This window comes from Bacteroides sp. AF29-11, from assembly GCF_003602895.1.
Lineage (GTDB): Bacteria > Bacteroidota > Bacteroidia > Bacteroidales > Bacteroidaceae > Bacteroides > Bacteroides uniformis.
In genome coordinates this window covers 57,672-115,342 of the sequence record NZ_QTLY01000008.1, presented here as the reverse complement: position 1 = coordinate 115,342, position 57,671 = coordinate 57,672, and the positions used below count along the sequence as shown (strand labels likewise).

54 protein-coding genes and 2 tRNA genes (2 of these 56 cut by a window edge) are annotated in these 57,671 nt (G+C 46.6%); 33 read left to right on the top strand and 23 right to left on the bottom strand.

What is annotated here, in order from left to right:
• The 3 genes from DWZ03_RS14535 to DWZ03_RS14525 form a co-directional block, all read left to right on the top strand.
• Positions 1 to 476, top strand: the 3' portion of a protein-coding gene (locus tag DWZ03_RS14535) for a Rossmann-like and DUF2520 domain-containing protein (protein ID WP_117749326.1). Its footprint begins 322 nt before the window's first position; only the last 476 of its 798 coding nucleotides appear in the window; the start codon falls outside the window, past its left edge; it ends in the stop codon at positions 474 to 476.
• Positions 477 to 555: 79 nt separating this feature from the next.
• Complete coding sequence (locus DWZ03_RS14530; RefSeq protein WP_005826358.1) at positions 556 to 1,086, top strand: KdsC family phosphatase; 531 nt, start codon at positions 556 to 558, stop codon at positions 1,084 to 1,086.
• Positions 1,087 to 1,159: 73 nt separating this feature from the next.
• Complete coding sequence (locus DWZ03_RS14525; protein WP_008663872.1) at positions 1,160 to 1,741, top strand: Maf-like protein; 582 nt, start codon at positions 1,160 to 1,162, stop codon at positions 1,739 to 1,741.
• On the opposite strand, the gene DWZ03_RS14520 is transcribed toward DWZ03_RS14525, so the two are convergent.
• From DWZ03_RS14520 to pheS, 6 genes are all read right to left on the bottom strand, one after another.
• Positions 1,738 to 3,930, bottom strand: a complete 2,193-nt coding sequence (locus DWZ03_RS14520) for a tetratricopeptide repeat protein (RefSeq protein ID WP_117749325.1) — start codon at positions 3,928 to 3,930, stop codon at positions 1,738 to 1,740. The genes DWZ03_RS14525 and DWZ03_RS14520 overlap by 4 nt on opposite strands.
• An 81-nt stretch (positions 3,931 to 4,011) precedes the next feature.
• Positions 4,012 to 5,037, bottom strand: coding sequence for a porin (locus DWZ03_RS14515; RefSeq protein ID WP_005826362.1), 1,026 nt, complete (start codon positions 5,035 to 5,037; stop codon positions 4,012 to 4,014).
• A gap of 76 nt (positions 5,038 to 5,113) precedes the next feature.
• On the bottom strand, positions 5,114 to 6,373 hold the full coding sequence (locus DWZ03_RS14510) for a phosphoglycerate kinase (RefSeq protein WP_085929901.1): 1,260 nt from the start codon (positions 6,371 to 6,373) through the stop codon (positions 5,114 to 5,116).
• Between the two features lie 88 nt (positions 6,374 to 6,461).
• Complete coding sequence (nth, locus tag DWZ03_RS14505; RefSeq protein WP_005826369.1) at positions 6,462 to 7,136, bottom strand: endonuclease III; 675 nt, start codon at positions 7,134 to 7,136, stop codon at positions 6,462 to 6,464.
• Entirely contained in the window at positions 7,133 to 8,329 is a 1,197-nt protein-coding gene (locus DWZ03_RS14500; RefSeq protein ID WP_005826370.1) for an MFS transporter, read from the bottom strand. Before DWZ03_RS14500 ends, nth begins: the two co-directional genes overlap by 4 nt.
• Before the next feature lie 106 nt (positions 8,330 to 8,435).
• A complete protein-coding gene (pheS, locus tag DWZ03_RS14495) occupies positions 8,436 to 9,470 on the bottom strand; it encodes a phenylalanine--tRNA ligase subunit alpha (RefSeq protein WP_016273196.1) in 1,035 nt (344 codons plus the stop codon).
• A 356-nt stretch (positions 9,471 to 9,826) separates the two neighbouring features.
• Between pheS and DWZ03_RS14490 the strand changes: the two genes are divergently transcribed.
• The 4 genes from DWZ03_RS14490 to DWZ03_RS14475 all read left to right on the top strand — a co-directional run bounded on the left by DWZ03_RS14490 (position 9,827) and on the right by DWZ03_RS14475 (position 18,477).
• Positions 9,827 to 12,469: a zinc-dependent metalloprotease gene (locus DWZ03_RS14490; protein ID WP_087332731.1), complete on the top strand. Its 2,643-nt coding sequence runs from the start codon at positions 9,827 to 9,829 to the stop codon at positions 12,467 to 12,469.
• 43 nt (positions 12,470 to 12,512) lie between these two features.
• Entirely contained in the window at positions 12,513 to 15,806 is a 3,294-nt protein-coding gene (locus DWZ03_RS14485) for a SusC/RagA family TonB-linked outer membrane protein (RefSeq protein WP_005826375.1), read from the top strand.
• Between the two features lie 19 nt (positions 15,807 to 15,825).
• Positions 15,826 to 17,163: a RagB/SusD family nutrient uptake outer membrane protein gene (locus tag DWZ03_RS14480; RefSeq protein ID WP_005826376.1), complete on the top strand. Its 1,338-nt coding sequence runs from the start codon at positions 15,826 to 15,828 to the stop codon at positions 17,161 to 17,163.
• A gap of 117 nt (positions 17,164 to 17,280) precedes the next feature.
• Positions 17,281 to 18,477 carry an MFS transporter gene (locus tag DWZ03_RS14475; RefSeq protein WP_120130310.1) on the top strand — a complete coding sequence of 399 codons (1,197 nt, stop codon included), beginning with the start codon at positions 17,281 to 17,283 and terminating at the stop codon, positions 18,475 to 18,477.
• On the opposite strand, the gene DWZ03_RS14470 is transcribed toward DWZ03_RS14475, so the two are convergent.
• The gene (locus DWZ03_RS14470; protein ID WP_117749322.1) at positions 18,405 to 19,328 is read right to left on the bottom strand and encodes an urea transporter; all 924 of its coding nucleotides are present in this window, start codon (positions 19,326 to 19,328) and stop codon (positions 18,405 to 18,407) included. The two genes, DWZ03_RS14475 and DWZ03_RS14470, sit on opposite strands and share 73 nt — an antisense overlap.
• A 94-nt stretch (positions 19,329 to 19,422) precedes the next feature.
• Positions 19,423 to 19,496: transfer RNA gene (locus tag DWZ03_RS14465), tRNA-Ala, on the bottom strand.
• Between the two features lie 103 nt (positions 19,497 to 19,599).
• On the opposite strand from DWZ03_RS14465, the gene DWZ03_RS14460 reads away from it, so the two are divergent.
• The 7 genes from DWZ03_RS14460 (at position 19,600) to DWZ03_RS14430 (ending at position 27,479) form a co-directional block, all read left to right on the top strand.
• Entirely contained in the window at positions 19,600 to 19,905 is a 306-nt protein-coding gene (locus tag DWZ03_RS14460) for a DUF4286 family protein (protein ID WP_005826379.1), read from the top strand.
• Complete coding sequence (gene ruvC / locus DWZ03_RS14455; RefSeq protein ID WP_005826381.1) at positions 19,902 to 20,471, top strand: crossover junction endodeoxyribonuclease RuvC; 570 nt, start codon at positions 19,902 to 19,904, stop codon at positions 20,469 to 20,471. Before DWZ03_RS14460 ends, ruvC begins: the two co-directional genes overlap by 4 nt.
• Before the next feature lie 35 nt (positions 20,472 to 20,506).
• The gene (gene pulA / locus DWZ03_RS14450) at positions 20,507 to 22,504 is read left to right on the top strand and encodes a type I pullulanase (protein WP_005835788.1); all 1,998 of its coding nucleotides are present in this window, start codon (positions 20,507 to 20,509) and stop codon (positions 22,502 to 22,504) included.
• Between the two features lie 10 nt (positions 22,505 to 22,514).
• On the top strand, positions 22,515 to 23,987 hold the full coding sequence (locus DWZ03_RS14445; protein WP_120130375.1) for an ATP-binding cassette domain-containing protein: 1,473 nt from the start codon (positions 22,515 to 22,517) through the stop codon (positions 23,985 to 23,987).
• Positions 23,988 to 24,089: 102 nt separating this feature from the next.
• Entirely contained in the window at positions 24,090 to 24,746 is a 657-nt protein-coding gene (fsa, locus tag DWZ03_RS14440) for a fructose-6-phosphate aldolase (RefSeq protein ID WP_005835793.1), read from the top strand.
• A 115-nt stretch (positions 24,747 to 24,861) separates the two neighbouring features.
• Positions 24,862 to 26,760, top strand: coding sequence for an LTA synthase family protein (locus DWZ03_RS14435; RefSeq protein ID WP_120130309.1), 1,899 nt, complete (start codon positions 24,862 to 24,864; stop codon positions 26,758 to 26,760).
• A 32-nt stretch (positions 26,761 to 26,792) separates the two neighbouring features.
• A complete protein-coding gene (locus tag DWZ03_RS14430) occupies positions 26,793 to 27,479 on the top strand; it encodes a phosphatase PAP2 family protein (protein ID WP_117866962.1) in 687 nt (228 codons plus the stop codon).
• Here DWZ03_RS14430 and DWZ03_RS14425 read toward each other — a convergent pair.
• Positions 27,470 to 30,007 (bottom strand): carboxypeptidase-like regulatory domain-containing protein, encoded by a 2,538-nt coding sequence (locus DWZ03_RS14425; RefSeq protein WP_120130374.1) that lies wholly within the window; start codon positions 30,005 to 30,007, stop codon positions 27,470 to 27,472. The two genes, DWZ03_RS14430 and DWZ03_RS14425, sit on opposite strands and share 10 nt — an antisense overlap.
• Positions 30,008 to 30,224: 217 nt before the next feature.
• Positions 30,225 to 31,088: a GLPGLI family protein gene (locus tag DWZ03_RS14420; protein ID WP_057281764.1), complete on the bottom strand. Its 864-nt coding sequence runs from the start codon at positions 31,086 to 31,088 to the stop codon at positions 30,225 to 30,227.
• 215 nt (positions 31,089 to 31,303) lie between these two features.
• Here DWZ03_RS14420 and DWZ03_RS14415 point away from each other — a divergent pair, with 215 nt between their 5' ends.
• The 3 genes from DWZ03_RS14415 to DWZ03_RS14405 are packed head-to-tail and all read left to right on the top strand — an operon-like array spanning position 31,304 to position 34,796.
• Positions 31,304 to 32,839, top strand: coding sequence for a sensor histidine kinase (locus DWZ03_RS14415; RefSeq protein ID WP_120130308.1), 1,536 nt, complete (start codon positions 31,304 to 31,306; stop codon positions 32,837 to 32,839).
• Between the two features lie 45 nt (positions 32,840 to 32,884).
• A complete protein-coding gene (locus DWZ03_RS14410) occupies positions 32,885 to 33,568 on the top strand; it encodes a response regulator transcription factor (protein ID WP_005835806.1) in 684 nt (227 codons plus the stop codon).
• A gap of 58 nt (positions 33,569 to 33,626) precedes the next feature.
• The gene (locus tag DWZ03_RS14405) at positions 33,627 to 34,796 is read left to right on the top strand and encodes a mechanosensitive ion channel family protein (RefSeq protein ID WP_016273209.1); all 1,170 of its coding nucleotides are present in this window, start codon (positions 33,627 to 33,629) and stop codon (positions 34,794 to 34,796) included.
• On the opposite strand, the gene DWZ03_RS14400 is transcribed toward DWZ03_RS14405, so the two are convergent.
• Both DWZ03_RS14400 and DWZ03_RS14395 read right to left on the bottom strand, forming a co-directional pair.
• Positions 34,793 to 35,851: an endonuclease gene (locus DWZ03_RS14400; protein ID WP_120130307.1), complete on the bottom strand. Its 1,059-nt coding sequence runs from the start codon at positions 35,849 to 35,851 to the stop codon at positions 34,793 to 34,795. The two genes, DWZ03_RS14405 and DWZ03_RS14400, sit on opposite strands and share 4 nt — an antisense overlap.
• A gap of 39 nt (positions 35,852 to 35,890) precedes the next feature.
• The gene (locus DWZ03_RS14395; protein ID WP_016273211.1) at positions 35,891 to 37,348 is read right to left on the bottom strand and encodes an aminoacyl-histidine dipeptidase; all 1,458 of its coding nucleotides are present in this window, start codon (positions 37,346 to 37,348) and stop codon (positions 35,891 to 35,893) included.
• A 238-nt stretch (positions 37,349 to 37,586) separates the two neighbouring features.
• Between DWZ03_RS14395 and DWZ03_RS14390 the strand changes: the two genes are divergently transcribed.
• Both DWZ03_RS14390 and DWZ03_RS14385 read left to right on the top strand, forming a co-directional pair.
• The gene (locus DWZ03_RS14390; protein ID WP_005835814.1) at positions 37,587 to 37,820 is read left to right on the top strand and encodes a hypothetical protein; all 234 of its coding nucleotides are present in this window, start codon (positions 37,587 to 37,589) and stop codon (positions 37,818 to 37,820) included.
• 25 nt (positions 37,821 to 37,845) lie between these two features.
• Entirely contained in the window at positions 37,846 to 38,448 is a 603-nt protein-coding gene (locus DWZ03_RS14385) for an OmpH family outer membrane protein (protein ID WP_005835815.1), read from the top strand.
• 143 nt (positions 38,449 to 38,591) lie between these two features.
• Here DWZ03_RS14385 and DWZ03_RS14380 read toward each other — a convergent pair whose 3' ends face one another.
• The 4 genes from DWZ03_RS14380 to DWZ03_RS14365 form a co-directional block, all read right to left on the bottom strand.
• The gene (locus DWZ03_RS14380) at positions 38,592 to 39,362 is read right to left on the bottom strand and encodes a copper homeostasis protein CutC (RefSeq protein WP_120130306.1); all 771 of its coding nucleotides are present in this window, start codon (positions 39,360 to 39,362) and stop codon (positions 38,592 to 38,594) included.
• An 85-nt stretch (positions 39,363 to 39,447) separates the two neighbouring features.
• Positions 39,448 to 40,986 carry a ribonuclease Y gene (gene rny / locus DWZ03_RS14375; RefSeq protein ID WP_005835816.1) on the bottom strand — a complete coding sequence of 513 codons (1,539 nt, stop codon included), beginning with the start codon at positions 40,984 to 40,986 and terminating at the stop codon, positions 39,448 to 39,450.
• Positions 40,987 to 41,111: 125 nt separating this feature from the next.
• On the bottom strand, positions 41,112 to 41,402 hold the full coding sequence (locus DWZ03_RS14370; protein ID WP_005826408.1) for a cell division protein ZapA: 291 nt from the start codon (positions 41,400 to 41,402) through the stop codon (positions 41,112 to 41,114).
• A 14-nt stretch (positions 41,403 to 41,416) separates the two neighbouring features.
• A complete protein-coding gene (locus DWZ03_RS14365; protein WP_008663836.1) occupies positions 41,417 to 41,710 on the bottom strand; it encodes a hypothetical protein in 294 nt (97 codons plus the stop codon).
• 555 nt (positions 41,711 to 42,265) lie between these two features.
• Here DWZ03_RS14365 and DWZ03_RS14355 point away from each other — a divergent pair.
• The 7 genes from DWZ03_RS14355 (at position 42,266) to DWZ03_RS14325 (ending at position 46,202) form a co-directional block, all read left to right on the top strand.
• Positions 42,266 to 42,793 (top strand): hypothetical protein, encoded by a 528-nt coding sequence (locus tag DWZ03_RS14355; protein WP_034528592.1) that lies wholly within the window; start codon positions 42,266 to 42,268, stop codon positions 42,791 to 42,793.
• Between the two features lie 115 nt (positions 42,794 to 42,908).
• Complete coding sequence (locus tag DWZ03_RS14350; RefSeq protein WP_005835823.1) at positions 42,909 to 43,490, top strand: hypothetical protein; 582 nt, start codon at positions 42,909 to 42,911, stop codon at positions 43,488 to 43,490.
• Between the two features lie 13 nt (positions 43,491 to 43,503).
• Positions 43,504 to 44,115, top strand: coding sequence for a hypothetical protein (locus DWZ03_RS14345; protein WP_034528593.1), 612 nt, complete (start codon positions 43,504 to 43,506; stop codon positions 44,113 to 44,115).
• 8 nt (positions 44,116 to 44,123) lie between these two features.
• Complete coding sequence (locus tag DWZ03_RS14340) at positions 44,124 to 44,333, top strand: hypothetical protein (protein ID WP_034523121.1); 210 nt, start codon at positions 44,124 to 44,126, stop codon at positions 44,331 to 44,333.
• Between the two features lie 20 nt (positions 44,334 to 44,353).
• The gene (locus tag DWZ03_RS14335; RefSeq protein WP_005835827.1) at positions 44,354 to 44,644 is read left to right on the top strand and encodes a winged helix-turn-helix domain-containing protein; all 291 of its coding nucleotides are present in this window, start codon (positions 44,354 to 44,356) and stop codon (positions 44,642 to 44,644) included.
• A gap of 65 nt (positions 44,645 to 44,709) precedes the next feature.
• Positions 44,710 to 45,489 (top strand): hypothetical protein, encoded by a 780-nt coding sequence (locus DWZ03_RS14330; protein ID WP_044468342.1) that lies wholly within the window; start codon positions 44,710 to 44,712, stop codon positions 45,487 to 45,489.
• Positions 45,490 to 45,623: 134 nt separating this feature from the next.
• The gene (locus DWZ03_RS14325) at positions 45,624 to 46,202 is read left to right on the top strand and encodes an MTA/SAH nucleosidase (protein ID WP_009036613.1); all 579 of its coding nucleotides are present in this window, start codon (positions 45,624 to 45,626) and stop codon (positions 46,200 to 46,202) included.
• Positions 46,203 to 46,311: 109 nt separating this feature from the next.
• On the opposite strand, the gene DWZ03_RS14320 is transcribed toward DWZ03_RS14325, so the two are convergent.
• A complete protein-coding gene (locus tag DWZ03_RS14320; RefSeq protein WP_055288563.1) occupies positions 46,312 to 46,671 on the bottom strand; it encodes a YbaN family protein in 360 nt (119 codons plus the stop codon).
• A gap of 35 nt (positions 46,672 to 46,706) precedes the next feature.
• Between DWZ03_RS14320 and DWZ03_RS14315 the strand changes: the two genes are divergently transcribed.
• From DWZ03_RS14315 to DWZ03_RS14300, 4 genes are all read left to right on the top strand, one after another.
• On the top strand, positions 46,707 to 47,579 hold the full coding sequence (locus tag DWZ03_RS14315; protein ID WP_005826422.1) for a pyridoxamine kinase: 873 nt from the start codon (positions 46,707 to 46,709) through the stop codon (positions 47,577 to 47,579).
• A gap of 15 nt (positions 47,580 to 47,594) precedes the next feature.
• Entirely contained in the window at positions 47,595 to 48,428 is an 834-nt protein-coding gene (locus tag DWZ03_RS14310; protein ID WP_044468344.1) for a phosphodiester glycosidase family protein, read from the top strand.
• Between the two features lie 105 nt (positions 48,429 to 48,533).
• Positions 48,534 to 48,866 (top strand): 6-carboxytetrahydropterin synthase QueD, encoded by a 333-nt coding sequence (gene queD / locus DWZ03_RS14305; RefSeq protein ID WP_005826426.1) that lies wholly within the window; start codon positions 48,534 to 48,536, stop codon positions 48,864 to 48,866.
• Entirely contained in the window at positions 48,853 to 49,398 is a 546-nt protein-coding gene (locus DWZ03_RS14300) for a 7-carboxy-7-deazaguanine synthase QueE (RefSeq protein WP_057089189.1), read from the top strand. Before queD ends, DWZ03_RS14300 begins: the two co-directional genes overlap by 14 nt.
• A gap of 57 nt (positions 49,399 to 49,455) precedes the next feature.
• Here DWZ03_RS14300 and DWZ03_RS14295 read toward each other — a convergent pair.
• The 6 genes from DWZ03_RS14295 to DWZ03_RS14270 all read right to left on the bottom strand — a co-directional run bounded on the left by DWZ03_RS14295 (position 49,456) and on the right by DWZ03_RS14270 (position 55,480).
• Positions 49,456 to 49,528: transfer RNA gene (locus DWZ03_RS14295), tRNA-Trp, on the bottom strand.
• 75 nt (positions 49,529 to 49,603) lie between these two features.
• Complete coding sequence (locus tag DWZ03_RS14290; RefSeq protein WP_009036618.1) at positions 49,604 to 50,179, bottom strand: uracil-DNA glycosylase family protein; 576 nt, start codon at positions 50,177 to 50,179, stop codon at positions 49,604 to 49,606.
• Positions 50,180 to 50,233: 54 nt separating this feature from the next.
• A complete protein-coding gene (locus DWZ03_RS14285; RefSeq protein ID WP_120130305.1) occupies positions 50,234 to 52,330 on the bottom strand; it encodes a KamA family radical SAM protein in 2,097 nt (698 codons plus the stop codon).
• 163 nt (positions 52,331 to 52,493) lie between these two features.
• Positions 52,494 to 53,120 carry a hypothetical protein gene (locus DWZ03_RS14280; protein WP_005826441.1) on the bottom strand — a complete coding sequence of 209 codons (627 nt, stop codon included), beginning with the start codon at positions 53,118 to 53,120 and terminating at the stop codon, positions 52,494 to 52,496.
• Positions 53,121 to 53,206: 86 nt separating this feature from the next.
• The gene (locus DWZ03_RS14275) at positions 53,207 to 54,595 is read right to left on the bottom strand and encodes an alanine/glycine:cation symporter family protein (RefSeq protein ID WP_087332723.1); all 1,389 of its coding nucleotides are present in this window, start codon (positions 54,593 to 54,595) and stop codon (positions 53,207 to 53,209) included.
• Between the two features lie 243 nt (positions 54,596 to 54,838).
• On the bottom strand, positions 54,839 to 55,480 hold the full coding sequence (locus DWZ03_RS14270) for a helix-turn-helix domain-containing protein (protein ID WP_057256371.1): 642 nt from the start codon (positions 55,478 to 55,480) through the stop codon (positions 54,839 to 54,841).
• A 149-nt stretch (positions 55,481 to 55,629) separates the two neighbouring features.
• Here DWZ03_RS14270 and DWZ03_RS14265 point away from each other — a divergent pair, with 149 nt between their 5' ends.
• The 3 genes from DWZ03_RS14265 to DWZ03_RS14255 all read left to right on the top strand — a co-directional run.
• Positions 55,630 to 55,806, top strand: coding sequence for a histone H1 (locus tag DWZ03_RS14265; protein WP_005826447.1), 177 nt, complete (start codon positions 55,630 to 55,632; stop codon positions 55,804 to 55,806).
• A 94-nt stretch (positions 55,807 to 55,900) separates the two neighbouring features.
• Complete coding sequence (locus DWZ03_RS14260; protein ID WP_057252776.1) at positions 55,901 to 57,166, top strand: putative DNA modification/repair radical SAM protein; 1,266 nt, start codon at positions 55,901 to 55,903, stop codon at positions 57,164 to 57,166.
• Positions 57,163 to 57,671, top strand: partial view of a TIGR03915 family putative DNA repair protein gene (locus tag DWZ03_RS14255; RefSeq protein WP_120130304.1) — the 5' portion only. It continues 265 nt past the right edge of the window; 509 of the gene's 774 nt are visible here — the first part of the coding sequence; it begins with the start codon at positions 57,163 to 57,165; its stop codon lies beyond the right edge, outside the window. The genes DWZ03_RS14260 and DWZ03_RS14255 overlap by 4 nt, the downstream gene beginning before the upstream one ends.

Genomic DNA, 57,671 nt, shown 5'->3' with positions numbered 1-57,671 from the left:
AGGGGCATGTTGCGCGTTATGGAGTGCTTTATCCGATGCAGACTTTCAGTAAGCAGCGTGAAGTGGATTTTGGACAGATACCGTGTTTTGTGGAAAGCAACTCGGAAGAGGATGTGCAGCTTCTGAAGGACATTGCTTCTGCCCTATCGGAAAAAGTGTATGAAGCAAGTTCTGAGCAGCGCAAAAGTTTGCATCTGGCGGCTGTGTTTACGTGCAATTTTACCAATCACATGTATGTGTTGGCTGCTGAACTGCTGAAAAAGTACGGGTTGCCGTTCGAGGCAATGCTCCCCTTGATAGACGAGACGGCCCGCAAGGTGCATGAGCTGGAACCGCTTGCCGCACAGACAGGACCGGCTGTGCGCTATGATGAGAATGTCATTGACGAGCATCTGCGGATGCTTGCCGATGAGCCGCAAATGCTGGAACTGTATCGGGAGATTAGCGAGAATATACATCGGTTGGCAATAAGATAACCGGATGCCGATGCTTGCCTCTTTTGAACTAATGTTTTGCTGCATATAGGTATATTATAATGAACAAGAAAAAAGTGCAATGAGTACCATAAACTATGATTTGAAAAAGATAAAAGCCCTTGTTTTTGATGTGGACGGTGTGCTGAGTGCCAATGTTATCCCTATGAGTTCGGAGGGTGAACCTCTGCGTACGGTCAACATAAAGGATGGTTATTCCCTGCATCTGGCCGCTAAGCAAGGTGTGTTGCTGGGTATAATTACGGGTGGACGTACAGAAGCAGTCCGCAAGCGTTTTACTTCTTTAGGTTTTGAGGATGGAAATATCTATATGGGTTCTTCTGTTAAAATCCATGATTACCATGACTTCCGTGACCGTCATGGCTTGAAGGACGAGGAAATATTGTATGTAGGTGATGATATTCCCGACTTGGAGGTGATGCGTGAGTGTGGTTTGCCATGTTGTCCTAAGGATGCTGTGCCTGAGGTAAAGGCTGTGGCTCGCTATATTTCGTATGCAGAAGGCGGTTATGGCTGTGGTCGCGACATTGTGGAACAGGTATTGAAAGTGCAAGGGCTTTGGATGGCAGATGAAAAAGCTTTTGGTTGGTAGGATGGCAGGCAAATTAATAATTAAAAATTAATAATTAAAGTGAGGCGGCTCGCTTTTGTAATATAGTAGGCTGATGTTGGATAATCTGAAGAAATATAAGGTGATTCTTGCCTCTAACTCTCCGCGAAGGAAAGAATTGCTGGCTGGTTTGGGAGTGGAATATGAAGTAAGAACTTTGCCCGATGTGGACGAGTCTTATCCCGAAACGTTGCGGGGAGCGGATATTCCTCTCTACATATCCAGGGAAAAGGCAGATGCCTACCGTGATATGATGCATCCGGACGAATTGATGATTACAGCAGATACCATTGTCTGGCTGGATGGACAAGTTCTCGGAAAACCCAAGAATAGGGAAGAAGCTATGCAGATGTTGCGCGACATGTCCGGACGTACCCATGAAGTGTTTACCGGTGTATGCATCACTACCACTGAGTGGCAACGCAGTTTTGCGGCGGCAACAGAAGTGCGTTTTGCCAAACTGAACGAAGAGGAAATTGCCTATTATGTGGACAAATACCACCCCATGGATAAAGCCGGAGCTTATGGTGTACAAGAGTGGATTGGATTCATCGGGGTGGAAAACATATCCGGGAGTTACTATAATATAATGGGGCTCCCCGTACAGAGGCTGTACAGGGAGTTGTTGGAGGTCTAAACCAGATCCATCATTAGAGGGATATCTTTTTCACTGATTCCTTGTCTGACAAGTGTTTCTTTGTCTTTACCGAACATTTCTCTAAAAATCTCCTGCCCGCCATATTCCAAAGCTGCTTTACTGTAAAGTTCTGCAGCTTTTTCTATTTTGCCCGTTCTCCAAGCAACATGTCCGGCATTGAGATAGTCTGCTGCGAGTGGTTTGGAGGCGAGTATCTTTTCGTAATACTTCATTGCTTGCTCATACTTGCCGTTGACAAACGAACACCAGCCTATAGCACGCCATGCTTTGATACAATTGCTTTCGATGAAATCAAGCTTGAAGAAATATTGCAGAGCCTCTTCATATCTTTCCAGTTCGGCAAGGCAGCTTCCGGCGTAGAAAAGGATATTATGGTTTTCCGGCTGGATTGCCTCCACTTTCTTGTAGTATTCCAGTGCAGAGGCAAAGTCCCTTATCTGCCTGTAGCACGTAGCGAGATGGCGGATTGTCCAGACATGGTCGGGCTTTAGTACATCGGCTTTCAGGTAGGCGTCTATCGCTTCCTTATACCTCTTTCCCTTTTGCAGGCAATAGCCAGCCTTTTGGAAAATGTCTGCATTTGCATGGTTCAAGGCTATCAATTCCTTATAAAGCTCCAATGCTTCTGCCGGGTGTTCTTTGCGGAAGTGGAAATCGGCGATGGTAATCAGCAGCTCGGGTTTGCACAGAATATCTTTGAGTGCCGGGATACGGTGCAGGGCAATCTCTTCCTTGAAGATGTCACGGAACTCGTGTCTGCGCTGGCTTAACTTGAAGAAACGGTATAAGTCGTGGACATACTGGTTGCTGATGACATCCGGTCGTTCGGCATACTGCCGTAAAGCGGAAGATTTGCTTTCGTCCATGAGTGCATCCAAATCCTGGGAAGTCATCTGGCTGAGCATCATCGTACGCTGTGACTGTGGTATATGTGCCATTGTAAAGCAAAGGGAATACTTGTCACTATTGCAGAAGAAACCGGATTGGAGGATAAGGGAGAGGATGGCATTGTCTCCGGTAGGCTTGAATCCGAATTCCTTGATGATGCTGGAGTGATGCATGTCGAACGGATAGAACCAGTTGTACGGTTCCTTAAAGAACGGATAAGTCTTGAGTTGTGCAAACGTACTCATATAGACGTCAGCGCCTTCCAGCTGTAATTCGTTCATCTCCCGTATCTTGTCTCCCAGTCCGGAACTTTCAAAAGCTTTCTCCCAATCCGGATTAAGATCGTTTTCCTCAGGGTTCTCTTCAAAACCGAACTTCATGTTGCGCATGATGTTCACATTCCTCATCATCTCCGGAATGATTTCTTCACGCATCTTCTTGTCTATCTTTTCCGTTTCCTGGCTACGGAGCAGCTCGATGTAAATACGGTTCAGTTGCTTGCCGAAACTGCCGTCTTCGTTGAGCAGGGAAAGGCGGGCTGTCAATTCGGGATAAAGCGACAGACGGGTGGGATGAAAAAGAAGTGCGAAAGCGATACCTACCAAAGCCCGTTGGTTTACTTGCGTATTTGCATGCGTTACGGCGTCTAGCAACCATGAGAATTTGCGGGTATCGAAGCATTCCATCAGACTGAGCATGACGGCACTGGTGAACAGGCACAAATCATTGACGGGAAGCATTTCTGATTCCAGTAATCCTTTGGCTTGCTGTTCGTCTTCTGCAGACCAGTCACTGTTACTCCATGTGGAAAGGAAAAGAACCTGGGCGGTTTGTTCGTGCCGTTGCAGTACGGCGTCCATGCCTTGGTTATCCGGCATCAGCTGACAAACGGCCAGGTCATCAGGGAAAGATTCCAATACCTTCTGCAGTGCGGCAATATTGTATTCTTTGGGGAGGCGTTCCCGGTTATTGCGCAGGGAATGGTAATAGTGCGTGGAAACTCCGTCAAGGAGAGACAGACGTGCCTGGTCAGCGACTTCCCAAGTTTCGGTCAGAATCTGGCGATATAGTTTCTGTCGTTCAGGATCGTCGATTCCCTGGCGCATGTATTGCAGCATGTACTGATAGGATGTCTGAGCTTGTTCCAAGCGGTTGCGGAGTGTCCAGTCACCGCTGTTCCAAAGAAAGGCTTCCAGTTGGGATTGTGCTTCCTTCAGCCGTTGCTGCTTGAGTAGAGTAACGATATGCTGATATTGTTCTTGTATGGCTTGTTCGTTCATAAATCAGTCTCTTTTTGGGTATGTATCTTATAAAACTACAAAAAGGATGCCAAAAAGTTCATAAATTTCCATTTCCCCAGCTCAGAAACGAACTTGCAACTGTGCTTGAAGCAGGTTTGAGTTTTCTCCTTTATGGCGGTTACAGTATGTATACTGGGCTTGCAGACGGCATTTGGGATAGAACCAATACTGTACACCTGCTACATAATTGGTCTGTTTATCGGAAATAGTTTTATTTTTGTTGAAATAGTCATAAGAGGCTATTACGTCAAATTTGGGAAGCACATGGGCAGATACGGTTGCATAGTAACCGTCACTTTTAACGTGTCCGTCTTTTCCGGCCAAGTATTCTGTACGTACATCTACGGATTTTGTTTTGATGGTGGCACCTGCCGACCAGCGGTTTCGGGTGTAATTCTCTCCTATGGCTATGTCTGGATTAATGGAAGAAACGGCTACGGCGCATCCTTTCCCTTTAACAAAGGAACCGCCGACGGACAACCATTTCAATGGATGTACCATAAGGCTGCCTACAATATCTTTCTGATTGTTTTTATCTTTTAGGTTGATGCCTTGTCCGTTCATGATGGCAAGGTTATAAGTCATCAAAGAGTCGAACAAGTCTCCATAAATTAACAATCCCATATCACGACCGCTTGCAGAGCCATACAACGGATCACTGCCATTGATACCGGCCAGGTAATTGACGGCTTGAGAATAACAGTTTATTAATTCGACAAAGCAGGGAGACATCGGGTTCTCAATGGTATACATGGTTTTGAACTGTCCGATACGTGCTGTGAGTTGAGGGAGAAAGCGGTATTCCGTGTAGGCTTCCAGAATTTTTCCGGTATTGGCAAAGCTGTACATGAAGTAAGCCGACCATTTATCGGTGATTTTACCGCGCGCCATAAAGATAACTCTCTTTATATCGAAAGTATTGCTGGTACCTTCGCCCGCATCATCGTATGTATATCCCACTTGGGCATAGCCGGAGAGTGAAATGCGGTCTTTTAAAGTGTTGACTACATCATTCAGACAAGCATCTTGTGCTTTCAGGATGCATGTGGCTGATAAAAGGATGCAGGATAGTAGAATTCGTCTCATTATAGGGATAAGGATAGTAGTAAAAAAGGCAACCCTTTTTTCAAAGAGCTGCCTTTGGGTGTTATTTTGCTTGTTTTTATTCGTTGATAGCAGCGATACCCGGAAGGATTTTTCCTTCGATTGCTTCAAGCAATGCACCGCCACCGGTAGATACGTAAGACACGCCGCTTGCCAAGCCGAACTTGTTGACACAAGCTACAGAGTCACCGCCACCTACGAGTGAGAAAGCACCGTTCTTGGTAGCTTCTACGATAGCTTCGCCTACAGCGCGTGAACCGTGAGTGAAGTTCTCAAATTCGAATACACCCGTCGGACCGTTCCAAAGGATAGTCTTGGAGTTCTTGATGACATCTGCAAAGATCTTTTCAGTCTCAGGACCGATATCAAGACCTTCCCAGCCATCAGGAATTTCGTCAACCGGGCAGAACTTGGTGTTGGCATCGTTGGAGAAAGAATCGGCAATCTTGGCATCAACAGCCAAAACAAGGTTTACGCCTTTTTCTTTTGCTTTCTTCACCAGGTCAAGAGCCAAATCCAGTTTGTCATCTTCGCAGATAGAAATACCGATTTTGCCGCCCATGGCTTTGGTGAAAGTATAAGTCATACCGCCGGCAATAATCAGGTTGTCTACCTTGTTCAGCAGGTTTTCAATGATTTCAATCTTGGAAGAAACTTTGGAACCACCCATGATGGCAGTAAACGGACGTTGGATATCGTTCAAAACTTTATCAACAGCCTTTACTTCTTTTTCCATCAGGTAACCGAACATCTTGTTGTCCTTGTCGAAATATTTAGCGATCAATGCAGTAGAAGCGTGTGCACGGTGAGCGGTACCGAAAGCGTCGTTTACATAGCAATCTGCATAAGAAGCCAATTTCTTGGTGAATTCTTTCTGGCTTTCCTTAACAGCAGCTTTGGCAGCCTTCTTTTCTTCGTCTGTAGCATCTTCAGCCAAACCGCGGGGTTTGCCTTCCTCTTCAGCGTAGAAACGGAGGTTCTCGAGCAACAACACTTCACCCGGTTGCAGAGCAGCAGCCTTTACGGCAGCTTCTTCGCCCATACAGTCGTTAGCAAATTGCACCTCAACACCCAACAACTCTTCGAGATGCTTCAGAATGTGCTTCAAGGAGAACTTGTCAGCCGGGCCTTTCGGACGACCGAGGTGAGAACCGATAATTACACTACCGCCATCGGCCAAAATCTTCTTCAATGTAGGAAGAGCGGCACGCATACGGGTATCATCTGTAATGTTGAAGTTTTCGTCCAAGGGTACGTTGAAGTCCACACGAACGAATGCCTTTTTTCCGGCAAAGTTAAATTGATCAATTGTCATAATACTCTATTTTATTTAAAAGTGTTACTAATTTCTTTTTAGTGAGCGCAAAGTTAGCATTTATTTCTTTTTTTTGCTATGAAACCGTTGTTTATTCTTTGTCTTTGCCGCTCTCTTTGCTAACTTTATATTTCTGGCAGTAATATTTGCACATTAATTGCAAACCGCAGGTATCACATTGTGGAGTACGTGCCTGGCATACATAGCGACCGTGCAGGATAAGCCAGTGGTGAGCTATGGGGATGTCTGTTTCCGGTATATGTTTTACCAATTCTTTTTCGACACTGAACGGAGTTGTACATTTATCTGATACGAGACCCAGGCGATGGCTGACGCGGAACACGTGTGTGTCTACTGCCATAGCCGCTTTATTGAAAACAACGGATTGGATGACATTGGCTGTTTTGCGGCCTACGCCGGGCAGTTTTACCAGTTCTTCAAGGGTATCGGGTACCTCACTGTTGAATTCTTTCACCAACATCTGTGCCATGCCTACAAGATGTTTAGCTTTGTTGTTGGGATAGGAGACGCTGCGGATATACTCGTATACCACGTCGGGAGTAGTAGCGGCGAGTGCTTCGGGAGTAGGGAAGTCCCGGTAAAGGGCGGGGGTAATCATATTGACGCGTTTGTCCGTACATTGTGCAGAGAGAATAACTGCTATCAACAGCTCGAACGGATTGTCATAATGCAACTCTGTTTCGGCTACGGGAACGTTCTCCCTAAACCAAGCAAGGATTTTTTCATAACGCTCTTTCTTTCTCATCTTAATTTGTTTTTATGATAGTGAGGAGATACTTTCAGATTGAAATAGAAGATGGAGATAACCGTGAGGCAGGCTCCGAAAAAATATGCCATATCGAATGAGGTAATCTGTGCGATATAACCTCCTGCTGTCAGACCTATACCAATGCCTACATCCCATGAAGTCAGGTAGGTAGAGGTGGCTGTTCCGCGCTGGTTGTTGGGGGCCAGGTTTACGAACAGCGTATTGAAGGCGGGGAACATCGTCCCGAAGCCTACTCCCAATAGGAGGGCAACCATAAAAAACAATATGTTTGTCAGTTCCGGGACGGTCTTCATCAGTAGTCCGCAAGCGGACAATATGAAGAAACAGCTACATACCAGATATAGTCCTAAAGTTATGACTTGGGTGATACGTCCTTTATCCACTTGTTTGCCGGAGAACATACGGGACACTGCCATGCCGACGGCCATAAAAGTAAAAAACAATCCGGAATTCAAGGTAATTCCTATTTCTTTGGCATACATGGCTACATAAGTGCTTGTCATGCCATATGGTATGGAGAGCAATAGCAGTGCGATTCCTGCCGGGATACCTTTCAGCAGCACAAAGCGGTCCAATGAGATAGGTTCTCGTTTGACTGGTTGTTTGGGTGGGGTCTTGACGAGGCATGCGGCAACAAAACCGATAGTTCCTGATATGAGCGAGCAGGCAAAAATCGTTTCAAAGGAATATATGTCATGCATGAAAAGACCAATCATCGGGCCGAAGCTCATGGCTGTATTGTTCATCAGTCCATAATATCCTACGGCTTCACCGCGACGGGACGAAGGGGTAATGTCAATCACAATTGTATTTCCCGCTACGGTCACCATTCCAAATGCAAGGCCGTGGACAACCCGCAACATGATGAATAAAGATAGGACTCCCGCTAACATGTAACCTGCGAAAATGGTGATAAAGATGAAATATGCCACCAGATAAAGAGGCTTGCGGGCCAGTGTGTCGAGCAGGTATCCCGAAAATGGGCGTATGCAGAGCGAGGCAATGGTGTAGCATGACAAGATGACACCTACTGCTGCATTTCCGGTATGGAATACCTCAGTTAGGTAGAATGGAAGAACCGGTAGTATCAGATAAAAGGCAAAATACAAAAGGAAATTGGCAGCCAGGATAAGGCAATAGCCGGAGGTTACAAGTTTGTCTTTTGCCATAGCGAAAAATAGTGGTTAGCGATGAGTGGTTAGTGATGGGTGATTAATGATATGCTGAAAATGCGCAACTTATTAATCACTAATCACTAACCGTTATTCACTATATTTAGTAAGCGCTCTCGAATTCTTTCAAGAAGCGTGTGTCATTTTCAGAGAACATACGAAGGTCTTTCACTTGGTATTTTAAGTTGGTGATGCGTTCGATACCCATACCCAGGGCATATCCGCTATACACTTTGCTGTCTATTCCGTTCAGCTCCAATACATTCGGATCTACCATACCGCATCCCAAAATTTCTACCCAACCCGTGTGCTTGCAGAAGGGGCAGCCCTTGCCGCCGCAGATGTTGCAGCTGATGTCCATTTCGGCACTTGGCTCGGTGAAGGGGAAGTAGGAAGGACGCAGACGAATCTTGGTGTCACTGCCGAACATCTCTTGCGCAAAGAGCAATAAAGCCTGCTTCAGGTCGGTGAAAGATACATTGCGGTCTACGTACAAGGCTTCTACCTGATGGAAGAATGCGTGTGCGCGGTAGCTGATGGCCTCATTACGGTATACACGTCCCGGACAAAGTACGCGGATAGGAGGCTGCGTGGTCTCCATAACACGGCTTTGCACGCTGGATGTGTGTGTGCGAAGAATGATGCTGTGCGATACGTTTTCTGTATCATTTTCGATGAAGAATGTATCCTGCATGTCGCGTGCCGGATGGTCTTCGGCAAAATTCATGGAGGAGAATACGTGCCAGTCGTCTTCCATTTCCGGTCCGTCGGCGATGTTGAATCCCATACGGGCAAATATATCGATGATTTCGTTTCTCACGATGGAAAGCGGATGGCGGGTTCCTAATTCTACCGGGTAGGCTGAACGGGTCAAGTCAATATCGTCACAGCCGGTATCCTGGCTTTCGAATTGTTCCTTCAAGGCGGCAATCTTTTCTTGTGCTTTGTTTTTCAGTTCGTTCAAGCGCATTCCCACCTCTTTTTTCTGTTCGGCGGCTACATTGCGGAAATCTGCCATTAAGTCATTGATGGCTCCTTTTTTACTGAGGTATTTGATGCGGAGTGCCTCTAATTCCTCGGCGTTAGCGGCTTTCAGCGCCTCTACTTCCTGCAGAAGCTGATTGATTTTAGCTATCATATCGTTGTTATCTTATTTATTTTCTAAGTTAAAAACGGTGCAAAGATACAATATTATCATTGTTTTGCCGCCAATTGGGGAAGATTATTTGGTGTCAGTGGTACAAAATTTCATGTGAAGAAGAAATGATAGAGGATGGGAGAAAAAATGATATATATGTAAAAGTCTTCATATTGTTTATGGAAAAAACATAAATGAGCGTTGTTTAGTGACTTTTAAAATATACTTTTCGTATCTTTGCGCCCCGTTTACCGTTCTATGGAGGTAGAACAAACTGGCGGTTGGTATTTATTAACATACGTCAAAGAGAGAGAGTTAACGGAGTAATTGTTGCATTAAAGTTAGAGTTTGAATTGATGAAATTGAAGACAATCCTGCCAGTCGTGGCAGTTGCGGGAGTACTCATGTGTGAGCCTGCCGTATTGTTGCATGCCGGTACATCTGATTTTGCTTCTCCCGAAGCTATGGGATGGTTCCGTAAGAAAAAGAAGAGTGAAACCAAGGACAGCGTTCAATCCAAGAGCGACTACGAGAAATTGACAGGTTCCGGTGCTATTGCCCGCAAGGGAATGTTCAATGTTTACCAGAAGAAGAGCGATTATTACTTTGAAGTGCCGGCAAGGCTGCTGGGACGTGATATGCTGGTAGTAAATAAATTACAGCGTGTTCCTTCCGAACTGAATGAGGCAGGTGTGAACCGTGGTACGAATTACGAAAATCAGATGGTGCGTTTTGAATTGGACAAGGCTGCCAACAAGCTGTTGGTACGTCAGAGCCGTCCTCTTCCGTTGGCGCCGGATGAGGATGCCATACGGCAGTCCGTACTGGATAATTATATTTCTCCGCTGATAGCCGGTTTCAAGATTGAGGCATTCAATAATGACTCTACCATGATAGTGGTCAAGGTCAACGATATTTATGATGGTACAGAGACGAGTATCAATAATGTCTTTACGAATATCAACCTGGGAACTTCGGCCATCAAGAATCTCTCCCGCATTTTATCTATCAAAGCTTTTGAGAACAATGTGGTAGCCACTTCCGAGTTGACAACTAAGGTGACCGAGGGAACAACGACTGTGTTTGTTACGGTCGAAGTCAGTTCCTCTCTGTTGCTGTTGCCGGAGAAACCTATGATGGGACGTCTGGATAGTCCGCGCGTAGGTTACTTTACCAATCCGTTGTTGAATTACAGTGACGGTCAGCAGCGTGTAGACAAGAAACCCTTCATCACCCGCTGGCGTCTGGAACCGAAACCGGAAGACCGGGAGCGTTACCTTCGCGGTGAATTGGTGGAACCGGCCAAGCCGATTGTGTTCTACATCGAGAACTCCACTCCCCGTCGTTGGCGGAAATATATCAAGCAGGGAATCGAGGATTGGCAGGCTGCTTTTGAACGTGCCGGATTCAAGAATGCTATCATAGCCAAGGAACTGACGGACAGCATGAATGTGGATAAGGATGACGTGAACTACTCCGTGCTGACCTACGCCGCCTCCACCAAAGCCAATGCCATGGGCCCCTCTATCCTCGACCCCCGTTCGGGCGAGATATTGGAAGCGGACATCATGTGGTGGCATAATGTGCTGGGCATGCTCCAGGAATGGATTACAGTGCAAACCGGTGTCGTACGTCCCGAAGCAAGAGGAGTAAGGCTGCCGGATGAGCTGATGGGCGATGCCATGCGCTTTGTGGCATGCCACGAGGTGGGGCACTCGTTGGGCTTGCGCCACAATATGATTGCTTCCTGGACTTTTCCGACAGATTCCCTGCGTTCCAAAACATTTACGGATCGTATGAATACCACTTCCTCCTCTATCATGGACTATGCACGTTTCAACTATGTGGCACAGCCGGGTGACGGTGTTACGGCGCTTTCTCCCCATATCGGTCCGTATGATATGTTTGCCATAGAATACGGCTATCGTTGGTATGGTAAAGAAACCCCAGAGGCAGAGAAGGACTTGCTTGCCGACTTCCTGAGCCGTCATACAGACCGTTTATATAAATATAGTGAGGCGCAGGATGTACGTGATGCCGTAGACCCGCGTGCGCAGAATGAAGATTTGGGCGATGATGCTGTCCGCTCATCTCTGCTGGGTATTGAGAACTTGAAGCGTATTGTTCCTCAAATCATCCAATGGACTACTACTGGCGAGAAAGGACAGACTTATGAAGAAGCTTCCCGCCTATACTATGCGGTTATCAACCAATGGAACAATTACCTCTATCATGTATTGGCAAACATCGGTGGTATCTATATAGAAAACACCGTTGTGGGCGACGGACAGAAAACCTATACTTTCGTAGAAAAAGAAAAGCAGCAAGCCGCCCTGAAGTTTCTGCTGGACGAAGTGCTGACCTATCCCAAATGGCTGTTCGACACGGAAGTTGGAGAGTACACTTACTTGCTGCGCAACACTCCACTGGGCGTAGTGGAGAATGCACCGACACAAGTGTTGAAGAATGCCCAATCCTATATCCTTTGGGATTTGCTGGGCAACAACCGCCTGATGCGTATGTTGGAGAACGAATCGGTGAACGGCAAAAAGGCTTTCACGGTGGTAGAGCTGATGGATGGCCTGCATCGCAACATCTTTGCCACTACGGAACGCGGTGCCTTGCCGGACGTCATGACACGTGCCTTGCAGAAGAACTTCGTAGATGCACTGATTACAGCAGCTGCCGAAAGCGAAGGAGTGAAAATAAACAAAAAACTGATGGACAACCACTTCTTGCTGGACCATCAGACTGCCCTTTGCAGCTGTGACGAGCATGCCGGTAAGACTTTGGATGCCGACCGTATGGGTGCACACCGCGAACTGAACTTCTACGGTTCGCAGATAAACCGCGTATCTGATGTCATCTCCGTGAAGCGTGGTGAGTTGCTTCGCATCAAAGAATTGCTCCAAAATCGTCTGGGTGCATCGGATATAGCCACTAAATATCATTATAAGGATTTGATTTTGCGTATCAATACTGCATTAGGAGTAAAGTGATTTTTCTTTTCAATAGAGTATTAATTAATTTTATATGTAACGCATGAAAAAACGTGTATTAATCGTTTTGCTATGCTTTGTAGGAGCTTTGTCATCTGCTTTTGCTGCAGAGAAAAAAGTCCAGGGCGTAGTAATATCTTCAGAGGATAACCTACCGCTTATCGGTGCTTCCGTTTATGTGACTGCGGAAGACTTGAAAAAGGCGGGGAGTGCTCAGACTACAATGGGGGTCATCACTGATGTGGATGGTCAGTTCTCTATCGCTATACCTGCGGGGATAACCCGTTTCTTTTGTAGCTACGTGGGATATGACGTATTGGAAGTGAAGCTTGTTCCGGGAAAGGAACATTATGAAATAACACTTCATGCATCTTCCCAAATGCTCGATGCCGTTGTTGTGACGGGTTACCAGACAGTGGAGCGCCGCAAGCTGACGGCAGCGGTATCCAAACTGGATATATCGGACGAGACCATCGGTGCAGTAAAAAGTATCGACCAGGCACTTGCCGGACAAATTGCCGGACTTTCTGTCAGCCCGACTTCCGGTGCTCCGGGTGCTCCGGCAAAGATACGCATTCGCGGTACTGCTTCATTGAATGGTACACAAGACCCTTTGTGGGTGCTGGACGGCATTCCTTTGGAGGGAACGGATGTTCCCGAACCGGATGAGCTGAATGACATCACCAACATGAAGCAATCTTCCATTGCAGGCCTGAATCCGGCAGATATTGAGAATATCACCATCCTGAAGGATGCGGCAGCCACTGCCATCTATGGTGCGAGGGCAGCCAATGGCGTCATTGTGATTACAACAAAGAAGGGTAAGGTCGGTAAACCGGTTATCAATTTCTCGTCCCGGTTTACCTATACTCCTACATTGAGCCTTGACCGGTTGAACTTGCTGAACTCAGCGGAGAAAGTAGGATTGGAAATGGATATGATCCGTAATAACTATTCTCCGGACAATCATAAAGGAGGCGTATATAATATTCTTTCCAATTACAATGAGTTGTCTGCTTTTCAGAATGGAGGATGGGATGCCTTGAGCAGTGATACACAAGCTGCCATCAACCGTTTGAAGAGTGTTAATACAAACTGGGGAGATATCCTTTTCCGCGATGCTTTCAGCCAGGAATATAACTTGAGCCTTTCCGGCGGTACGGAAAGGGTTACGTATTATACCTCTTTCGGCTATTATAAAGAGGATGGAAATGTGGACGGTGTGGGTATGGACCGTTTCAACTTGGTAGGAAAGACTTCCTATAAGGTGAACAGTATACTGAAAGTGGGTGCCTCCATGTTTGCCAACCGTCGCAAAAATACCAATTATCTGACAGATGCATACGGTATGTCGAATCCCGTGTTCTATTCACGCAAGGCTAATCCGTATTTTGAACTTTATGACAAGAATGGCAACTATAATTACGACTACGATATTCAGAACAACACTGATAAGGATTTAGGATTCAACATCTTTGAAGAACGGCAGAACACGTCTAATGAAAGCGTGGTGAATTCTTTTTCATCTATATTTGATGCGGAGTTACGGTTCAATGACAAGTGGAAGCTGACTTCCCAGTTTGGCTATCAGTTGGAAAAAACTTCCAGAGAAGAAATAGCGGACTGGGAAAGCTATGCCATGCGCTATTACTATAAGTTGAGCGAATACTCCCAAGGTGGAGAAACCAAACACTTTCTGCCCGAAGGAGGTATGCAGAAGTCTTATGAAAACTCCAATTCACAGATTACTTGGAAGGCGATGGGAGAATATCGCGACAGCTTCAATGATATTCATGAACTGGAAGTGATGGCAGGTACCGAACTGCGCAAGACTTGGTACGAAACCTTGTTCTCGGCAGGGTATGGCTTCGACCGCAAGACGTTGACCACCAAGCCGGTGATTTTCCCCAACGAAAGTTACGCCACGTCTTTCCCGCTCCATCAGACGACGTATAAGGAGAATGCTTATGTGTCTTTCTACTCTACGGCCTCCTACTCTTTATTGAATCGCTACACGGTGGGAGGAAGTATCCGTTTTGACGGTTCCGATCTTTTCGGTGTGGATAAGAAGTACCGCTATCTTCCTCTTTATTCTGTCAGTGCCTTGTGGCGTCTGTCACAAGAACCGTTTATGCAGCAGGCCAAGTGGGTAGATAACCTGGTGTTCCGTGCATCTTACGGTCTGCAGGGAAATATTGACAAGAATACTTCTCCGTTCCTGTTGGGTACATATCGGTCGGAGAGTATTTTGCCCGGAGTATCGGAAGATGTAATTATCATTAATTCCGCTCCCAACAAGAAGTTGCGTTGGGAAAAGACGCAGTCTGTCAATGCCGGCTTTGATTTTTCTGTATTGAACCAGGCTATCAATCTGAGCGTGGACTATTATTACCGTAAGGGTACCGATTTGATAGCTTTGCGCATGCTTCCTCTGGAGACGGGCTTTACTTCAATGAACGTCAACTGGGCAAGTATGGAGAACAAAGGTGTGGAAATCAGCTTGTCTACCCGTAACATAACGACAAAAAACTTCTCCTGGTACACAAATTTCAATTTTGCCTATAACGGTAATAAGGTATTGCAGGAAAACATACCGGAGCAGCAGACCACTCCGGGACGTGAAGGCTATCCTGTAGGGGCAATTTTCGCACTGAAGACTGCGGGAGTGAATAAGGAAACCGGTAATATGATGTTCTATAATCCGGAGGGAGAGAAAGTGACCTTGAAGGAGCTTTACCGCCTGAAGGACGAGTGGGGGATAGGTATTGCCTCTTCCGATGTAACTGCAGCCGAAGAGAGAACCTTTTATTCGTATATCGGGAGTAGCGATGCTCCTTATACGGGAGGTTTGATTAATACCTTCAGCTATAAAAACTGGGAGCTGAATGTCAATTTCTCTTTGACGTTTGGCGGGTACGTACGTACGCAACCCTCTTATGACATCATCAATCCGGATTATGGCAAGAACTATAATGCGGATGTGCTGAACCGCTGGACTCCGGAAAACCCGAATGCGGAGCTTCCGGCATTTATGCTGAGTGCTTCCAACCCGGAAGAGTACTCCTGGTATGATTCTAAAACCATCTGGAGAGATTTGGATATCTGGGTGAAGAAGCTGAACTACGTACGTTTGCAGAATCTGCGTCTGGGTTACCGTATCCCTGAGCTCCTGACAAAGCGTTTGGGAATGAACTCGGCAACGGTATCTATTGAAGGACGTAATCTCTTCGTGTTTGGTTCGGGATATAATAACTACATGGATCCGGAGTCGATGTACAATCCTTATGCAACTCCCGTACCCAAGTCGGTTACATTCAGTTTGAACTTGAATTTCTAACTTCAAAAGCAGAAAGAAAATGAAGAAAACAATAAGTCTGATGATAATGGCCTGCATGCTTCTGCTTGCGGCATGCGACAACTATCTGGATATACAGCCTACCGGTAGTGTCATTCCCAATTCTTTGGCTGAGTATAGAGCGTTGCTTGCCCGTTCTTATAAGGACGTGAGTAAATTCAGTGACCGGGGAATGGCTTGTTTCCGTTCCGACGAGATGCAGGTTCGGGATAATGAATATGACCAAAATTATTATATGGATATAGAGCGCTGGAACGACCTTGCTCCCAATGCCTATACCTCATCGTTTGAATGGGCCAAGTATTACAATGTGCTTTTTATTGCCAATCACGTTATTGAGAGCAGAAGTGATATTAAGGAAGGCACTGAGGAAGAGATAAATCAGCTTGTAGGAGAAGCGTATATGCTCCGTGCTTATGTACATTTCTTATTGGTAAATCTTTATGGACAGCCCTATACTAAGGAGGGAGCTTTGGATACCAAATCGGTACCGCTGAAATTGGATACGGATTTAGAGAAAGTCCTGAAACGCAATACGGTGGAAGAAGTTTATACTTCCATCCAAGCAGATATTGACGAGGCACGCAAACTGGTCATGAAGGCAGAATGGGAACAGAGATATTCATATCGTTTCAATGCGGCTTCGGTAGAGGCGTTTCAATCACGCGTATCCCTTTATAAGGGCGAGTGGCAGGCGGCTTGGGATGCTGCTGAGGCAGTGCTTGCCGTGAAGTCTGTATTGGTAGATTTGAATGATGCCGCTGCAACTCTTCCTAACAGTTATAATTCCGTGGAAAATATTACTCCACTGGAGACACCTCTGAGCAGTACAATCAATGGGGCTGCTCTGGCTACTCCGGTTTTTCTCTCCCTTTATGCTGAGAACGACCTTCGGCTGGACAAATATTTTGCTGAAACGGATGAAAAAGGTTTCCGGAAGAATAAGAAGGCGGGAAGCAATAACTACTTGTGTACTTTCCGTGTGGGTGAAATATATCTGACGGCTGCTGAGGCTGCTGCCCGACTTGGAGAACTGTCTCAAGCACGTACTCGCCTGCTGGAACTGATGCGGAAACGTTATGCACCGGAGGCCTACGAAGCGAAATCCGTTGTTGTCAATGCCATGGATAAGGAAGCGTTGGTACAGGAAATATTAGATGAACGTGCCCGTGAACTTGCTTTTGAAGGACATCGCTGGTTTGACCTTCGTCGTTCCACCCGTCCGCGTTTGGAGAAAGTGCTTGATGGTACGCGTTATGTACTCGAAGAGAATGATGCCCGCTATACATTGGCCATTCCGAAAGAAGCCATAGAAGCCAATCCGGGATTGCTGAACTGATAAAGATAAAACTCCCCGATTCTGTATTGACGAGAATCGGGGAGTTTTGTCTTTATGTGGATTGGATATGTATTTTTTACGTACCTTTGCACCGTTTTTTGTAATAGACAGTATAAGATGATACAGAATCAGAGACCTCCTATCCGTAGAATTGCTTTTCCTATTCTTATAGCATTGAGTATTTCGCATTGTTTGAACGATATGCTGCAATCGGTTATTTCGGCAGTATACCCTTTGTTCAAGGAGGATTTATCCTTGAGTTTTGCCCAGATTGGTCTGATTACGTTAGTGTATCAGATGTCGGCGTCCGTGTTTCAGCCTCTAATGGGATTGTTCTTTGATAAGCGCCCCATTGCCTGGTCATTGCCGATAGGTATGAGCTTTACTTTGGTCGGTATCATGAATCTGGCTTTTGCTACTAATCTGTATTGGTTGCTGGCTTCGGTATTCATTGTGGGTATCGGTTCGTCTGTACTCCATCCGGAGGCGTCACGTATTGCTTTTCTGGCTTCCGGCGGAAAACGCGGACTGGCGCAGTCTCTATTTCAGGTGGGCGGGAATTTGGGAGGCTCGCTTGGACCGTTACTGGTGGCTTTGCTGGTAGCTCCTTACGGGAGGAGATACATTGCCTTTTTCACGGTTTTTGCCTTGATTGCCATCGTGGTGATGATTCCTATATGTCGTTGGTTCCGTTCCTACTTGAATCATATCAAGAAACGCCCGATGCTTGTGGCAGGAAAGATAGAACGTCCCCTTTCTTCAAGAATGACGGTGTTTGCCATAAGTATTCTGCTGATACTTATCTTCTCCAAATATATCTATATGGCAAGTTTGACGAGCTACTATACATTCTATCTGATCCATAAATTTGGTGTTACTGTTCAGGATTCACAGCTCTTCTTGTTTGTCTTCCTGGTAGCTACTGCCATCGGAACATTGGTGGGAGGTCCCGTAGGTGACAGGGTAGGACGTAAATATGTCATCTGGGCTTCCATTCTTGGAACGGCTCCATTTAGTATGATGATGCCTCACGTAGGGCTTGCATGGACAGTAGTGCTGAGCTTCTGTGTCGGTCTGATGCTTTCTTCCGCTTTTCCTGCCATATTGCTGTACGCCCAGGAATTGCTACCCAATAAGCTGGGTTTGATTTCCGGGTTGTTCTTTGGTTTTGCTTTTGGAATTGCCGGTATTGCTTCGGCTGTATTGGGAGGCATGGCTGATAAATATGGTATCGAGGCTGTTTATAATGTATGTGCCTTTATGCCTTTGTTGGGGTTGGTGGCTTGCCTTCTGCCTAATTTGAAAAAGAGATAGAGATTTTTTATTCCCATTGTCAGCCATACGGAGAGAACGAAAGGTGCGGTCAATGTAATAATTCCCCAATTCATTCCCACAATTTGCAATACAACAGAGAGTAAAACGGAACATGCAGCCCATATACAGCTCATCCAGCTTTTACCTCCTAAAGCAAGGGCACACAATACGCCATTATATCCCATCAGACCCATATTCAAAGCTTCGGAATCCACTCCCAATAATGTGGCTAGGAGGAGGGGGAGAAGTGCTCCCAATATGGTATATACTGCTGCATTCCGGGAATTCACGAGAATGCCTGCAAGGAAAAATAGTCCGGTCATCATGTTTCCTTGAAACATCACCTGGCCTATGCCCATACTGAAACATTGTAAGTAATTTATGGAGGAAGAAGCGGGTGTTTCTGTATCAGAGACGAGTAGCATGTCAGGCATCAGCCAACTGCACAATCCCAGCAGCATCCATACAGAAAGGATAAAAGGGGTAGTGAATCCGGGCAACACGCGTTGCATGTTGAAAAACCGTGCAATGTAGGTAGATGCACACGAGGCAATAGCCATCAGCATCAAGGAACTTACAGTCAGAAGCATAAAGACCCCTACGGCTATTCCTACCAGTGTACCGTTAAAACCATATAATCCATTTTTTATATCATCACAGTCATATCCTGAGATACGGGCTGTCAACGTACTTATTATGTTGCCACTTACAGCCAATAGGCCCATTTGCCATGAATTCAAAAAGATTCCAATCAACATCAATAATCCGGACAATGCATTGTTTTGGAACATGACTTGCCCTATGCCACGTCCTAAAATAAGTAATGACTTGCGTGTAAAAGCTTCTTTCATGAGTTGTCGAATGAAAATGGACTATATGTAAATTTATAGCTCGTTAATGCGTACAAAAAAAACGATTAGACTAATCTAACCGTTTTAATTTTCGTGGAGCGTATGAGACTCGAACTCATCACCTCGACACTGCCAGTGTCGCGCTCTAGCCAGATGAGCTAACGCCCCGTTGCCAACGTTTGCAGGCTTGCTTTCGTTTTTGATGGTGCAAATATAATGCATTATTCTGAAATAATTGCTATGTTTGCGAAAGAATTTGAAAAAATAAGTTATGCTGATATATAATACCACTTATCATGTAGAGGAAGGAGAAGACAAAAACTTCCTGATATGGATGCAGGAACACTATCTTCCCGAGGTAGAAAAGAACGGAACATTGTATGCTCCACGTATAGCCCGTATCTTGAGTCATATTGAAGAAGGAAGCATCTGCTATTCTGTTCAGTTTGAGGTAGAAAACTCTGCCAAACTGCATCGTTGGCATCAAGAGCAAGGAGTGAAACTGAACGAGGAATTACTGAATATCTTTAAAGATAAAGTGATTGGCTTTCCTACATTGATGGAGGTAATAGTGTGATACAACCGGTCAAAGAGAAAATAATATTGGGTATAGACCCTGGTACCACCATTATGGGGTATGGAGTATTGCGTGTGGCAGGTGTCAAGCCGGAAATGATAGCCATGGGAATTATCGACCTCCGCAAATTTGGAGACCACTATCTGAAGTTACGCCATATTCATGAACGGGTACTGAGTATCATAGAGAGTTATTTGCCTGACGAGCTCGCTATTGAGGCCCCTTTCTTCGGAAAGAATGTACAGTCCATGTTGAAGTTGGGGCGTGCGCAAGGCGTAGCAATGGCAGCTGCTTTGAGCAGGGATATTCCCATTACGGAATATGCTCCTTTAAAAATAAAGATGGCCATCACCGGAAACGGACAGGCATCCAAGGAACAGGTGGCGGACATGTTGCAGCGTATGCTGCATTTTCCTAAAGAGGATATGCCTACTTTTATGGATGCAACGGACGGGCTTGCTGCTGCCTATTGTCACTTTCTGCAGATGGGGCGTCCCACGGTGGAGAAAGGCTATCATGGCTGGAAAGACTTTATTGCCAAAAATCCGGATAAGGTGAAGAAGTGATAAGAATTGAAAATGTAGAATCTAAAAATAATATCATGAAATTGAATGAACTTGCTATCATTGGAGTGGCCGCAACGACGGTTGTAAGCTGCACTCCCGCGAAGACGGAGTATGCTTCGTACGAACTTTACCCTGTCCGTTCGGGTAGTCTGACAGAGATGGAATATACACCTGCTGCCACGCAATTCACATTGTGGGCACCTACGGCGGATGAAGTTCGCCTGATGTTGTTCGAAGCAGGAGACGGAGGGCATGCCTATGAAACTATTTCAATGGAATCCTCTGAAGAAGGAACTTGGAAAACTAAAGTTGAAAAGGACTTGATAGGTAAATTCTACACATTCAATGTGAAAATCAATGATAAGTGGTTGGGGGACACTCCGGGTATCAATGCCAAAGCTGTAGGGGTGAATGGAAAGCGTGCCGCCATCATCGACATGAAATCCACGGACCCCGAAGGATGGGCAGATGATAAACGTCCGGCATTGGCCTCTCCTGCCGATGTGATTCTTTATGAAATGCACCATCGTGATATGTCCATCGACCCGTCGTCGGGTATTGAGCATAAAGGAAAGTTCCTGGCATTGACAGAACAAGGAACGGTAAGTCCCGACAAGCTGGCAACCGGCATTGACCATCTGAAAGAATTGGGAGTGACACATGTACATCTCCTTCCGTCTTATGACTATGCCTCCGTTGATGAGACAAGGCTGGACGAGAACAAGTATAATTGGGGATATGATCCGCAGAACTACAATGTGCCTGACGGCTCTTATTCTACCGACCCCTACAAACCGGATGTTCGTATCCGGGAATTCAAGCAGATGGTGCAGGCTTTGCACAAAGCAGGTATCCGTGTTGTTCTGGATGTGGTGTATAACCATACTTTCAATACATCCGACAGTAATTTTGAACGTACAGTGCCGGGATACTTTTACCGTCAGCGACCGGACGGAACGTATGCAGACGGTTCGGCTTGTGGCAATGAAACTGCCAGCAACCGTCCGATGATGCGTAAATACATGATAGAGTCTGTATTACATTGGATTAATGAATATCACATTGACGGATTCCGTTTTGACTTGATGGGTATCCATGACATCGAGACAATGAACGAAATCCGTAAGGCGGCAACGTCTGTAGATCCGACTATATTTATATATGGTGAAGGATGGGCGGCATCGGCTCCACAGATGGCGGAAGATTCTCTGGCAATGAAAGCCAATACTTATAAGATGCCGGGTGTTGCTGCTTTCTCTGACGAAATGCGTGATGCTTTGCGCGGTCCGTTCAATGACAATCATCAAGGTGCTTTCCTTGCCGGATTGCCGGGAGGAGAGGAGAGCATAAAGTTTGGTATTGTAGGAGCCATCAGGCATCCGCAAGTAAATAATGACTCTGTGAATTATAGTAAGGCTCCGTGGGCGGAACAACCTACGCAGATGATCAGCTATGTTTCCTGCCATGATGATATGTGCTTGGTGGATAGGCTGAAAGCAAGTATCCCGGGTATTACTCCCGTAGAATTGGCAAAGCTTGACAAACTGGCGCAAACAGCCGTATTCACTTCCCAAGGTGTACCGTTTATTTATGCCGGTGAGGAAGTGATGCGTGACAAGAAGGGAGTACACAATAGTTTTGAGAGTCCCGATTCCATCAATGCGATTGATTGGAGACGAAAGGCGGAGCATGCAGATGTATTTGCTTATTATAAAGGTTTGATACAGCTTCGTAAGAAGCATCCGGCTTTCCGTATGGGTGATGCGGATTTGGTGCGTAAGCATTTGGAATTTCTACCGGTTGACGGCAGCAATGTGGTGGTTTACCGTCTGAAAGAAAATGCCAACGGTGATGCATGGGGAGATATTATAGTAGTCTTGAATGCCCGTAAGGAGCCTGCCAAACTTACCGTACCCGAAGGTAAATATACAGTGGTCTGCAAGGATGGCTTTATCAATGAACAAGGTTTGGGCACACTGTACGGCCCCGAAGTTGTTGTTCCGGCCCAATCGGCACTGATTATGTATAAATGATGATTGGATGATGCAGCAACATACAATACACATAGCGGGGGGCGTAGTACGCAACCCGCTTGTTCGTTTGACAGAGCCTGTCACTCTTGATTTCCTGGCAGGAGAACACATTGCCATTGTAGGACCGAACGGAGCCGGAAAGAGTCTCCTGGTGGATATGCTGACGGGAAAGTATCCTTTGCGTGATGGTGAGCTTACCTATGATTTCTCTCCCTCCCTCACGAAAACTGCCTATGACAATATCAAATACATTGCCTTCCGTGATACTTACGGTTCTGCCGATGCCAATTATTACTATCAACAGCGTTGGAATGCCCACGACCAAGAGGATGCTCCGCTAGTACGCGAAGTGCTGGGAGAGGTAAAAGACGATGCCTTGAGACGGCAGCTATTTGAACTTTTCAGCATAGAGCCGATGCTTGACAAGAAAATCATTCTTCTCAGCAGTGGGGAGCTGCGCAAGTTTCAGTTGACTAAAGCTTTACTGACTGTTCCCCGAATTCTTATCATGGACAATCCTTTCATAGGGCTGGATGCGCCTACCCGTGAACTGCTTTTTAATTTGCTGGAGCGGCTTACCCGGCTGGGCGAGTTGCAGATTGTCCTTGTGCTTTCCATGTTGGATGACATACCTTCATTTGTTACACACGTTGTGCCGGTAGAGGAGATGAAGGTGGGCGAAAAGATGGAACGTGAGGAGTATGTGCAGGCATTCTGTGCGGGCAATCAGATGCGTATTCAGGAAGAGGCCGGAGCGTTGGAGGAATTGCAGCGGCGTATTCTCGATTTGCCCTACGAACATGCGAATTTCACTTCGGACGAAGTGGTGAAATTGAACGGGGTTAGCATCCGTTACGATGACCGTACCATTCTGAAGGAGCTGGATTGGACAGTGATGCGTGGTGAGAAGTGGGCGCTGAGTGGCGAGAACGGTGCTGGCAAGTCTACCTTGCTTAGTTTGGTTTGTGCGGATAATCCGCAGTCATACGCCTGCGATATCAGTCTTTTCGGACGGAAGCGCGGAACGGGGGAGAGTATTTGGGAAATCAAGAAACACATCGGTTATGTCAGTCCGGAAATGCATCGTGCTTATCTGAAGAATCTGCCTGCCATAGAGATTGTCGCTTCCGGTCTGCACGACAGCATCGGATTGTATAAACGTCCTCATGCCGAACAGATGTCGGTATGCGAGTGGTGGATGGATATTTTCGGTATTGCAGCCTTGAAAGACAAGCCTTTTCTGCAACTCTCCAGTGGAGAACAGCGTCTGGCATTATTGGCTCGTGCTTTTGTCAAGGACCCGGAACTGCTGATATTGGATGAACCGCTTCATGGACTCGATACATACAACCGCCGTCGGGTCAAGAAGATAATAGAGGCATTCTGCCATCGTCGGGATAAAACGATGATTATGGTAACCCACTATGAGAATGAATTGCCGCAAACAATTACTAACCGTTTATTCTTGAAGCGAAACCGCTGACCGAATAATATTGCGTCAGGGAAAGATAATAAAGGACTAGCGGGAACCATTTATGATGTAAATCGTTATATTTGTAATATCAACCATCTAAACATTTATATCATGAAGTTTTTTATTGATACGGCAAATTTGGAACAGATTCGGGAGGCCTATGACTTGGGCGTACTCGACGGAGTTACCACTAATCCTTCGCTTATGGCAAAAGAAGGTATCAAAGGAGTGGAGAACCAGCGTAAGCACTATGTGGACATCTGTAATATTGTGCAAGGCGATGTAAGTGCCGAGGTGATAGCCACCGACTATGAAGGCATGATTAAAGAGGGTGAAGAATTGGCAGCCTTGAATCCGCATATCGTAGTGAAGGTGCCTTGCATTGCAGAAGGTATCAAGGCCGTTAAATACTTCTCGGGCAAAGGTATCCGTACAAATTGTACTCTGGTATTTTCTGTCGGTCAGGCATTGCTTGCAGCCAAGGCAGGTGCAACGTATGTTTCTCCGTTTGTGGGGCGTCTCGATGATATCTGTGAGGATGGCATTGCATTGGTTGCGAAGATTGTAGAGATGTACCGTTATTATGGATATACCACCCAGGTACTTGCCGCCTCTATCCGTCATACGGCACATATTATGCAGTGTATAGAGGTGGGTGCTGATGTGGCTACTTGTCCGCTTTCGGCCATTAAGGGTTTACTTAATCATCCGCTGACCGATTCCGGTCTGAGGAAGTTCCTTGAAGATTACAAACGCGTGAACGGATAAACTTAAAATATCCTATAAGCCTATCTTTCAATGTAATTATTGACTAATATTGGTGAGAAATAGAATAAAAAGATTTATTTTTGCGCCTTATATTTAGATATACAATAAGGCACCGATGAAAGATAGGCTCATAGGATTTATTAAGACATACTGCTTGTTTGTCTGCATTTTTGTGTTGCAAAAACCACTGTTTATGCTGTTTTACAAATCGCTGTACCCGGATGCCTCGTGTGCGGACTGGTTCAGTGTCATTTGGCATGGGTTACCTTTAGACCTATCTCTGGCTGGTTATCTGACAGCTATTCCCGGTTTTCTTTTCATAACCTCTGTATGGACACTTTCTAAATCCCTTTATCGCATCTGGTGCAGCTATTTCCTCTTCATTTCAGTACTTATCTCCATAATTTTTACTGTCGATTTAGGATTATACGAGTATTGGGGGTTCCGTTTGGATGCTACTCCGTTATTCTATTTCTTTTCCTCCCCTAAAGACGCAGTGGCCAGTGTCAGCATTTGGATGGTGCTGGGGGGAATTGTGGCAATGGCTGTTTATGCTGTCGTGCTGTATGCTGTTTTCTACGGCATCTTGCTGCAGAAGAACCTGTTGCTGCGGATGAAACTGCCTTATCGTCGCCTGAAGGTGTCAGGTATATTGTTGCTGATGACGGGGCTGCTGTTTATTCCTATCCGTGGAGGCTTTACAGTATCTACCATGAATGTGGGGAAAGTCTATTTCAGTGCCGAGCAGCGTCTGAACCATGCAGCTATCAACCCTGCATTCAGTCTGATGGAATCTCTTGCCAAGCAGAAGGACTTTAGCAAGCAATACCGTTTTATGGAAGCTGCGGAGGCCGACCGGCTTTTTAAAGACATGCTTGAACCCGCAGTTGCCGGTGGTCAAACGGAAGAGACGGATTCTGTGCGGCAATCTGCCGATTCGCTGCATACTTTATTCAATACTCAGCGTCCCGATGTACTCTTTGTGATTCTTGAGAGTTTTTCCTCTAGGTTGATGACAGCTTTGGGAGGTGAGCCGAATATTGCCATCCATCTGGATAGCTTGAGTAAGGAAGGGGTGCTCTTTACGAACTTCTACGCCAACAGTTTTCGTACGGACCGTGGACTGGTGGCTATCTTGAGTGGCTATCCTGCCCAGCCCACTACGAGTATTATGAAGTATCCCCGTAAAACGCAGTCCATTCCTGCCATTGCAGGCAGCTTGCGGAAGGCGGGTTATGGTACCAAGTATTATTATGGCGGTGATGCCGACTTTACCAATATGCGTTCCTACCTGATGTCATCGGGCTTTGAAGATATTGTTTCCGACCAGGACTTTCCCGTAACGGAACGTTTAAGTAAGTGGGGGGCGCACGACCATCTCGTATTCAACCGTCTGCTGGAAGACTTGAAAACCGAAGCTGCCGAAGGAACTACAGAAGAGAAAACTCCTTATTTCCGTGTCTTGCAGACCTCCAGCAGCCACGAGCCTTTTGAAGTACCTTTCCGTCGTCTGGAGAATGACCGGCTGAACGCCTTTGCCTATACGGATAGTTGTGCAGGCGATTTTGTAAGACAGTTCCGTGAGCTCCCCCAGTGGAAGAATACGGTGATTGTGTTTGTTCCAGACCACTTGGGAGCTTATCCCGAACATATCGACAATTTGTCGGTAGAACGCTACCGGATACCTCTGTTGATGGTGGGCGGTGCCATCCGAGAGCCGAGGCGCATTGACGTCTATGGCTCGCAACATGACATTGCAGCCACGTTGCTGGCCCAATTGGCGCTGCCCCATGAAGAGTTTGTTTTCAGTAAAGATATGCTTAATCCCGCTTCCCCTCATTTCGCGTTCTTTACCGTACCCGATGCTTTCGGTATGGTGACAGCGGACAACCAGGTGATATTCAATTGCCAGGCAGGTGCTGTGGTAGTGGATGAGGGCACGGCAAAGGGAAAGAACTTGCCGTTGGGCAAAGCCTATCTGCAGAAATTGTATGACGATATAGCAAAAAGATAAAGGAAGATAATTAAAGTATAAGAGTATAAAGTATGACAGCACTTATGGATGTCTTGCAAGGGGCGATAGATATAGACACAAACATATTCCTTTTCATCAATGGGATGCACAACACCTTTTTCGATTACTTTATGAGTGCCTACAGCGGTAAGTGGGTCTGGGTGCCGATGTATGCTGCCATTTGGTATGTGATGCTGCGCAACTTCCATTGGAAAGTGACTTTGTTCTGCATGGTCGGTCTGGCACTCGTAATTACCATTGCCGACCAGACGGGGGCAACATTGATACGCCCGTATGTGGAACGCCTTCGTCCCGCCAATCTGGAAAATCCCATATCCGACATGGTGCATATCGTAAACGGACATCGAGGAGGGCGTTATGGATTCCCCTCCTGTCATGCTGCCAATACTTTTGGCCTGGCATTCTTTGTCTGGTTTCTTTTCCGTAAACGATGGCTCACTGTGTTTATGATGGGATGGGCGTTGCTGACCTGCTATTCACGTATCTACTTGGGAGTGCATTATCCGGGCGATCTCATCGCGGGAACATTGGTTGGATTGATTGCCGCATACATTGTATATCGCCTTTTCCTGAAAGTCAGCGGGTATAAGACCATGAAGAAAGTCCCCCATATTTATGCTCCCATATTGGTGGGCGGATTGACGATAGTTGGGATATTGATATATTCCACGGTGATGATATTGCAGGCTCAGAACTGATGATTTATCGTCACCATTGCTTCCCTCGGACGTATATTTAGTCGTGAAGTGTAGCTTTGCGTGGTGGAATACGTTGTGTAAGTATACTCTTTTTTGTTGAACAGGTTGTTGAGGCTTGCTTCCAATCTCCATTTTTTTCTTTTATAGATAAGGGATGCATCTGCGAACACGGTGTTGAGATGTGCGTCCCCTCCTAAGTCATTCCGGTAATGCTCGCCGGATAGCCGTAGGTCTACCTGCCCGATACTGAATGTGAGATGTAGCCGTTGTACGAAGTCCAGTAACGGGGTGAGACGGGTATCACTTCCTATCTTACTGCCGCCATAGCCTAATGTGGCATGATATTCCGCTTCAAAAACATCTGCGGGAGACCAGATTATTTTAGGCTCTGCTTTCAGATAATCATAACGATAGGTCTGCAGAAGACTTTGCCGGTTACCCTCGCTGTCAGCCAGGCGGGTAAGCTGTTCGCCATTGCTGCGACTGAGTAGTAGGGTGAGTGAGGTTTTCAAATGCCAGTCGTATATACCTTTGGAGAAAGTACTGCTGAGATTCCAGCTATCGTTATGGTTCGGTAGTTCACGACGAGTGTAGACAATGGCATTTTCGGAAACACTCTGTTCGAAAAGAGTATTCCGGTTGCTGCGGCTGTAGGTTAGTGCGGCAGTGATGAAAAATTCCTGTACAGTGTTTTTGTACTCTCCGTAGAGATTGTAGGTTTGCGTGAGGCTGGTAGGGAAAAGTCCGTTGCCGTCTCGCCAGGTGCGGTAATCAGTTTGGTAGAGTCCCGGATACAAGTCGGAGAAGTCTTCTGCCGAGCGTTTCAGACTGCCATAAAGGGAGAACGTCCAATGATAATCCAGTTTATAGCGCAAATACATGGACGGATTGAAGAACAGGAACGAACGCTGTTGTGAGAAATACCGATCTGCTTTCAGAGGAAGCGAAAGTGTAGCCAGCCATTTTCCACGTTCCAGCTGGAAGTAGGGGGTAATATGCAATGACAGATGCGAAGCATTGAAATCATTGGGCTGTCTTGTCGGAGTATATTTCAGGGTAGCCCGTTCTCCTTGTATTCCTGCCTTATATTGTTGGGTAAATCCATCATACTTTCGTAGATATGCGGCACTGTTATCTGTGTAGAAGTTGTGCTGGTTGAATTTACTTTTTCCTTCTTCGAGTAGTAAGGATGCAGGCTGGTAAGCATACTGTGTCGTCGAACGAAATTCCCAGGTTCCGCTTTCCCGGTTTCGGATAAGATTGAAGTAGTTTCCGGCACTTAGCTGTGACGTTTGCAGAGTTTGTCCCAGTTCCTCCGAACGTCCGCGATTTATTTCTCCGTCTACGGTGAAGCGGTTGGATATATAATTCCGGCTGCTGTTGTCTTCATAACGCAGTTCCAGATTAGCGATGTCACTTCTCAGACGATAATGGTAGGTTTCGTCTATTTGTATGGTATCTGTCGGTTGATAATAGATTTGGGTATTTCCCCGTTGCTGTTGGATTAGCTCATGAGTATATCCGGCTTGCAGGCGTAAGCTGCGGTCATCATTCCATTTGTACATACGGTTGCCGTTCAGGGTGTGGGTTTCATTGAATAATAAGCGATTCTTGTCTAATGGTGCGCTGATGCCCGGCTGGGAGAGAAAACCGGAAAGCGGAACTTGTTGCTGGCCATTTCCGGTCAGTTTGGTTTGCTCGTTGCTGAGGTCCTTGCCATTGTTATTCGTCTTGTAATTATAGACACTCTGTTTTCCTTTACCCAGTTGAAGGGCATTCAGTCTGCCTTCCCACAGGATTTTGTTGTTCTCACTCCATCCGGTTCCCAGAGTACCGTTTGCTATCCATTGATCGCGTGCTTTCGGGTCGAGTTTCAGGTTCAATGCCACCTCATCGGAATTGATTTTTCCTTTCAAGGCCTTTACTGACTGATAGTTCTCCATGATTTCCGCACTCTTTACGGCTTTGGCGCTCAGATTGTTGTTGATTTGGTTATAACGTCCGCCTGTCACGTCCATTCCTTCCACAAAGTAGTGGTCGATGGCTTTCCCTTTATACTTAACCTGTCCGTTTTCATCTACATCCACGCCCGGAAGTTTCTTCAATACATCCTTTATGTGCACATCTTTAGATGAAGCAAACTGTGCCAAGTCATATCTCACCGTATCTTTTCGGGTATTGATACGTCCGGGACGTATTTGTACTTCTTTTAATACGATGGCTTCCGGTTGTAGGCTGAGATTCAGGATTCCTGCCGCATTGATATTCCGCATTTCTCTCTTATAGCCTAACAAAGAAATATTGAGTTGCAGCATTCCGCTATGCTTCCACGGCAAAGAAAATTGTCCTTTGGCATCGGTCAATGCATAGTCTATCGTTGTGTGTCCGCGTAATACACTAATCATTACAGCTTCCAGCGGTTGATTGGTTTCTGCATCTGTTATCTTGCCGCTCAACGTCTGGGCGTAGGTAGGTGACAAGAAACTAAAGAGAAACAGGAAAAATAGAATGATAGTTTTTTTATTCATACACTGCAATAATTGATTGTTTGGCAATTGAAGTTTGTTGAAATTTTTATACGATTGTGGTGATTTCGTAATTTGTTGATTATCAATGCGTAAAAAGAGGATGTTTAAGTATACGACTGAATGGCATTCACTATACGACTGAATAGGGTTCAGTATACGACTGAAATGCATTCAGTATGCGATAGATTTCACGAATGCTTACGGGTGTGGAGAAATATTATCGTTCCAGTGGATTATAAGGAACGTTTTTCGGGTTCTTGGTTGCATTGCCGTGTTCATCACTAACCTTAACGGTGACGTTCGGCATGCTTCCGGTGATAAATCCTACCGGATCGGCATAATAACGTTCGTGCACTTTGTTGTATGCTTTGCGGTTCATCGGTTCGTGCTTCTTTCCGTCGAAAAGTATCGGCCGATATGTGTGGCATTGCTCTACACCTGTGGCAGTGAATGAATAATGCCCTTCACTGTCTTCAGCTTTCAGTATCAGTCCGGGCAGTCCGCAAAGCTTCCATGGACCTTCGCTTATGGGTATTTCTGCAGTAAACCATGCCGTCCATGTACGGCCTTTTAATTGACATTCGGCTTTGCTGCAAAGGTAGGAGAGGACACTATCGTTTTCTGCCAGTATCTTCCACTGCGGACGTTCATCCGTTTCTTCGCAACGCAGGCGGGATATGCCTGCCACTTCATCGAGAGTCGTTACTTTTCCGGCAGGATAACCTCTGAAGGTTCGTTCGCTCAGTTTGCTTGTTCCGTATTGTTTCAGATGTTCATTAATCGTTTCCTGCGAGGCTTTATTGGCGAAGTCTACTGCCAGTACAGAGTCGCAAACATACTTGGTGTAACTGTAGAACTTAGAGAGATTTTTACCGACTTCCAGCATCATGGTTTCTTCCGTAACATTTTCCGGCTTTTCCGTATTACTGATACAGCGCGTTTCATATTGCACAAGGATTTGTGCTTCACCGATGGTATCATTCTGTATTTTCGTTCCATCAGAAACGATGATTTGTGCCTTCGCTTGTGATGCGAACAATATAGCGAGACACAGATTGAGGAAAATAATTCTTGCACTCATAGTTTTTACATTTTTAGAGGTTTTACATATTGCTTCCAGCGATTATTGTACTGCAAAACTATGCGGATTTTGCTTCAGAAGAGGCTGAAAGTTATTACTGAAATATTACTTAATGCATAATATCTGCCTCGCACGTACCTATATTTGCAAGCTAACTTCTACCTTTGTCGGTACTAAATGAAAGTCTTTCTAAGTGAGACTAAAAAAGAACAATTATGGAACAACGGATTAAGATCGTTTGGATATTCTCCATCGCATCGATACTGCTTATTACCTGCGGACAGGTCTACTGGTTGCGTAATCAGTATCAGTATATGAATGATGAACAAATCAATGGTATTTATGATTGCATCTTGCAGACCACCCAACAGTATGACTCTATCCGTACTCCCCAACCCAAAAAGGTGCTTAGCAATACCAATATGTTCTTCTATCACTTGAGCAAATCCATTGATTTGGAAAAGCGGACCACTATCGACGAATTAATTTTGGGTGTTCTGAAAGGGCGGGACTTGGAGAGCTTGGGCCAAAAGAATATAGAAACTCTCAAAATAGAGCAGCAGGACTCTGCCAGTACAGATGATAAAGAGAGAGAAGCAAAGCGTAGGAAATGGGCATTGGCGTTAGACACCCTTTTGCCGGAAGAGCGGCTCATTGCGAAGGATTCATTCAAAATCAATATGTCCGATAAAGATGCTCCTAATTTGAACTCTATTATTAATCTTTATCGTTTGGAGTTGGATGTGCCTTTTGCGTTGCAGCAATTTGATTCCTTGCTTGCCATACGTTTGGACGAACAAACGTTTACTACGCATCTGGTGGTTTCCGAAGATTCCATTTACCAGTGGAATGCGGAACTGAAACGGCAAGGTACATTGTTCAATCCATATATAGAAGTAATGTATCCTTATAATCCCCTGAAACGCCAGTTTGTGCTTGTTTCCGTGAAGGTTTCACCTCATGTGGTACTTGTGCGTATGGGTTGGCAGTTAGTGGGCAGTACATGTCTGATATTTCTGCTGGGGCTTTGTCTGCTGTTTCAGATAAAAACCATCTTGAAGCAACGGCGGATAGACGAACTGCGAAAAAGCTTTGTAAACACTATGATACATGAACTGAAACGTCCCGTCCAGGCTCTGAAAATGTGTATAGCCTTTCTCAATGACAAGTCTATGCGAACAGATGAGAAAGCGATGGATGAAGTGATTCACGATTCCATGTCCGAGCTGGATAACTTGTCGGCCTATCTTTCAAAACTACGTGATATGACGCGTGCCGATGATGAACACACGCAGCTTTCCGTCCGTACATTTGATATAAAGACGAGTTTGGAAAAGCTTGTCCGGCTTTACCATGTTCCTGAGGGTAAGGATGTTGCTATTGAAACCCATTTCAGTTCGGAGACTCTGGTAACGGCAGACCCGGTGCATGTTTCTAATATTATCAGTAATTTGATAGAGAACGCCGTAAAGTATTCGGGCAAGTCTGTGCATATTGTTGTAGATTGCCTTTTGCAGGATCACCAATTGACGATACGGGTGTCTGATGATGGCATCGGCATTCCGGTTTCCGAACAGAACCGTGTATTCGATAAGTTCTATCGGGGCAGTAATCTTCCCGACCATTCGTTGCCCGGCATTGGTCTGGGGTTGAGCTATGTAAAGTTGCTGGTAGAGGCGCATCATGGAAGCATTTCTTTAAATAGTCAGGTAGGCAAGGGAACAATGATTGAAATTAATATTCCTCAATAAGTCCGTGCTAACCCGCATAATCCCTACTCTAAAATAACCAATGATATGAAAGCCTTGAAAATACTTTTTGCCGATGATGATTTGAAATATTCAATGCTGCTGAAGCGCTTTCTTGAGAAGGAAGGCTATGAAGTGACTTATGCCGGAAACGGGAAAATTGCTCTGGAACAATTTCCGCTCATAAAGCCTGATTTGGTATTGCTCGATATCAATATGCCCGGTTACAATGGCTTTGAAGTGGCTGAACGCATCCGCGAGATGGATAAACACGTCCTGATCTTTTTCCTTTCCGACCGTAGCGATAAGGCCGACCGCCTGCAAGGATTCCAACTGAAGGCGAACGATTATCTTGCCAAACCTTTCTATCCGGAAGAGCTGACAGCGCGTATCCGCGAGCGTTTCACTTCGCAGTTGTCCGGCGTGGCGGAGGATGAGATGTATGCTTTCGGCCATTCCGTATTCAATTACAGTACGAACGAGATTCGTACGGGAAATAGTAAGGTGCTGATTACTTCCCGTCAAGCCGATATCCTTCGCTTGCTTGCGCTGAATGTGAATAAGACTGTCAGTCGCGATACGTTGCTGGATGCTGTGTGGGGCACTGCCTCGTATGCCAACTCCCTTGCCTTGAATGTACAGATGTCCTATCTGCGGCGGTCGCTAAAAAACGACCCGAGCGTGAGGATTGAGTCGTTGATGAAAAAAGGGTATATGCTTGCCGTTCTCTGAAAACATCTTTATCTTTGGATTGTTATACAAACAAGACACTTCAAAAAAAAGAGAGCTTATGATGAGTTTAGGAGGATGGATGAATAAAGTCCTGATAGGTTGGGGGATAGACCCGAAGTTTGCCGATATGTTTGACGAGACGATTATTGCACTGCTGATGGTGGGGCTTTCGATAGGGCTGGACTATTTGTGCCAGGCAATCTTCGTTGGCGGTATGAAGCATTATACCCGGCGCTCTCCCCATCAGTGGAATACGTTGCTGATGAAACGCAGGGTGATACACCATTTGATACATATTCTGCCGGGAATCCTCATCTACTACCTGCTGCCCATGGCCTTTGTGCGTGGAAAGGAGATGCTTGAGTTCTCACAAAAGGTGTGTGCTGTCTATATCATTGTGGCGGTGCTGCTTACTATCAACGGCTTGTTGCTGGTGATGCTCGATGTTTATAACATGAAGGACAAGCAGAAGAACCGTCCGCTGAAAGGCTTCGTGCAGGTATTGCAAGTGCTACTGTTTTTTATCGGAGGCATCATAGTGGTTTCAGTGCTGATAGGCAAGTCTCCTATGACCTTGTTTGCCGGTCTGGGCGCATCTGCGGCTGTACTGATGCTGGTATTTAAGGACAGCATTCTGGGGTTTGTGGCCGGTGTGCAGCTCTCTGCCAACGACATGTTGCGGATAGGGGACTGGATAGCGCTGCCGGGTGGCGTTGCCAATGGAGTTGTAGAGGAGATTACGCTGAACACGGTCAAGATACGCAACTGGGACGAAACCATCTCGACCGTACCGCCGTATACCCTGGTGAACAACTCCTTCCAGAACTGGCGCGGCATGCAGGAAAGTGGCGGGCGACGGGTAAACAAGAATATCTTTCTGGATATGACTACCTTGAAGTTCTGCACTCCGGAAATGCTGGATAATATCCGCAAGGAAGTCCCCTTGATGGCCGACTATCAGCCTGCAGAAGGAGAGGTGCCAACCAATGCGCAGCTCTATCGTATCTACATTGAACGCTATTTGTGCAGCCTGCCGGTGGTGAACCAGGAGATGGACTTGATTATCAGCCAGAAGGAACCCACGACGTATGGGGTACCCATCCAGGTATATTTCTTCTCTCGCAACAAGGTATGGAAAGAGTACGAGCGCATTCAGTCCGACATCTTCGACCACTTGCTGGTGATGGTACAGAAGTTTGACTTGAAACTGTATCAGTATTCCGACTAATATATCAACCGGAACTCCGCATATACAGGCAAGTGGTCGCTGTATCCTCCTTGATACTTCATCCCGTAGTAGGTGCGGAAGGGTTGCTGCCCTCCGTATTTCTTGTCTCTTGTCAGTAGGAAGGGCAGGCAGAATACGTCTGCCTTCGCTTCCTCTGTATATAGCGGTGCGTGTTCTTGCAGCAGCGTACCCGATACGATGATGTGGTCCAGCAGTCCCCATTCTCCTTGATACTTGTAGCTGCCGAAGTGCTTGCGTGTCTTGGTTTTTCTTGCCAGTAGATGGTAAAGTTTTTGTGGATGTAGAGAGTCTTGCAATGTTGACGGTGCTGCTGCCTCCAACACCTCCTTTACCGATTTATTCTCCGGATAATCGTTGAAATCCCCTAAAAGGCCTATTTGCGGATGTTGGCGTATCGTGTATAGGCTGTCTATGGCATGCTTCACCTTTCGGGCAGCCAGTAGCCGGTAGGGTTCAGACTCTCTTGCCCCTCCCGAACGGGATGGGAAGTGAGCTACCAGTACATCAAGCGTATCCCGGTTCAGCAACAATCCGCTGACGTGAAGAATGTCCCGTGTGGGACGGCTATTCTTCCGGGGCTTGTCTACGGGGAGGCTCTGATAGGAAAGCAGTTTGAAAAGATTACGTTGATAAAGCAGCGCTACGTCGATGCCGCGTTCGTCGGGAGATTGTGTCATCACATACCGGTAGTCTGCTTCGCGCAAGGCAGAGTAGCGGGTAAGGTCGCGCATCACACTGTCATTCTCCACCTCACACAAGGCAACAAGGGCGGGCGGCGTCCATCCTCCGGTGGCGATGATGACGCGGGCTATATTATCCAGTTTCTTTCTGTATTTAGAGTAGTTCCAATGCCGGGTGGCATCCGGCAGGAACTCGTAATCATTCTTTAGTGTGTCATGTCGGAAGTCGAATAGGTTTTCTACATTGTAGCTTACTATCCGAAACGTGAGGGTATCTCTTCCTTCTTGCCCGTACAGACTGATGTACGGGCAGAGAAGGAAGAGTATAACTCCTATCTTATGGATAACGTTCATACAAACTATTTCCGTTCCCCTTTAAGGAACGCGGGATATTTATTTCACCGGAATGTGCTTCAGTATATCCAGCAGATGGTCCCAGAACTTCTGTACGGTAGGAATCAGCATCCGTTCGTCGGGAGAGTGCACACCCTGCAGGGTAGGTCCGAAGGAAATCATGTCCAGTGCCGGGTATTTGTCAAGGAACAGTCCGCATTCCAGACCTGCATGGATAGCTTTTACCTTGGCATCTACACCGAACAAACGTTTGTAGGACTCAACAGCCACTTCCAGGATTTCTGAATGCGGGTTGGGCTTCCAGCCCGGATATCCGTCGCCGAAAGATACGGCTGCTCCACCCATTTCGAATACAGTACGCACCATATTGGCAATGTCTTGTTTGGAGGAGGCGGTAGAGCTGCGCTGGCTGGTCTCGATACGGATGATATGGCCGGATTTCATCTTTACGGAGGCCAGATTGGTGGAGGTTTCCACCAGCCCCGGAATGTCTTGGCTCATGGCATACACACCGTGAGGTGCGGCATAGATGGTTTGCAGCAAGCGCTTGGCGGTATCTTTGTCAATGGCTTTGGGACGGGCTGCTTCCGATTCGAGTACGAATTGGAGGTCCGGGTCAACGACGGCATATTCTGCCTCCACTTCGGCGGCAAAGACATTCAAGTCTGTGCGCAGGGCATGCTTGTCGGCATCGGGTATGGCAATTACCGCGTGTGCTTCGCGGGCAATGGCGTTGCGCAGGTTACCACCGTCTATTTCGCAAAGGTACATGTCGTACTTCTGGGATGCCTGGCTCAGGAAGCGGTTCAGCAGCTTGTTGGCATTGCCGCGCCCCAGGTGTATGTCGCCGCCGGAGTGTCCGCCTTTCAGCCCCTTTATCTGCACTTTGCAGCAGAAATATCCTGCCGGTACGTCCACTTCCCGGTAGGTGAATTCGGCAACGGAATCTATACCGCCTGCACAGCCGATGAAGAGCTCGCCTTCATCTTCGGAATCGAGGTTCAACAGAATGTCTCCGTTCATGAAGCCTTCTTTCAGGGCGAAGGCACCGGTCAGTCCGGTCTCCTCGTCCACGGTGAAGAGGCATTCGATAGGACCGTGCTCGATGCTGTCGTCGGCAAGGATAGCCAGTTCGGTGGCTACACCGATGCCGTTGTCGGCTCCCAAGGTTGTACCTTTGGCTTTCAGCCATTCACCGTCAATTTCGGTTTCGATAGGGTCGGTCAGGAAGTCGTGCTTCACGTCGTTGTTCTTTTCACATACCATGTCGATGTGCGATTGAAGTACGACAGTCTTGCGGTTTTCCATACCCGGAGTAGCGGGTTTCTTTATCAGAACGTTTCCGGCTTCGTCCACCTTCGTTTCCAACTTATGTTTTTCTCCGAATGCTTTTAAGTAAGCAATGATTTTCTCTTCCTTCTTCGAAGGGCGCGGCACTTGGCAGATTTCCTCGAAATAGTGAAATACACCAGCCGGTTTCAAGTCTTTTTTTTCCATAATTATCTGAATTAGCGGCTGCCTTACATGTGTTTATGCAGCCTTCATTATCAATTGTCAAATATCAATTCTCCATTAAATTAACCACTTATTGCTAAATATGGTTAAATTGATTGACTATTTTATTCCCCTTTCTCTTTTTTTAGAGTAAAAAAGGCGAGTTAGTCCAACCAAAGCCCTATATTTGCACCCACAAAAATAGTAAAAACACTATTTTCATGTAACAAAATTAATGGAAATGCTTGATACAATATTGATAACTCTGTTAATAGTTGCTATTTGCATTGTTTTATTGGGTGTAAAGGTCTTTTTTGTGAAAGGCGGCAGGTTCCCTAACGGGCATGTCAGTGGCAATAAGGCAATGCGCGATAGAGGTATCGGCTGTGTGCAGTCGCAGGACAGAGAAGCACAACGCAAGTCCCGTTTTTCCATTGATGAACTGGAAAAAGCCTTAAACGATAGTATGAACTAATTTTAAAAAACAATATTTATCAATTATGAAGAGATTAAACTACCTCATGAACGGTCTGGCAGCTCTCGCACTGATCGTTTTATTTGCTCAATGTGCCGGCAATACTGATAAACAGACAACAAGCGCTCCTGCACAAGCCGGCGGATTATCGGAAATGAAAATTGCTTATGTTGAAATAGATACGCTTTTGGCAAAATACAACTATTGCATAGACTTGAATGAGGCTATGGTGAAGAAGGGCGAGAATGTCCGTCTGACATTGAACCAGAAAGCCAGCGAACTGGAGAAGCAGAAGCAGGAATTCCAGACAAAGTATCAGAACAACGCTTATCTTTCTCAGGAGAGAGCGCAGCAGGAATACAACCGCATTGCAAAGTTGGAGCAGGATTTGCAGAACCTGAGCAACAAGCTGCAGTCTGAGCTGATGAGTGAGAATGAAAAGAACAGCCTGCAACTGCGTGATTCTATCAATGCTTTCCTGAAGGAGTACAATAAGACAAAAGGTTACAGCATGATTATCAGCAATACGGGTTTTGACAACCTGCTCTATGCAGACAGTGTCTATAACATCACCCGTGAGATTCTGGATGGTCTGAATGCAAGATACTCTTCTCCGGTGAAGAAATAATATTTATCCTATGATATAAAAAAAGGATGTACTTTCGGTACATCCTTTTTTTATAGGTCTCTCCCCCGACCCCTCCCCCGTAGGGAGGGGAGTTTTGAAGTTGCTCTTGTTTGTATTTTGTAGGACTATCTCTGTCCCCCTCCCTACGGGGGAGGGGCTAGGGGAGAGGCTTTTAATGCTCCGATTGTACGCTTTACCCGCTCCGCAGTAGTGACGGTATGTGTATATTCATCAATATGTACCGTTCCTCCCATAGAGACGGCGGAATTATGATAGAGCATGGAGCTCTCGATATTTTCCCTGGCGGAGAAATGAAATTCGCGGATGCCGGTTTCTCGGGCAATGTGGGCTATGTTGGCTTCATTCACCCCACAGCCTGCCAATAGGATGATTCGGTCTGATGCTTGTTGTTGGAGTTCTTTCAGAAGGGGAATGCCTCGCTCTGCTGTAGGTTGCTGTCCGGAAGTTAGGATGCGGTTGCATCCTAATGCGATAATATCTTCTATTGCTTTTTGTGGATTTCTGCATACATCGAAAGCACGGTGGAAGGTGACGGACATCCCTTGTGAGGCTTTCATAAGCTGCTCCATCAATGGAATGTCTACATTTCCCTCTGCCGTCAAGCAACCGAACACGACTCCGTCAGCGCCTAGGCGGCGGGCATTCTCTATGTCTTTCAGCATGATGCGCTGTTCGGTGGAGGAGTAAAGGAAGTCTCCTCCACGGGGACGGACAATGATATGCAATTTGGTCTGCTGCAATACTTCCCGTGCGATGAGGATATCGCCGTATGAGGGGGTTGTCCCTCCCTCGGGGATGCCTGCGCACAATTCTACCCGGTCTGCTCCGCCGGCTTGTGCGGCAATACAACTCTCTACGGAGTTGGCACAAACTTCAAACTGATAATCTTTCATTTTGTAAAGTTATGGTTGTGGTGCAAAAATAAGAAAAGGGTGAATACGAATTCACCCTTTTCTGCATTTATTTTCTTTTCCGATGTTACTTTGCGTAGCTCACCGCACGTGTCTCACGGATAACGGTAATTTTCACCTGACCCGGATAAGTCATTTCGTCCTGAATCTTCTTGGCGATTTCACCGGAAAGGTTCTCCGTCTGCTTGTCGTCAATCTTGTCTGCACCGACAATGACACGCAACTCACGGCCTGCCTGGATGGCATATGTCTTTGTCACTCCCGGATAGGACATGGCCAGTTGCTCAAGGTCGTTCAGGCGCTTGATGTATGCTTCTACAATTTCGCGGCGTGCTCCCGGGCGTGCTCCTGAAATGGCATCGCATACTTGTACGATGGGGGCCAGCAGGCTGGTCATTTCCACTTCGTCGTGGTGGGCACCGATGGCGTTGCAGATGTCCGGCTTTTCCTTGAACTTTTCTGCCAGCTTCATACCATAGAGTGCATGCGGCAATTCCGGTTCCTCATCGGGTACCTTGCCTATATCATGCAGCAGTCCGGCACGTTTTGCTTTCTTCGGGTTGAGTCCCAGCTCTGATGCCATCACAGCGCAAAGATTGGCTGTCTCGCGTGCATGCTGCAAAAGGTTCTGGCCGTATGAAGAACGGTATTTCATCTTACCGATAATGCGGATAAGTTCCGGATGCAGACCGTGGATGCCCAGGTCGATAGTAGTGCGTTTACCGGTTTCGATGATTTCCTCTTCTACCTGCTTGCGTACTTTGGCAACTACCTCTTCGATACGTGCCGGGTGGATACGTCCGTCTGTTACCAACTGGTGCAATGCCAGACGTGCAATCTCACGGCGAACCGGGTCGAAAGCTGACAATACGATAGCTTCCGGAGTATCGTCTACCACAATTTCCACACCGGTGGCAGCTTCCAGGGCGCGGATGTTGCGGCCTTCGCGACCGATGATACGTCCCTTTATTTCATCTGATTCGATGTGGAATACGGTTACTGAGTTTTCAATGGCTGTTTCCGTAGCCACGCGCTGGATGCTCTGTATCACGATGCGCTTGGCCTCTTTGCTTGCCGTCAGCTTGGCGTCGTCCATGATGTCGTTAATGTAGGACTGGGCCTGCGTTTTGGCTTCTTCCTTTAGGGATTCTACCATGCGCTCTTTGGCTTCTTCGGCAGAAAGTCCGGAGATAGCTTCCAGTTTTTCTATTTCCTGGCGCTGCATGTGCTCCAGTTCTTCTTTCTTCTTGTCTACGATGGACAGCTGGGCTTCCAGATTTTCTTTCACGGCTTCTGCTTCCATCTTCTTGCGCTGGATTTCTTCCTGGCGTTGGTTCAGTACCAATTCACGTTGTTTCAGCTTGTTTTCTGCCTGCTGTATCTTTTGGTTACGTTGGGCCACTTCTTTTTCCAAGTCCGCCTTCTTGTTCAGGAATTTTTCCTTTACTTCCAGCAACTTATTCTTCTTAATCACTTCCGCTTCCGCTTCCGCATCTCTCAGGATACCGTCGTATTTGTTTTTCAGCCCGTGCTTGAAGAACAAGTACGAGGCAAACCCTCCGACAATGAAGCAGGCAATGGATAATACTATTGTAACTACTGTCATTTTATTAATTTGTTTTTAGTGTATAAATAAAAAAGCACTGCATAAAAGCTTGCTTTGATGAAGGGCAAACTTTTGTACAGTGCGCGAATTTCTCTCTTTTACCGACCCGACGGAGGGATTGCAGCTTATTGTTCCTTGAAATAAGTCTCCAATACCTCTGTCAGTTCCTTTATTTTAGCGGTATAGGGTTCAGTATCATTACGGTCCTTCAACTGAAGGTTTTCTAAAGCGAACTGATAGGCCACCATGGCTATAATTCTCTCTAGAGACACATTCTGATAATGCTCCCGATACGCATTGAGCCTGATATCTACCTGCTTGGCGGCTTCTCTTACCATTTCCTCGTCCTCACGGTTGATTGTGAGAGGGTAGGAGGCTCCTGCCATCTGCAGGTTTATCTTTATCTTATCGTTCATACATCCTCTTCTCTTTATTCATTCAACAAAGCGATGCATTTATCGACTTCACGCACTAATTTGGACAATCGCAGTTTCGTCTCTTTCACGTCACTGCCGTTAAGGCTGATTGTCGTAGCTGTTTTTAGGTTCGTGTAGTTAAGTTCCAGTTCCCGGTATTCAGCTTGTACCTTCCCGTATTCCTCCTCTTTGGCTTCAAGAAGTTGCTTTAGCTCAGCATTTTCGCGTTTTAATTCATCGTGCAGATAGATTAAATGCCGCAGTCTGGCTTCAAAGGTACTTAATAGCTTCTTTTCTTCGTCTGTCATCACTACACCAAAATTGTACACAAAAATACGATTTACTTGGAGATTACAAAAACTTTTCGGAGAAAATGTGTTGTAGAAGTGCCGAAATAACCGAAATGGCCTATGAAAGCTTGGTTTCGGGGGATTGAAAAGGGGCGGACTGTTTATCAAAAGATAGGATATGTGGATAGGTGTGGGACTATTGGTTTTCTGCAAGGATTCTCTTCCTTTCTTTTCAAACGCTTAGTATTTCTGTTGCTAACTATTAATCGTCCGACAGTTGTTGAATTATCGTCCAACAACTGTCGGACGATAATTAGACATATGTCGGACGATAATAAAACGGTTATCGGACGATTAACAGTTAGTAAGGCAGGAATTACTTTTTGCTGTTTTCGGAACTACTGCTTGGGAATGATTGGAATAACCTACAGTAAAGGAGGATGCAAAGAAATAAATAAAATAATTTATATAATAGTTTGGTTTATAAAATAAACTAATTATATTTGCAACATCTTAGATTGTCAATCGGGGAATATGTGCTGAAATGAATAAGAATTTAACTGATTAAAGATTATGGAAGATAAGATATTTGATATGGGGAAGCAGAAGCCGGTTGCTGGAGTGGTACGGGATAGTTGGCAGCATCAGCTTTGGTGGATATTTACTGTACTAACGGTGATGTGTTTGTATTGGCTTTCCAATATCGTGTTGTGGGTTCCCTGGAGTCATAGCCCCCGGTTGGGTATGTTGCTGATGCTTACTGTAAACCCTCTTTTCTGGGGGATAGGCATTTATGCTTGCTTGTCTTGTGGGAGTAATGCCGGGAATCTGATGAAGAAGGCGTTGTTTGTATCATTGGTTGCTGTGGGAATATCTTTACTTTCGGATTTTCTGTTTTTTGCAGTATGCATGGAGTCAAAGGATGTATGGCATATCACTACTTTTTATGGTTATGCCTGGTTGGTGATACTGGCTTTGGGTGAGGCTTTCTTTTTGCGTAAAAGCTTGTTGGCCAGATGTTATGTGGTGACGGTGAGAGTACTGCTGGTTTTAGTGGGCATTCTACTGTGTTTATGGATTCTTCAGTATACTCTTGTTTAATTCTGAAAGGAGGGAATATGGAAACCTGGTTTGTGTATATGCTTACGGCCAATTGGCTACTGATGCTTTTCTTGATATTGAATGTATTTGATGTTGAATAATAAATCTATTGGTTATGAATGACAGAGTGTTGAATGAGAAGGAGAGTTTGGAACTCATTGCTCAAATGATACAGAATACGAAGTCCCGGATGACTCGGAATTCCGGAGCTCCTTTTCTGATATGGGGATATACGACCATAATAGTGTCGTTATTGGTTTGGTTTCTGTTGAAGGAAACGGGAAATTATCATTGGCAATGGCTGTGGTTTTTGTTGCCGGCTATTTCCCTGCCTTCTACTTTATGGATTGAGCACAAACAGCCGAAGATGATTAAGACTTATATTGACCGTATTGTAGGATATGTATGGGCGGTATTCGGATTAGGGGGCTTTTTTGTTTCCTGGGTTTCCATCTTCTTCTGGAATATGTCTGTCCTTTTTGTCATATTACTGATGATGGGAATGGGGACGGCACTGACGGGACTGATTATAAAGATGAAGGTAGTGACAGTGTGCGGAGTGGTGGGAGCTTTGGCCTCTGTGGGGTGTATCTATGTACACGGTTTCGACCAAATACTGGTTTTTGCATCGGCTTTTGTTTTTATGATGGTGATACCGGGACATTACTTAAACGGAATGGCAAAGCAGGATAAATAAATATTTATTGATTATGGAAGACAAGAAACTGAACGAGAAAGAGAGTTTGGAACTCATCACTCAGATGATACAGAATACGCGTCGGAATTTGGACACAGGTAGCGGAAACATGTTTTTAGTGTGGGGATATGTGAGTGTATTGGTGACATTGACGGTGTTGGCGGGTGTGTACTTTACAAAGAATCCTCTCTGGATGTGGGGATTTTGGGGAATTCCCGTTATCGGGTATTTACTGACATTTCTTTTGATGCGTAAGCGTCAGAAGATGGTAAAATCTTACATTGACAAGATTTTAGTTCAGGTTTGGAGGATGTTTGGACTGATTTGTATGATATTTGTATTGATGGCTACGGATCTTGAACGGTATGAGGTTATTCTTCCTATGGGGGCTATTGTCATGTCGATGGGAAGTATCATTACGGGTTGCATCATTCGTTATACTACATTTTTTATCTTTCCGGCTATGGGGCTTATGTGGGGTATGAAGAGTTTCTTTGATGCACTGAATTCCGGAACGTCATACGTGTCTTTGGTTTGGTTTACCGGTGTGGTGGTCTTTGCCATGATTGTTCCGGGGCATATTTTGAACTATAAAGCCCGGAAAGAAGTTCACAACAGAAAGTGAGGTATAAGATGAAGACAATAAATAATGTTTTGGACAGATTTCTGCTCTCCTGGAAATTTATGGTATGGATGATTGTTTTGCTATTCATTTTATTTCCGGTTGCAATAAAAGAAGTTCAATGGGAATCTGTTGGAAATATGGTATTCTATACGTTGGGACATGCTTTTATTGGGGCTTCCTTTGTTGGGAATATCTCTCTATGCATTGTTGAAAAATAAATGGAAGAATAAAATTTGATATGTTTAAAGAACTGAACCCTTTGCTCCACAGTGAACTGCGGCTTGCGGTGATGTCGTTGCTCATCAGTGTTGAGGAAGCGGATTTTGTCTATATCCGCCAACAAACGAAAGCTACGGCAGGAAACCTCAGTGTGCAGTTGGATAAGCTCAGCAAGGCGGGTTATGTGGAGATAACAAAAACTTTTAAAGGAAAAATGCCTTGTACACTTTGTAGGATTACTCCGCAGGGAGTGGATGCCTTTGAAGAATATATAGAGGCGTTGAAATCTTATCTGGTGGGAAAATTATGATTTTCCTGAGAATTTGATGGGATTGATGGAAAATGGCAGTGTCTGATTAAAAACAATGAGAAATTATGAAAAGGAGTATTGTTTTATTTGTCCTCTTGTCTGCATTTGTAGTAGGCGTATGTATGGTCAATGCGGCTTGTGGAGCCTTATTGTCAAGAACTGAATCTGATGATGTACTGGACGGCATTCAGAAAAAAATTGAACTGGCTATGAACAATTGCTTTGTTCAAAATACTGCAGCTCCGCTCGATAGTCTGTTTACAAAGCTGAACAAACTTGAAGATGGGAATGGTATGGTTCCGTATTGGAAGGCTTATATTACCTACTATAAAAGTGTTTTCTATTTGAAACTTGGAAAGAAGGAAGATAGTGGGAAAGTGATAAAGGAAGCCTCCGCTATTTTGAATGATATAGGGAACAAAACTTCTGAAACCTATGCCTTATTAGCGCTTGTGCAGAGTTTTTCCATTCAGTTTGCTTCGGGTATGGAGGCAGGAAGAATATCTGCTGGCATTCGGGAAAATGCTGGGAAGGCTTTGGAACTGGACTCTACCAATGTAAGAGGTTGGTATGTATTGGGCAGTAACGATTATTACACTCCGGCTAGTTTCGGTGGCGGGAAGAAGGTGGAATATTATTTGAAGAAAGCTACTTCATCTCCTGACAAGAATACAGATGATTCCAGCCTGCCTACCTGGGGAAGAGAATACGCCTATGCTCTCTTGATTCAATACTATATGCAGAACGATAGGACGGATGAGGCCAAAAATTGCTTGCTGATGGCAGAGAAGGAGTATCCGGACAGTTATTTTATCGGCGAATATAAAAGGAAACTGGACGAATAATTTATCATTCTTCTGGAACCACTGTGCATTTAATTGCCTCAAAGGTAGGAATCTTCAAAAAAAGGTTTCTACCTTTGTCTTTTCTTCAAGGAGTAATTTTTTGAATAGGTAGGAACTACAAACAATGAATTGATATGAGAATCTTGGTTACTTATGCCGTACAAGGCGAATTTACTGAATTGAAATTTCCCGGACTGATAGGGGAGGAAGAGGTGCAGGTTGGCTATCTCCGTACCGGTGTGGGAAAGGTGAAATCGGCTTTTTATCTTTCTGAAGCGATAAGCCATGCGCAACCGGACTTGGTGGTCAATGTGGGTACGGCAGGGACTATCCGTCACCAGGTAGGAGATATTTTCGTATGCCGTCATTTTGTGGACCGTGATATGCAGAAGCTGGTGGAGCTTGGTATGGAGTATGAGATTGATTCAATGGATTTGTTGTCCCAAAAAGGATATTGTTTACACTGGCCGGCAGGCGGTGTATGCAATACGGGGGATACTTTCTTGACAGAACTCTCGGATGTGTCCGGTGATGTTGTGGATATGGAAGCCTATGCCCAGGCTTTGGTATGCCGTGCCAAGAATGTTCCTTTCATTTCGGTGAAGTACGTGACGGATATTATCGGGCAGAACTCCGTGAAACATTGGGAAGACAAGCTTGCCGATGCTCGGAAGGGGTTGGGAGAATTCTTCGAAAAATTGGGAGGAGTTTGATTAATGTGCTAATATGCCAATGTGCTAATTGGCTGCGCTATGTGTATATTAGACTCTCACACCGCAGGTCATTGGCACATTAGCACATTAACCACATTAGCACATTCATTTATCTCAACGTCTTGAATGACAGTATATGCCAAGTCACCCCCACAGCGACAAGGAACAATACTATCTTTATTTCTGTTAGTGGAATCAGGAAGAAGATGCAGTAAACCATTGTTCCCCACATCAGCAGTAGGGAGATGATTTTGGCACGTAGTGGGATGGCTTTGTTCTCGCGGAAGCTGCGGATGTAGGGACCGAGGCATTTGTGGTTCAGCAACCATTGGTACAGTCTGGGTGAGCCTCTGAAGTAGAGTGCTGCCGTGAGCAGCAGGAAAGGCGTGGTGGGCAGCAACGGCAGGAAGATGCCGATGATGCCGAGTGCCAAAGAAACTGTTCCCAAAATGATGCAGACGGTTTTCATGCGGCAAATGTAGGAAAAATAATAATATAGATAATATGTATGCGAATAAAGTAAAGAAGGTTGTTGCCGTCCACGACTTGTCGGGAGTCGGACGGGTGTCTCTGACGGTGGTCATTCCCATCCTTTCGTCTATGGGTTTCCAGGTGTGTCCGTTGCCTACAGCCGTATTGTCGAGCCATACCCAGTATCCGGAGTTCTCTTTTCTGGACTTGACGGATGAAATGCCGAAGATTATTTCCGAGTGGAAGAAGCTGGAAGTACAGTTTGATGCCTTTTATACCGGCTATCTGGGTTCTCCGCGGCAGATACATATTGTTTCTGACTTTATTGATGACTTCCGCCGACCGGACGGTCTGGTTGTGGTAGACCCGGTGTTGGGCGATAACGGACGGCTTTATGCGAACTTCCACGAGTCCATGATTGATGAAATGAAACATCTCATCACCAAGGCCGATGTCGTTACCCCCAATCTGACGGAGCTGTTCTATCTGCTGGGTATTCCTTATAAGGAGATGAATACGGATGAGGAATTGAAGTCATACCTTCGCCAGCTTTCCGATTGTGGTCCCGAAGTGGTGATTATTACCAGTGTGCCCGTACGGGATGATAAGCATAAGACGTCCGTGTATGCCTATAACCGGAACGGTAACCGCTACTGGAAGGTTACGTGTCCTTACCTGCCGGCCCATTATCCCGGAACGGGGGATACGTTTACCAGTGTCATCACCGGGGCACTGTTGCAAGGCGACAGTTTGCCCATTGCCCTGGACCGTGCCACGCAGTTCATTCTGCAAGGTATCCGTGCTACTTTCGGATACGAGTACGACAACCGTGAAGGTATACAGCTTGAAAAGGTGTTGCATAATCTCGACATGCCGATTCAAATCTGCAGCTATGAATTAATTTAAACCAATCCCATCTATATGAAAAAGAAAATATTCCTGGCAGTGTTTCTCTGTTGCGGCATGTTTGCAGCAATGGCGCAGACTGCTGCCGACTCTCTTGCCATCGTTTCTGCCGATTGGCAGACTGAGCCCCTGCAGAAAGGGATGCTTTATAAAAAGGCAGTATTCAGTTCTTTGTATGGAGTTCCTCAGGAAGTGTCTATTTTTGAAATATCCCCGAAGCGCTACCGTTTCGATGTGCTCGTCCACAATCCCAAGGAGGAGACCAGTATAGCCGCCCGGCATGCAGGTGCGGTGGCGGCCATCAATGGCTCCTATTTTGATATGAAAGCCGGAAATTCCGTCTGCTATCTGCGTAAGGACGGGGTGGTGATAGATACTACCTCTACCGGGGTTCTGGCAACAGTGTCCAATGGAGCTGTACTCATAAAGAAAGGCAGGCTGGAACTGATTCCCTGGAGCAAGCAGGATGAAAAGGCATGTACTTTGAAAAAAGGCACTGTGCTGGCTTCCGGTCCTTTGATGCTGAAGGACGGGCAAGTGTGCGACTTGTCCGGGACTAATCGGAATTTTGTAGATACCAAGCATCCTCGCAGTGCTGTGGCGCTGACAAGAGAAGGAAAAATCCTGCTTATTGTTGTTGACGGACGTCGGAAGGGAAAAGCGGAAGGTATCAATATACCCGAGCTTGCCCATATGATTCGTATATTGGGCGGGGAGGATGCGTTGAATCTGGACGGTGGCGGTTCTTCTACGCTGTGGAGTGGGGCGTTGCCGGATAAGGGAATAGCCAATACCCCGAGTGGCAGTGCAGAGCGTAAGGTTGCCAATTCTCTTTGTGTGTACGAATAAGATAGGGAAGTAAATGGATAAATCTTAAGTTTTTTGTAATTTTGCCGTCGCATCGAGGTGACATTAGATGCGGCAACTTATTATATTAATTAGCGTATTAACAATATGTACACAGTCATCAAACGCATGGAAGTGTCGGCTGCCCATAGCCTGAAACTTTCTTATCGCAGTAAGTGTGAGAATCTGCACGGTCACAACTGGATTATCACTGTCTATTGCCGTTCCAAAGAGCTGAATGCGGACGGAATGGTGGTAGACTTCAGTCACATCAAGCAGGTGGTAAAGGAACAGCTGGATCATCATAATCTTAATGAAGTGCTGTCCTTCAATCCCACAGCCGAGAACATAGCCCGTTGGATATGCGACCAGATACCCACTTGCTTCAAGGTAGAGGTGCAGGAGTCGGAATCAAACATTGCCGTCTATGAGGAAGATTAATGAGATATTCTACAGTTTGCAGGGAGAAGGATACCATACGGGTACCCCGGCTGTCTTTATCCGTTTTTCCGGTTGCAACCTGAAGTGCCCCTTCTGTGATACGCAGCATGAGGACGGCATACTGATGTCCGATGAAGATATCGTAACAGAAGTCAGTAAATACCCTGCCGCTACCGTGATACTGACCGGTGGAGAACCCTCCCTTTGGATTGACCGTGAATTTGTGGATTGTCTGCACCAGGCGGGAAAGTATGTCTGCATTGAAACAAACGGTACCCGTCTGCTGCCGGATAATATAGATTGGGTGACCTGCTCTCCCAAGCAGGGGGTAAAGCTGGAAATTACGCGTATGAATGAAGTGAAGGTGGTGTATGAAGGGCAGGATATTACTGTTTATGAGCAGTTGCCCGCCGGGCATTTCTTTCTTCAGCCTTGCTCTTGCAGCAATACGGCCGAAACGGTGGATTGCGTGATGAAGCATCCTAAGTGGAGACTTAGTTTGCAGACACATAAGCTGATAGATATCCGGTAGGCATTTATAAAACGAATAATGGCTGTAAGCAATGCTTACAGCCATTATTCGTTCATGCACGGGAGGAGAGGCTCGAACTCCCGACACCCGGTTTTGGAGACCGGTGCTCTACCAACTGAGCTACTCCCGTGTTTGCGGCTGCAAAGGTAATGCAAACTTTCAAATATGCAAGTAACAGACGTACTTATTTTATAAAGAAAGTTGCTTACAACATCTGTAAGTCCTGATACATAATGCGATACGCTGCTGCTTTTTTTTCCAGTGCCAGCGGGTAGGCTCTTGAGGAAGAAGGCATCCGGTAGAGGCGCATCGGATGGTTTTCGAAAAGAAACTCCGTGAAGTCGCCTACTTTGGGCTTGTCGATGGAAAACTGCGTGCACAGCGTGTCCGTTGCCTTCTCGCCGGTGGTGACGATAGCCTTGCATTGCGGTATCCGGTGCAGTAGGGCAGGAATGTCCGTAGGCTGCACTACTTCCAGAAACTTGTCCGAGGCATTGTCCTGCAGGCGCCGTATGGCAGAGGCTGTGTCGAACAAGGCAATACCCTTTTCCTGCAGGAAACTGATGAGGCGTTCTTTGCAGAAAGCCTTCTTCGTCTTGTCTACAAAATAATCCTTGTCATTGAAGAAAAGGAACCCGGTAATCCTCCACATGTCATTGTTCCAGTTGGGGTAGTAAAACTCCATGGACCACCGCTTTTTCTGCGGAGGAAAGCTTCCCAGCATCAGCAGACGGGCGTTGCCGGGAAGGAAGGGTTCTAAAGGGTGTTGTTCTATTTCCATACTTTCCAATTTCATTGTTCTGCCTGCAAAAGTACGGAATATATCTTGGATATGCTATCCTGCAATGTCCTGATTGCTCATTCTGTCGGTGATTTGGAAGGGGAAATCAGGATATTCGTAGAGGCTGAACCGGGATTCTGTCTTGCCTTCCGTATAGTTCCAGATGGTGTCATATTCTTCGGCGTCTTCTCCCATGGCCTGCAGTTGGCGGAGGTAGGAGGCTATGGACTTGTTCTCTACGATATATATTTGTCCCAGCCGGTCTATTATAGGGCTGTGGCGCCGGGTGCTGTCATGGTCGAAACGCAGGATGCGCTTGCCTTCGGAAGTGATGCCTACCATGTTGAAGGTCATGCTCTTGCCGATGGCGGGCAGGTTGAGCACATTGCGGTCGGTGGCGAGGAAAGGCAGGTGGTGCGTTTTCAGGAAACGCCGGATGCAGGCTGCCGGGTCATGGACGGTTCCAAGCAGTACGGACAGATTATGGGCATCTTCCTTGGTCAGCTTTCCGAAGCGCTTTTCTTCCCATTGCTCTTGTACGGAACGGCTGTTGGGGGTAAACACGGCATTGTTTTCTTCAAAACCTTTCACGGAGAAGGTGTAGTAGCAAACCACTCCCAACTGATTGAGCACTTGGCGCAGGCGGGTGGTATGCCCCCGGCGGGATGCAGCTACGTTGTATACCAGTTGGTTGTCAATGAGCCAGCCTGCCGCCAGCAGTTTGCGTATTCCTTCGGCAGCTTCCGGAGTGACTTCGAGCGGGGTTTGGAAATGTGTCTGGATAATGAACTGGCGGATGCCGATGGTAGACGCCTTTTCCTTGAATTCCCTTAGAATCTCCACCAGCCCGTCATTGATGCGCATGGGCAGGTAGGCGGGGAGGCGTGAGCCGAGGCGTACACGTTGCAGTTCTGCATACTTTTCTCCCTCGGGCCGTTCCTGATTGGCTTTCCGCTTGCGGACTGCCATGCGGTAGACGGCGTCTAATATGTTGCCCAGCGTCTTGTTTTGGCTCATCAGTGCGTCACCGCCGGTGATGAGAATGTCCCGCAGTTGCGTGTCTTCCTCAAAATAGGCCATCAGCCGGCGCAGCTTCTTTTCCCATGTCTCCTTGGGACGCAGGGTGTCAAACTCAAAATTGAGCCGTTTGCTTTGAAAGTCGTACATACGCTGACAAGATGCGCAGAGTCCTCCGCAGGCGCGTCCCATGGTGTCGGGGATGAGGATGGCCACTTCCGGATAACGGCGGTGGATGTTATGCCCGTCGGGCAGCAGCCAGCCGGCGGCGTTGGGTTTACCTGGTTCTACGATATCCTCCCGTTCCCAGGCACGTATCTGTCCGTAGGTTTCCACCAGTTGGGGTGAATAGAGTATATAGCTGCGCAGGGCCTCGTCGTCGTATCCGCCGCCGGTGCAGTTCAGCAGTGACAGATAATAGGGGGTGGCGAAGAAAGGCATTCCCTTCTTGCGGGCTTTTGAGAGCAGGTACATGGTTTCGGCAGAAAGGGAGTTGCCGAGAAGACGGTTTAGCTCCGTAGGGCTTTTGACGGCCATGGCAAGATGGAAACGGAAGTCATTCCACCATTCGCTGACGAGGTTGAACTTCTCCTCGTAGCTGAGTCCCTCTTCGAAATGGAAGCGGGAAGCCGGGTTCTTGCGGTGCTCAATCTTCTGCACCAGTGCATGCAGGATGCGTTCCTTGTTCTTTGCACGGATATGCTGCACGTCTTCATCCAGTCCGCTGGGCCAGCGTTCGGTCAGGGTTTTGATTTTCTGTGCGGAGGGCAGGGTGGGGGCTGGCTGGTGGAGGCGTTTGAACTGCTGGAACAAGTCGATGAACAAGTCCGTTTCCGTTTCCTCTTCCCATTGTCCCGTGAGGAAGGAATGCAGCATTGATAAAGTTGATATGGGCAGCTGTTCTCCGATGGAGAGCTCGTGTACTTCCTGCCCGTCAAATTCAATCAAGAGTCGAATTTGCTTACCGGCCTCGTTGTCCACTTCCGGATGTCCGGCAATGTACTCCGTCAGGTTGGCCTTGAAGGCTTCCGCATCGTCGCTTTGAACGGCGATGCTGACCAATTCAGGGAGTTCGTGCCGATAAAGTTGTTCCAGTTGTGATAGAGTGAGTGCAAGCATTTTCTTTTGTTTCATAAGCGGTTGTTTTTTTGAAGTTAATATTTATGATGGTTGACGCGGGGTGCGTCCTTGTGTTCCGTGAGGGGAAAATGATTTCATTTGCTAAAAATAACAAAAAAAGGCGGGAAATTTCTTTCCCGCCTTCTTGTTTCTAAAGTTCTTTAGAATTCTTTTTCTTTTATTTCTCTTCGTTGGCTTTCTGTTTCGGTTCCTTTTTGGCCAGCATCACTACGTTGTAAACGTACTCGGTCATCCATTGTTCCGAATATCCCAGACGCTCTTTGTACTGGCGTACTGCCGCTGCCGTCTTGTGTACATCGTCCTTTTTCCATACGGTTTTTGTACAGACGTCGTGTACGGTTTTTTCGGTCATGCTGCGCAGTGCTCCCTTGAAGATGGAAGGCATGCGGAATTTCCACTGCATCAGGTTTCCCATCAGCATCATCAAGTCATTGGAGAATCCTTGATACATAAAGAGATAACCTTGTACGTCGTTCTGCGTACGGCAGTGCTTCTTGACGGAAGTATCAATTTCCTTGAAGAAGTTTTCACTGATGCCGTAGTCCTGCATCAGCATCTTGCGCGAAGCGGCCTTTTCCGCTTGTCCCAGGCGGCCTCCCTGCGTGGGGATTTTGAACAGACGCTTGAAGTTGGCTACATCCGGCACAAAGCGGATATTGGTGATGCCCAGGTTGGCGGCTATTACAGACTGGAAGTAGACGCGTGTCAGTGACACGAAGTCTTCCACATTCTTCGAAGATACTTCTCCGGTATTCTTGTTGAATAGTTTGGCAAATAAACTCATATCAAATTACGAATTACTGATTACAAATTACAAGACCGCAGGTCATCCGGCGGTTCCGGCTGCAAAAGTACGAAATAAGTTGGTTATCACCAGCACTCTATGTCTTTTTCTACCTCTTTCAGGCGGTTCTTGGTGAAAACGGGGTCTTTAATACCGGCGCTTTTCTGTGCGCGGTAGTCTTCAAGCAGCCTGAAAGCGTATTTTCCGAGCAGGCTGATGGCGATAAGATTGCAGAGCGCCATGAGTCCCATAGTGACGTCGGCAAGGCTCCATGCCAGGTCGAGGGTGGCAACAGCACCGAACATGACCATGCCGCCCACCAGTATACGGTAGATGTTGAGCACCCATTTACGGTGGGTAAGGTAGCGCACATTGGCTTCTCCGTAATAATAATTTCCCAGAATGCTGCTGAATGCGAAGAAGAACAAGGCTACCGCAACGAAGATGGCTCCCGAAGGTCCTATCTCGTTGGTCAGTGCATGCTGGGTAAGCTGTACGCCGTTTGTGGAACCATCCAGTGGAGCACCGCTGAACAGAATGATGAAAGCGGTGCAGGTACATATAATCAGCGTATCGGTAAATACTCCCAGCGTCTGAATCAAGCCTTGCTTCACGGGGTGGCTGACGTGTGCGGTTGCCGCCACATTGGGGGCGGACCCCATACCGGCCTCGTTGCTGAACAGCCCGCGTTTGATGCCCTGCATCAGCGCCATGCCGACACCCCCTCCCAAAGCCTGCTCCCATCCGAAGGCGTGGCCGACAATGAGTGCCAGGACTCCCGGCAGCTCTTTGATGTTCAACAGAACGATGATAAGTGCCAGTGCAATGTATCCCAACGCCATGATGGGGACGATGATGCTGCTGACTTTGGCTATGCGCTGTACGCCTCCAAAGATGATTGTCAGCGTGAGTGCGGTGATGATGCCTCCCACAACGGCATGGTCGAACCCGAAAGCGCCTTCGAAAGCGGCACACAGTGTATTGCTCTGTACCGAGTTGAATGCAAATCCGAAGGTAATGGTGATAAGTACGGCAAACAGTGCCCCCATCCACGGCTGTTTCAGTCCCTTACGCATATAGTAGGCCGGGCCGCCGATAAAGGAGTCTTTGCCCTTTATCTTATACAATTGGGCCAGTGTAGATTCTACAAACGAGCTGGAAGCACCCAGGAGGGCAATCACCCACATCCAGAATACAGCGCCCGGACCGCCTACTGCAATGGCGGTGGCAACCCCTGCAAGATTGCCCGTACCTACACGGCTGGCAATGGAGATGGCAAATGCCTGGAACGATGAGATATGCTTTTCCTTGGCATCGCCTTTCCCGCCCGAGTCGCCCAGCAGACGTACCATTTCCTTTATCATCCGGAACTGTACAAAGCGGGTTCTCAGCGTAAACCATACGGCGCATCCCAACAGCAGGGCAACGAGGATGTAGGTCCAGAGCAGGTCGTTTATCAGATTTATTATTCCCATAATGTATATGTACAGTTATCTATTTGTAGTAAAAAAACTCACACAAAACAAGTGCTACCCTCTGTCGTTATCTAAGGTGGTCTCTGTCGTTACTTTAGGCTACCTCTGTCGTTATTCAAGGCTACCTCTGTCATTAACTGAAATAGACTCCTTGCAAGTCGGTGATAATCAACGTGGTATGAGCTCGTGTGCTGCGATTTGTACCATGGACAAATCTGGACAAACCTGACGGAATCTCCTTGCCTATTTCAGCTTGAAGTGAAATTTGTGTCCTTCAAACACCGGTTCCACTATGTCATAACGAACAAACTTTGCCAGCAGATGTTCGGCGGCGCGTCGGGAAAGATGCGCCAGGCGGCAGTAACGGTTCAGTGAAAGGCGGTCGTTTTCTTCCAGCAGATTGAGCAACAGTTGTTCCCGTTCGGTATATTCTATCAGTTCTCCTTTCGGACTTCCGCTTTGCTGCCAGACGCGCAGATGGACGGGAGTAGCCAGGATGTTTTCATCCTTGATGCGGAGATAGGCCAAGTATTTTCCTGTTTCGTCCTTGGCATATACCGGCTTCCGGTCACTTTCCTCGATTTGTACCACCAGCACACTGCGGCCTTCCACCAGATAGGTCTGCATGATGTAGTTCACTTCGGGGCTGCAATAAAGTCCGGCAGCCGCTTCTATCATATATTGTTCTTCGTCCGAACGGACACCGGCAATTTTCCCGTTATCTTTCACTCCGATGAGCAGTTTTCCACCGTCTGTATTGGCAAAGGCTGAAAGGGTTTTGGCTATCTTGCGGGCGTCGGATATTTCGAACTTGAAATCCTGCTGTTGGTGCTCTCCTTCGGCTATGAGAGCGTGTATATATTCGGTGTCAGTAAGCGTTTTCATGCTTGCAAAAGTAGATAAAAAATGCGTAAGAGCCCCTTTTTGCGGCGATTTTACCGAATATTTCAAAAAAAATATCGTTTTTCTGCATTTATTTCAAGAAAGAATGTATTTTTGCCAGACATTATTAACGAAGTAATTTAAAAAGGATTATGAAAGAATTAGTTGAAAAAGTAGCTGCATTGTATGCAGACTTCTCAAAAGATGCAAACGCTCAGTTGGAAAACGGTAACAAGGCAGCAGGAACTCGCGCTCGTAAGGCTTCTTTGGAAATCGAAAAAGCTATGAAGGAATTCCGCAAAGCATCTTTGGAAGCTTCTAAGAAGTAAGAAAAAAAGCATATTTGATGCTGCGAAAGACTGCCACTACTGGCGGTCTTTTTTGTTTTTGAAAAGTATTATTGCTACTTTTGACGCAGGTATTATGGATGAAAACGTTCTCAATAAACTGAAGATACTGGCAGAGTCGGCAAAGTATGACGTCTCTTGCTCCTCCAGTGGTACGGTGCGCTCCGGCAAGGCAGGCATGCTGGGGAACACTGTGGGTGGCTGGGGCATCTGCCATAGTTTTGCCGAGGACGGCCGTTGTATCTCCCTGCTCAAAGTGATGCTTACCAATTATTGCATCTACGACTGCGCCTACTGCATCAACCGCCGCAGCAACGACCTGCCGCGTGCCACGCTGTCGGTGGCCGAGCTTGTAGACCTCACCATGGAGTTCTATCGCCGCAACTATATCGAAGGGCTTTTCCTGAGCAGTGGGGTGGTGCGTAATCCCGATTACACGATGGAACGCCTGGTGCGCGTTGCCAAGGACCTCCGCACTATCCATCGTTTCAACGGATATATCCATCTGAAGAGCATTCCCGGTGCCAGCCGCGAACTGGTGAATGAGGCAGGACTTTATGCCGACCGTCTCAGCGTCAATGTCGAGATACCGAAGGAGGAGAACCTGAAACTGCTTGCCCCGGAGAAAGACCATAAGAGTGTATATGCGCCTATGCGCTACATCCAGCAGGGAGTCCTTGAAAGTTCGGAAGAACGCAAGAAACACCGCCACGCTCCTCGTTTCGCTCCTGCAGGACAAAGCACACAGATGATAGTAGGCGCTACCGCCGAGACGGACAAGGATATTCTGTATCTTTCGTCGGCCCTCTACAAGGGACCTACGATGCGGCGTGTCTACTATTCGGGCTATATTTCCGTCAATACCTACGATAAGCGCCTGCCGGCATTGAAGCAGCCCCCTTTGGTACGTGAAAACCGGCTCTACCAAGCCGATTGGTTAATGCGTTTTTATCAGTTCAAGGTGGAGGAAATAGTGGATGATGCCTACCCGGACCTTGATTTGGAGATTGACCCCAAGCTGTCCTGGGCTTTGCGCCATCCCGAGCAGTTTCCGGTCGATGTGAACAAGGTGGATTATGAGATGTTGCTCCGCGTGCCGGGCATCGGCGTGAAGTCGGCACGGCTGATAGTGGCTTCCCGACGTTTCTCCAAGATAGGTTTCTACCAGTTGAAGAAGATAGGGGTGGTGATGAAGAAGGCGCAGTATTTCATTACCTGCTGCGAGTTGCCGATGCGCACGGTCAATGAGCTGACTCCGCAAGGGGTACGCAGTCTGCTGTTGCCCAAACCGAACAAGAAAAAAGTGGATGAGAGGCAGTTGATGCTTGATTTTGGCGAATGAATATCTTTTTATACGATAAGACTTTTGAGGGATTGCTGACTTCTGTTTTTGAAGCCTATTTCCGCCGCATTTTCCCCGATACACTGTTGTTGGAGGGAGAGCCTCTACCATTGTTCTACGATGAAATATTTACAGTGATAACCGATGAGGAGAAGTCCGGTCGCGTCTGGCGCGGATTGCAGAAGAAGCTGTCGTCTGCGGCACTTGCCTGCCTCGCCCAATGCTGGCTGGCAGAGGAACCGGAAACTCCCATGCTGCTGTTCCGCTATATCCGCAAGGCGATAGATGCTCCTCGCTCCATTGAAACGAACTTTGCCGACCCTGATGTGCTGGAGTTCTCCCGTATGTGGAAGCGGGTGGATTGGGAGCGTATACGCCTGCTTCAGTTTGTCCGCTTCCAGAAGGCTGCGGACGGTACTTTCTTTGCTGCCATCGAGCCCGAAAAGAATGCCCTTCCTTTGGTGACGGGGCATTTCAAGGACCGTTTTGCCGACCAGCGTTGGTT

Bases quoted from the DNA above. Each gene is read 5' to 3' on its own strand.
- DWZ03_RS14345 (WP_034528593.1), top strand. From the start codon at position 43,504: ATGGAAGACAAGAAACTGAACGAGAAAGAGAGTTTGGAACTCATCACT.
- fsa (WP_005835793.1), top strand. From the start codon at position 24,090: ATGAAGTTTTTTATTGATACGGCAAATTTGGAACAGATTCGGGAGGCC.
- DWZ03_RS14370 (WP_005826408.1), bottom strand. From the start codon at position 41,402: ATGAACGATAAGATAAAGATAAACCTGCAGATGGCAGGAGCCTCCTAC.
- DWZ03_RS14490 (WP_087332731.1), top strand. From the start codon at position 9,827: ATGAAATTGAAGACAATCCTGCCAGTCGTGGCAGTTGCGGGAGTACTC.
- DWZ03_RS14530 (WP_005826358.1), top strand. From the start codon at position 556: ATGAGTACCATAAACTATGATTTGAAAAAGATAAAAGCCCTTGTTTTT.
- nth (WP_005826369.1), bottom strand. From the start codon at position 7,136: ATGAGAAAGAAAGAGCGTTATGAAAAAATCCTTGCTTGGTTTAGGGAG.
- DWZ03_RS14430 (WP_117866962.1), top strand. From the start codon at position 26,793: ATGACAGCACTTATGGATGTCTTGCAAGGGGCGATAGATATAGACACA.
- DWZ03_RS14335 (WP_005835827.1), top strand. From the start codon at position 44,354: ATGTTTAAAGAACTGAACCCTTTGCTCCACAGTGAACTGCGGCTTGCG.
- DWZ03_RS14415 (WP_120130308.1), top strand. From the start codon at position 31,304: ATGGAACAACGGATTAAGATCGTTTGGATATTCTCCATCGCATCGATA.
- DWZ03_RS14310 (WP_044468344.1), top strand. From the start codon at position 47,595: ATGAAAAAGAAAATATTCCTGGCAGTGTTTCTCTGTTGCGGCATGTTT.
- DWZ03_RS14285 (WP_120130305.1), bottom strand. From the start codon at position 52,330: ATGAAACAAAAGAAAATGCTTGCACTCACTCTATCACAACTGGAACAA.
- DWZ03_RS14340 (WP_034523121.1), top strand. From the start codon at position 44,124: ATGAAGACAATAAATAATGTTTTGGACAGATTTCTGCTCTCCTGGAAA.
- DWZ03_RS14410 (WP_005835806.1), top strand. From the start codon at position 32,885: ATGAAAGCCTTGAAAATACTTTTTGCCGATGATGATTTGAAATATTCA.
- DWZ03_RS14390 (WP_005835814.1), top strand. From the start codon at position 37,587: ATGCTTGATACAATATTGATAACTCTGTTAATAGTTGCTATTTGCATT.
- DWZ03_RS14315 (WP_005826422.1), top strand. From the start codon at position 46,707: ATGTATGCGAATAAAGTAAAGAAGGTTGTTGCCGTCCACGACTTGTCG.
- pulA (WP_005835788.1), top strand. From the start codon at position 20,507: ATGAAATTGAATGAACTTGCTATCATTGGAGTGGCCGCAACGACGGTT.
- DWZ03_RS14405 (WP_016273209.1), top strand. From the start codon at position 33,627: ATGATGAGTTTAGGAGGATGGATGAATAAAGTCCTGATAGGTTGGGGG.
- DWZ03_RS14520 (WP_117749325.1), bottom strand. From the start codon at position 3,930: ATGAACGAACAAGCCATACAAGAACAATATCAGCATATCGTTACTCTA.
- DWZ03_RS14300 (WP_057089189.1), top strand. From the start codon at position 48,853: ATGAGGAAGATTAATGAGATATTCTACAGTTTGCAGGGAGAAGGATAC.
- DWZ03_RS14290 (WP_009036618.1), bottom strand. From the start codon at position 50,179: ATGGAAATAGAACAACACCCTTTAGAACCCTTCCTTCCCGGCAACGCC.
- DWZ03_RS14445 (WP_120130375.1), top strand. From the start codon at position 22,515: ATGCAGCAACATACAATACACATAGCGGGGGGCGTAGTACGCAACCCG.
- DWZ03_RS14330 (WP_044468342.1), top strand. From the start codon at position 44,710: ATGAAAAGGAGTATTGTTTTATTTGTCCTCTTGTCTGCATTTGTAGTA.
- pheS (WP_016273196.1), bottom strand. From the start codon at position 9,470: ATGATAGCTAAAATCAATCAGCTTCTGCAGGAAGTAGAGGCGCTGAAA.
- DWZ03_RS14365 (WP_008663836.1), bottom strand. From the start codon at position 41,710: ATGACAGACGAAGAAAAGAAGCTATTAAGTACCTTTGAAGCCAGACTG.
- DWZ03_RS14475 (WP_120130310.1), top strand. From the start codon at position 17,281: ATGATACAGAATCAGAGACCTCCTATCCGTAGAATTGCTTTTCCTATT.
- DWZ03_RS14500 (WP_005826370.1), bottom strand. From the start codon at position 8,329: ATGGCAAAAGACAAACTTGTAACCTCCGGCTATTGCCTTATCCTGGCT.
- DWZ03_RS14400 (WP_120130307.1), bottom strand. From the start codon at position 35,851: ATGAACGTTATCCATAAGATAGGAGTTATACTCTTCCTTCTCTGCCCG.
- DWZ03_RS14480 (WP_005826376.1), top strand. From the start codon at position 15,826: ATGAAGAAAACAATAAGTCTGATGATAATGGCCTGCATGCTTCTGCTT.
- DWZ03_RS14380 (WP_120130306.1), bottom strand. From the start codon at position 39,362: ATGAAAGATTATCAGTTTGAAGTTTGTGCCAACTCCGTAGAGAGTTGT.
- DWZ03_RS14280 (WP_005826441.1), bottom strand. From the start codon at position 53,120: ATGAGTTTATTTGCCAAACTATTCAACAAGAATACCGGAGAAGTATCT.
- DWZ03_RS14470 (WP_117749322.1), bottom strand. From the start codon at position 19,328: ATGAAAGAAGCTTTTACACGCAAGTCATTACTTATTTTAGGACGTGGC.
- DWZ03_RS14355 (WP_034528592.1), top strand. From the start codon at position 42,266: ATGGAAGATAAGATATTTGATATGGGGAAGCAGAAGCCGGTTGCTGGA.
- DWZ03_RS14460 (WP_005826379.1), top strand. From the start codon at position 19,600: ATGCTGATATATAATACCACTTATCATGTAGAGGAAGGAGAAGACAAA.
- rny (WP_005835816.1), bottom strand. From the start codon at position 40,986: ATGACAGTAGTTACAATAGTATTATCCATTGCCTGCTTCATTGTCGGA.
- DWZ03_RS14265 (WP_005826447.1), top strand. From the start codon at position 55,630: ATGAAAGAATTAGTTGAAAAAGTAGCTGCATTGTATGCAGACTTCTCA.
- DWZ03_RS14485 (WP_005826375.1), top strand. From the start codon at position 12,513: ATGAAAAAACGTGTATTAATCGTTTTGCTATGCTTTGTAGGAGCTTTG.
- DWZ03_RS14425 (WP_120130374.1), bottom strand. From the start codon at position 30,007: ATGAATAAAAAAACTATCATTCTATTTTTCCTGTTTCTCTTTAGTTTC.
- DWZ03_RS14385 (WP_005835815.1), top strand. From the start codon at position 37,846: ATGAAGAGATTAAACTACCTCATGAACGGTCTGGCAGCTCTCGCACTG.
- DWZ03_RS14350 (WP_005835823.1), top strand. From the start codon at position 42,909: ATGAATGACAGAGTGTTGAATGAGAAGGAGAGTTTGGAACTCATTGCT.
- DWZ03_RS14395 (WP_016273211.1), bottom strand. From the start codon at position 37,348: ATGGAAAAAAAAGACTTGAAACCGGCTGGTGTATTTCACTATTTCGAG.
- DWZ03_RS14275 (WP_087332723.1), bottom strand. From the start codon at position 54,595: ATGGGAATAATAAATCTGATAAACGACCTGCTCTGGACCTACATCCTC.
- DWZ03_RS14435 (WP_120130309.1), top strand. From the start codon at position 24,862: ATGAAAGATAGGCTCATAGGATTTATTAAGACATACTGCTTGTTTGTC.
- queD (WP_005826426.1), top strand. From the start codon at position 48,534: ATGTACACAGTCATCAAACGCATGGAAGTGTCGGCTGCCCATAGCCTG.
- DWZ03_RS14260 (WP_057252776.1), top strand. From the start codon at position 55,901: ATGGATGAAAACGTTCTCAATAAACTGAAGATACTGGCAGAGTCGGCA.
- DWZ03_RS14320 (WP_055288563.1), bottom strand. From the start codon at position 46,671: ATGAAAACCGTCTGCATCATTTTGGGAACAGTTTCTTTGGCACTCGGC.
- DWZ03_RS14420 (WP_057281764.1), bottom strand. From the start codon at position 31,088: ATGAGTGCAAGAATTATTTTCCTCAATCTGTGTCTCGCTATATTGTTC.
- DWZ03_RS14525 (WP_008663872.1), top strand. From the start codon at position 1,160: ATGTTGGATAATCTGAAGAAATATAAGGTGATTCTTGCCTCTAACTCT.
- DWZ03_RS14270 (WP_057256371.1), bottom strand. From the start codon at position 55,480: ATGAAAACGCTTACTGACACCGAATATATACACGCTCTCATAGCCGAA.
- DWZ03_RS14515 (WP_005826362.1), bottom strand. From the start codon at position 5,037: ATGAGACGAATTCTACTATCCTGCATCCTTTTATCAGCCACATGCATC.
- DWZ03_RS14325 (WP_009036613.1), top strand. From the start codon at position 45,624: ATGAGAATCTTGGTTACTTATGCCGTACAAGGCGAATTTACTGAATTG.